Here is a 57,671-nt window from a genome sequence, read left to right on the forward strand (position 1 = left end):
TTTTTCACCACAGGAAGAGCAACGTCGGCTTCGAGAAGGGCCACACGTATTTCTTTCGTGATTTCTGCTACATCTTGTTCTGTAATTTTCTTTTTGCCACGCAAATTTTTAAAGACATTTTGCAAACGTTCAGTTAAATTTTCAAAAGCCATAGTTATATTCCAGTTCTATTATTTTATTCAGATAGTTTTATTATACCATATTCTGTCGAGGCTTAAATCCACCAGAAGTTGGAAAACTTCTAATTTTTTTCGGAAAGTTTTTGGATATCTTCAGGACGTCCAATGACAAAGAGTGAATCCCCAATCATGAGTCGCGTATCTCCTGAGGCGATTTCAACTTTTCCATTGATATGCTTAACATAGCTGATGTTTAAGTCATAGTGAGTAAAATCATCAATTTCAGAAATAACCCGGTTATTCATTTTACGTGAACATACTTTTACTTCTGCAAACTCAATATTCTCAGCAATATCCACGACATTACTGATGTTCTCAAAGATTAAACTTTCGGCAATCTTACGTCCCATTTCTACCTCAGGTAGAACCACACGATCAGCACCAATTTTTTCCAAAAGACGATAATGATTTTTATCTACAGCCTTGGTGATGACTTGAGGCACTCCAGCATCTTTTGCCAGCATAGTCACCAACACAGAAGATTGGATGTCTTCTCCGATGGCTACAACAGCAACATCAAAATCTTGAATACCTATCTCATCCAAGACACGCTCATCTTTTGCATCGGCAATGATGGCATTAGGAACCATATCCTTAAAAAGATTGACACGATCTTCATTCTGGTCAATCACAAGCAAATCTGCTTCCGTTTCAGCAATTGTTTTCGCAACTGCTGAGCCAAAACGTCCCAGACCTATAACAACAAATGATTTCATATTAACCTACCATTACCTTTTCTTCAGGGTATTTATAAAGCGACTCATGACTGTCTTTGGCATTCAGAGAATAAATAATTGTAAAGACACCAACGCGTCCGATAAACATAAGAAGCCCTACAATAATTTTGCCGGGAACATTGAGTCCAGGAGTTACTCCCATACTTAGCCCTACGGTCGATAGAGCAGAAATAACTTCGAACAAGAGCTGATCCACGCGGAATTTTGGATTGGTTAAGAGCAAGGCAAACGTTGCAATAACCATCATAAAGAAATAGAGAAAGACTGACTCATAAGCTTGTTTGACAACACTTTGTGGAATCGTTCTATTTTTAAAACTCGTGTGCTTGTCACGTTTAATGATTGAGCGGACGTTAAGGGCTAAAACACCAATCGTTGTCGTTTTTAAACCGCCAGCTGTAGAGCCAGATGTACCACCGATAATCATCAACATGATTGTCAAAAAGATACTGGCCTGACTGAACAGGGTGTATTCTTGAATAGAAAAACCCGCAGTTCTCTGGGAAATGGATAAGAATAAACTCTGCATGGTAAAAATGGCTGGATTATTACTTACACTTTCAAAATCAGAGATTAAAAAGAGTATCATGCCGCCAAAAATAAGAAAAGTCGTTGTTGTCAGTGCCAGACGTGTGTGTAAGGACAATTTTCTTTGCTTTTTGTAGTTAAGCAAGTCCATCATAACGATAAAACCTAAGCTTCCGCATACAATCATGGAGGCGATGACCATTAAGACATAAGGTGAATGTTCATAAAGCATGAGTGAATTCCCAAACAAATCAAATCCAGCATTACAGTAAGCCGAAATTGCATGAAACACACTGTACCATAAACCTTTAACCAGTCCAAACTTTGGTACAAAAGCAAAGGACAAGAGGACACTTCCACAAAATTGAATGAGAAAAGAAATGATTAATACATTCATAACAACGCGAACGCCTGAGCTCATATCGGATAAGCTGTAAGATTCTTGAATAATCAACCGCGACTTAAGCGACATCTTCTGATTGAGCAATAAAAAGATACTGACAACTAAAGTCATAAATCCTAACCCACCAATTTCAATCAATAGAAGTATGATGACTTGACCAAAAAGCGACCAGTGAGCGCTTGTATCAATGACTGTCAAACCTGTAACACAAGTTGCTGATACAGCTGTAAAGAGCGCATCGATAGGATGAGTAAATTGTCCTGTTTTGGAGGAAATCGGTAAACTCAACAGTGTCCCGCCCACAATGACAAGGGTCAAAAAGGCGATAAAAATAATCTGCAAAGCTGTTAATTTTTTTAAATTTTTCTGCATAAGATGCTTGCTTTACTCTCCTGTAGTTACTGTACTGTGAGAACTTGCCATTATCAAAAAAATATAGCAAAAGACAGGCCTTTACTATATGATAATTTTTCAACGTTCTTGAACAAACACACTCTCCGAAAAGTCTTATTCAGACTTTTCAGTGGCTTTATTTGCTTTCTTTTTGTTGCTCTTGTAGCGACGTGTTAATTCTTGTGGTGCACGAGCTTCCATCACGACAGGAAGAACAACTGGTTTACGACGTGTTTGGTTGTAGAGGAATTTACCAAGAGCATCACGAATCGCGCCCTTAAGTTCTGACCAGTCAAAAGTTGTTCCTGCAAGATATTTTTCAACGGTTTCATTAACCAAATTTCCTGCATCTTTCATCAAATCACGTGATGTTTTGACATAGACAAAGCCACGCGTATGGACACGTGTTTGACTGATGATTTTACGGTCGCTCTTACTGATCGTGATAACAGCAATGAAAATACCGTCTTCTGACAAAACTTTACGGTCACGTAAAACGACTGAGCCAATGTCACCAATACCCGAACCATCAATCATTACGTTTTCTGCTGGCACAGCACCTGCAGGGATCATCTCGTCTTTTTTATTAAACGAAACAGACTCCCCTTTTTTAGCGATGAAAATGTGTTCTGGGAGCATGCCCATTTCCATGGCTAATTCAGCATGTGCACGTAACTCACGGTATTCACCTTGAATAGGGATAAGATTTTTAGGTCGTAAGATATCAATCATAAATTGCAAATCACGCGCATTGGCATGACCTGAAACTTTTAAATCTCCGCCCAACATCTTCATCACACCACCTGCACGATAAACGTCATTTTCAATGCGTGCCACTAATGTTTCATAAGCTACTGAAGGAGTTGTTACAGCAAACGCTACATCTCCTTCTTTAATTTTCACCCATTTGTGGCGTTTGTGCGCCATGTCACCGAGAACTTTTAAAGGTTCACCCATGCGACCTGTTTCAATGATGACAAGTTCATCATCAGCGTATTTACTGATTTCATTTGGTTTAATGATTGCTTTTTTATCTTCAATTTGCAACTTTTTCAAACGCGTTGCTGTTTCAACGATTTGGTCCATATCTTGCCCAGTAAAGACGATATGGCGTCCAAGCTTGATTGATGCATCGACTACTTGTTGGATGCGCCCGAGATTCCCTGCGTTACAAGCAATGATGACACGGCCTTGTGCTTCATCAATTGTATCGAATATTTTTTCGTAGATTTCATGTTCACTTGCAGATTGAGCTGTTGACAAAGCATTTGGTGAGCTTGAAAGTAAAGCAAGGACTTTACTGCTTCCAATTTCAGCGAGGCGTCGCATGTTTGTACGGTAACCAGGAGCAACGGCTGGATCAAAGCGGAAATCTCCTGTATAAACAATGTTCCCAGAGTCCGTTCCAATGACAATCCCCATTGATTCTGGGATTGTATGTGTTGTGGAGAAGAAGGAAATTACAGCTTGACCAAAATCAATTTCTGTTTCTTCGTTGACCACGTGGAAGTCCTTAAATTTCTTGCTACCGTCATAGTTACGCACATTGATCTTTGCAAGTTCAATCGTCAGTTCACTCCCAAATACAGGGACACGTAATTCTGAAACGATATAAGGTAATGCGCCAATCGAATCCGCATGGCCATGTGTCAAGAAAATTCCCGCCACACGATCAGCATTTTCAACCAAATAGTCAATATCCGGAATAACAAAGTCAATCCCTAACATATCACTGTCTGCATATTTCAGTCCTGCATCGAGAACGAAGATTTGTTCGTTCACCTCTGCTAAGTACATATTTTTACCAAATTCGCGTACACCGCCTAAGGGTGTAATTTTTATATCTGCCATTTATTTATTAATTTAAACCTTTCTTATTTCGTAATAAAAGGGATTGGCATTCCAATCCCTACCGAGAATACTTATTATAAGTATAACTCAAAGCAAGCAAAAAATCAATCAAATATGCGTCAATCCCTCATATCATGCGGTTTATCGTCACTTAATATTTTTAAGCTTTCCCGTATATCCTCTGCGTATTTTGCGAAAAATTTTTGATTTTTAATCCGCAAACAACCTCGTCCTATCGCTGATTTTGGAAATCGCTCCTGTAAAGCCACATTACTTCCATAAAAATAGAGCGCAACATAATTTTTTTGAGCAGAAATATTAAGCATTCCAGCTTCTTCATAACCAGGACTTGGGTGAGGATTTGATCCCACAGCGAGGGCTGAAAATGTTCTTCCATTATCAAAATAACGCAAGTCTTCCTCTGGAAACACTGTCCCAACCAATTGCGTAACTTGTCTTAAAAGTTGTGGATCAGGTGACTGTGCAATGTAGTCCTCTATCTCCTCTGCGCTTATGTACATCCCAGCTCCTCGCTTTTCTTTCAATTACAAATAAGTCTTTAAAAAATTTGCTACTGCTTCTCGATATTTTTCTTTATCTATTTCGTAAGACCGCACATGTCGACCGCCTTTTGCAATATATATTTCCTTTGGCCCTTTCGTCGCTTCATAGTTTCGGTAGACCATTTCCATGGGAACAAAAGTATCCTGATCTCCATGAATAAAGAGGAAGGGCTTCGTATTTTTATTTAATTGCGTAATTGACGAGGCTTCCTTCCAATCGTAACCCGCAAAAAGTTTAGACCAAAAAGAAAGGAGGTGAATCAGCGGAAATGGTGGCAAATGATAATCATGCTTTGCTTTATGCGCCAACTCGTTCCAAACCGTATCATAACCACAATCTTCAATAAAACATTTAACATGTTCAGGCAAGTCTTCACCTGAAAGCATCATTGTGGCAGAGGCTCCCATCGAAATACCGAACATTGCGATTTCACTTTCTGGGTTTTTCTCAATAATCTGTTTAATCCAACCTAGATTATCTTTACGGTCTAACCAGCCAAAACCAATGAATTTTCCTGGACTTTTTGCACCTGCACGATAGTCCGGCATGAGAACGTTGTAGCCCAGCTCATGAAAGAGCCAACCAAAAGCACCATATCTGTCTCGAACAGATTTATAGCCATTGGCCAATAAGATCGTCTTATTTGTCGGCTTGGTAGCTGGTAAATACCACGCCTTAAGCGTTAAATTATCGTGTGTCTGTAAACACCACTCTTCTTTTTCAGCTTGCATGAACGCGTACCATTCGGCATACAGAGGATCATTTCTTTGGGGTTGTTGAATCCAAATGCTGCGATTTTTATTTTCAATAAACATGAATAGACCTAAGCTAAACATAAGAACTAAAAAAATGAGAACCAGTACTATTATTAAAAAAGTTAACATGAGCATATTATAACATGACTTGCGTGACAACTTTACTTGTTTTCTTCTTCATAAAAAAAAGAGATTTAAAATCTCCTTTTTCTTCTTATTTATTACCTGGAACATCCGACAATGTCCACGTCAGTTCTCCTTTATATTTTGCAGCATATTGTTGAGTCACAGGTACATCAAGATAGAGTCCTTTTTTCGTTGTGCTCCCCCAATTTTGACTGAGATTAAAGGTTCCACCATTTGTGCCACTTGGCTGACTTTCTACTTGAGCATTACTTGCTGAAAGCGCGGTATTGTTGGTGCCATCAGCACTAAAGAATAAAGTCCCAGCAAGTGAATGACCGCCAGTAATTGGTGTGCCTGTAGCATCAACTTCAACTAACGGCTGAGTTTCTTTAACAAACATTGTCCATCCTGTATTTTTGCTGCTTTGTCTTGTATCTGTAACCACGAGATCTTGAGTATAGGCAGGAAAATCAACCACATTACTATTTTTAACTTTTAGCTGTCCAAAATCCATTGTTGATGGTGCACTGGTGAAATTTAGACTCCCCGTAAATATTGATATAGCAACAGTTTTTGAAATGCTTTTATCTGAGCTCGAAAAATTATAAGTCACATCGACAATGTCATTAGATTGAGCATTCTTCAAGGCCGTAAAGTATGCAGCAGAATCTTCTAAAGCAGCTGAACTCACTGTTCCGTCAGAATGATAAGCTTTCGCTTGCGTATAATAATCAAGTGTTGGTTGATCACTGTTTGCTCCAATCGTATTCGCGATATCCTGCCCTAAAGTTACGGGATATGCATTGATCGCTCTCTGACGATCAGAGGAAATGACTGCATCATCAGAAACCACGACAAGATGTGCTTGCGCTGTTTCATTTGTCGTTGACCATGTAACCGGAATATCAATATAATCTTTACCCTTTAGCCCAGCATTGGCAGTCGCTAAAGTATTTCCATCAAGCTTCAGGCCTGATAAATCTTGCCCTTTTACTTCCATGAAAGATTGAAGTTGGCTTTCAGTAAGCGTCTTTGCCATACTTTCTGAGAGAATAATATTTCCTGCTGTAAGCTTTTGAGTGATCGTTATCGTTGCCTTAGGTGCAATAACGGGAACTGCTGCTGACACCTTATTAACTGCAAGCATACTTGGAAGAGCAACAGACAAAACTGCACCCATTATAAAAAATCGTTTCATTTTTCTCCTCTCCTCCTATGCTGGTCCATCTGCGATGGTATATTTAAAGACACCAGATGGTGTTCCTGTTTGCGTCAATAGTGTGTTTTTTGCTTTAATTTTTATTCCTGAAGTTTGTGGAGCAGTCAATGTATAATTTTGCCCTGCATTCGCCATTGAAATAAAAGAAGGCAAACTTGTATCTGAAGTTACTGAGGCAATAGACACAGCCAAGCCAGTACCCAAAGTTTTGTTATCTGCTGGATTGGCAGGATTGCTCCAATAATAGTCGATATTATCTGCAAAATTATTTTGCATCATGGTTACCGAAAGATTAAAGTTTGGTGCTTGTCCCCGATCATCCCCTACAACCAAGGTTTGTGTCTCATTTCCATTAATTAAATTTGACCATGAGCTATCGGCTGGTGTGCCGTTGCTATCGTTGGGATTTAAAGAGATATTAAAACTTCTTGCCATAGATGATTTAGCTGCATCCATCCAGAAGCCTATCGGCTGATACCAGGATATATATTTGGCAGTTTTCATACCTGTTAAATCTGCACTCGAATAATTATTAGGTACTAAAGCAGAACTAGCGTTAGCACCTAAGCCAGTGATTGTTCCTGTGTTTTGCCTGTACCAGATATCTCCCGTGCTCAGATTATTTTGGTTAGGTGTAACCAAATCTGGGAGATTTGCATCAAATACGGCTGCTGTTGTTGAAGTATGAGTCCTTAATCCATTTCCTGCTATCGTTATAGGAAAATTGTTACTTGAATTCACAGTGGGATCGAAAACTGACCCTCCTAGAGTATTTAGGGTCACTACTTTAGGATCATCTAATGTTATACCACTTCCCGCTCCCGGATTTCCATACACTAGGCTACCAGAAGTTTTTAAATTATTTAAAAGTAAAGTTGCATTTTGTCCAACATTCCATTTGACAACGCCTGTTCCTGTAAAGCCATTAACATTAATCCGTCCGCCACCAGTTGTTACGGCCAATCTCCCATTATTGCCGATATTTACTGTCCATGAATTATTGGCAACAGCAAAGAACCATCCACCACTGTACCTTGCAGCTGTAGCAGCTGTACCTTTTATATCAAAAGCAGCGTTGTTACCAATGTCCCACACCATCGGGCCACTATTCCCATCATCATAATACATACAATAAGTGTCATTTAAATTCCAAACAAGTTGGGCACTGTCATCTACTTTCATGGTATGCGAGTTATTATAATATGTATAATAAGGTTGATCATAGCCCCAGTTTTGGTTTAGCGTTGTTGTTCCCGTGACAACTTCAACCCATTTTCCACCTTGAATCCATTCCCCTTGATTATCAGCCCCAGTTAGTCCTACTGAAGTCATATTATTTTCTTGTTGAATATTAAAAGTGTTTGTTCCATAGAACAGTATTTTACCATTGTCATTTCGGATAGGTTGAGCACCAGCACGTGGCGCTCCATTTGTCACTGTCACGTCTTCATAAACAAATGTTGGAGCGGATCCTCCTGTACCGGCTGATTGAAATATCCCGCCGGTAATATTGTTTGTTATACTGGCATTTTTAACTGCTAAGGTTGTAGAGTTACTTACACCAGCATTAGGTACACGAAACGGCCCACGAATAGTTCCGCCACCAGCCCCCGATCCTGACCCCGCTGTCGTGTAGTTCGTATCCGTATCTAAATAGAGCATATGTCCATTACCATTAATAGACAAACTTTTTCCTTCAACAATTGAAACTCCACTATTTGTATTGGTTGTACTTGAGTAACCACTCCCTCCAATACTTGTATTACCTGCTACATCCCCAACAACATCAAAATAAATCGTATGATTAGACGCCGCAGTTGGAGTGACCGATTGATAGGTATCCAACATGTCTTTCCAACTGTTCGTACTGTAATATGTCGCGCCTGCAGTTCCTGTAACTGCACCAGAAGTATCTACATTGCCCGTCAATACTGCTGCATCAGCCTTTTCTCCTACTACTGTTAAGGTCAAAATCGTACCCGCTATCAAGAGTGGAGTGATATATTTTTTATTTATTTTCATAAAATTATTTCCTTATAAACCTTGTACAAGTGTATTCGTAAGCGTAGCTTGGTAAGCGCCGGGTGTTATGGTTTGAGTTGTATCCAACTGAATTTCAGCAGTTGCAGCTCCACTGCTTTGGTTTCCTTGAGCATTTGTTTGCCCTGTCAAAACTCGCCCTGCTTGTCCCAAAATGTTGACCGCATTACTCCCTTTTATCGTACCCGAAGCATTGTCAGCAACAGTAATTTTGAAGTATTTTAAGGGTAACGTTGTTACTTTACCATTAATAGTTCCTGTGAAATCACTAATTTTCTGTTGTAAATTATATCCGTTAGCATTTCCAGTGATATTCACTATACTATAAGGAACTGTACCTCCTGTCGTTACAGAGCCTTTTGTAGAAGCTTCCGTATTTGCAAAGTTAAAGTCTGGAGCTTGTGTAAGGTAGAGGTTATCAGTTGTAGGTGCAGTAACACTGATATAAGTATTTGCGCTGCCATTATCCTTATCTATCTCTGTATCTGCCTGGGTACTCTGTTGTTGCCAAACCGTACCAGTCATCAAGGAAATTAGGATGAGGCGTCTCATTTTCCCTTTCATTTTTTTACCTTTCTTTTCTTTGTTCCGTAAATTATTATTCCTGCTCCACCTATCGCTAAAGCAGCTAAACCAAGCAATATTAATTGAAAGCTTTTATTTTTTTGAGGTTTAAGCGCTGATGTCACTTGGACCTTTCCTTTATCATCAACTTTAAGGAGATAGGTCTCCTTTAAAGTTTTATCTTCTTTGGTCGCCGTGATACTCAGCTCATACTCCTTCCCTTTTTGTAATTCTTTTTTTACATTTAGGAGCAAGTCAATTTTGGCATAGGGAACAATTGTTCCTGAGCTATAATCTAAACTTGAGTACAGTGTGCCTTTTTGATCTTTTATTGTTGCTTGTAGTTTTGTTTTTTCTTGCAGAGTGTCTTTATAATTTTGAAGCCGAATAGACTGTTCATCCGTTTTCAAATCACCTGCAGACAAAGAAACTGAAAAAGAGTCGTCTTGCCTACCGGACTGAAGAATCAGCGCAAAAGCTGAGCTGTAAATATTCACTAAGCTTTGCCCTTTCTCTTCTTCTGTGGCCCGACGCGTAACATTGATTCCCCCTATCGAAATATTGTTCTTCCAAGAAGCAGGAATCTTAATCTTGATCGGTATTTTCTTGGATTCACCTGCTTGTAAAACGATGGTTTTACTGCCCGGGTTCTTACTGTCACCAATGAAGACATTATTATAAAAATCGAAAAGTTTCGTACTGGAAAGATACTTATGGGCTTCCTCTTTTTTTAAACTGTAGTCTATCACAAAATTCGGATTGGTAACGGCTTGATTTGAAGTAATGTCAAAAGTATTCTTCTGCTTGCCATTGTTTATCTGAATCTCTAAATTGATTTCTTCGCCAGGTTTAACATCAAGCCACCAGTAGCCTGTTTTATTATTTGTCTGGTGTTTTTCAAGTATCGGGCGTGCAGAAAAATCTGCACCACCAATATCTTGAGCAAGGACATTTTTTCCACTCGTTATCACGCACAGAAATGTTACAAAAAATAAAAGTGAATGTGTGATGATCTTTTTTTGCATTTATTTCACCTCTCTTCTTACATCTCCGCTAGTATATCAAGAATCAAAAACGGCCGATAATTTTTAGTTTTTATTTTCTTTTTCATTTAATTTTTGCTCAAGCTCAGCAATGCGAGCTGCTTTTTCGTCTTCTTCTTTCTTACGACGTTTCCAAAGGATAAAGAAGAGAATAAAGATCAAAAGTAAGAGAATCAGGGCAAGGATTAACCATTTTATCCAAGAATTGTCTTCTTTTATGGTCACATCTTTTTTATTAAGCTCACGCGCTCTGTCCGCTGCGATTTCAAAATCTTTTGTAAAGGTCCATTCATATCTATATCTTGTTTCATTTCCTTTATCGTCTTTAACAAGATATTTTCCATTTTCGTCTTTTTGACCATGGACCAGCATTTTAATTTGATATTTGCCTGCTTGTAATTTCTCACCTTCCAGAGAGATAGGATAGTCAAAGTTAGAATTTGGCGCCATTTGCATCATTTCTTTACTTGATTTATACTCAATCTTCGGATTATCCAATCCCTTAACTGTTGCGGATAACTGCATTTGATTGAGGTAGCCCATTGTCGGGTTTTGCAAGTTAGCATTGATGACATTGCGATAGTTGACTTGATCCGGAGAAACTTTTGTCAGCTTCAAATCTGGCTTTACTTTATCTTGCGATTGACTCATTAAAAGTGCAACCACATAAGCATATTCATTTTGAATACTGATTCCCTTAGTGTCTGTTGTTTTTTCCTCACTCGACTTTTCCTTATATGTCAATCCGCCAGCCATATAGCCTTTAAAAGCTGAATTGGGCATTTTCGCATTGATTTTTACGGTCTTTGTCGTTTTGGGAGCGAGGACAATTTCTTTATCAAGCTTGACATAGTCCTTCATATTATACTTTAATGAAGCATCAGGCTTGATTTTATTGGGCGAATATTCTACGACCCCGTTTAGGTTGGTCGTTGCACTTGCTAACCCTTGCTCAACAGTAACTGTTTTGTCCGTTGAGTTGCTCAGTTCTACAGTAAGTGTCTGTTCTTGCCCTGGTGTCATAAGAAGATCAAAATAAGATGCCTTGCTTGCTTGATTTTCCGGAAGAATTGCTTTTACACTAAAGTTAAACTGGTTGGCAAAAGCCGGTTTTCCAAAGGCAACTACCCCTGTCAGTGCAACTGTAAGAGCGACCCATTTTTTTAAGTTTTTCATTTTTGTATAACCTCGACTATGATATTTTGAAGATGAATAATAATTGTATAAATAATGCCTTATTTCCCTCTCTTGCGAGAGGGAAATATCGTTCTTTGAAAAATTTATAATACTGTGAGTTTCGCTTTTACTTGATAAGTATCTTCCCTTTGTGCTTTCACATAAAAGCTAAAAAACTTAGTTTGCTGGAGTATCTGTCAATGTCCATGTCAGAGTTGATTGATAAGTATCAGCTAATTTTGTTGTTTTACCTGGAACCGCCAATGAAACAGAAGATGCTTTAGTTGTATCATCTCCCCAAACCAGCAAGTTTGTACCTGCCCCTTTACCGGCAGTCGCGCCAAGGATTGTTCCTGATGAAGTACCAGGTGTTAAGGTTACAGAAGCTACAGATTGGTCTGCTGCTGCATCTGAAGCTGAAACTATATGACCATTTTCAAGTTTCAAAGTAGCACCACTCAACACAGAACCTGTACCTGTTTTACCGTTTGTAAATTCTGAGGCTTGAAGTGAAAGGGACCAACCAGCAAGTGTTCCGCGATTATCTGTAACTTGGACCCAGTTTGGACGTGTTGTTTTGTCCGTAAGTGTTGTTGCTGCTGCAAAATATGTTTTATCCGCAGAAGTGATTTCTTGCGTACCAAAATTAAAATTCGACGCATAATCAATGGACAGTGGTCCATCAGTTCCTGGATTTTTTGGACCTTCAGGATCAACTGTGGTTCCTGGGTCACCTGGATCAACGGGATCAGTTGGCCCACTTGCTGGAGTATAAGTAATTGTACTGTCAGAGTTATACACTCCGCCATCAGCCGCAAAGACTGTTGATGCTCCAGTAGATGAAGCAATTAAAGCAAGTGCTGTGAGAGAAATAATTTTTTTCGTTTTCATTTTTCTTTTCCTTATTCTTTATTTTTGTATGATTTTCAGCCATTCTGAGGAAGTTCAGAAAGAATCCAATTCAGTTGTGTAGTGTAAGAAGCCGCATCTTTAACCGTTTTTCCCGGAACAAAAAGCTGAACATCCTTACTAAAGTTCTCTTTTACACGTTGTTCCGCTTGGTTCAGTGTATCTTGCGTTACAAGTTCACTGCCCCATCGTATGATCCATGTACCGGCGCCAGCCCCCTTTTCTGCTGTTGCCACTACTGTTTCTTTTTCAGGAACAAGGTCAAGTACTTCTTGTGCAGTTGGTGGCGTATCCTCGTTCAAAGACACTGTTTGGGGATTAACTAAAGAAAGCATTGCGCCTTCTAAAACAGGATGTTTTGCAGCTGCATTTTCTTGATGAAATTGGGCTACTTCTCGAACTTTTAAAGTCCATCCCGCAGTCGTTCCACGATTATCGGTAACTTGGATATAATTTGGTGTTTCCAATGTCGAATCAGCATACTTTTGTGACTTTGCATAGTAGATTTTATCTTGAGTGGAAATATTATTTATTCCAAAATCAAACGATGACGCATAATCTATGGATAAAGGTCCCGCTGTTCCTGGTGGAGGGGTAACTCCTCCAGGCCATACAGGAAAAACAGGCTTACCTGGTTCTTCTGGGCCTGGACTGACAGGAGGAGTTATCTCGTTTCCAGCAACAAAACCAACTTGACCAAACGATGAATAATTTACAGATTCAGCTGTAATACTTTCTGAAGAAACAGCGCAGACTGTCGCAGCCAGAATCAAGCTTGTACTATATACGAGTTCTTTTTTCATTCTACCTGCCTTTCATCAACCCGTTTTTAGTTTCCTGGTGTATCAGAAAGTTTCCAGATAAGATTTGTTGTATAGCCTGAAGCTTTTTTAGCTGTGCTGCCCGGAACAGTAAGGGTGATTGGTGATTGAGTAGCAACGGCATCTTTTGCTGTTGCAGACGCATCATAATCAGATGTGGCTCCTAATGCATAGGTCCAAGTTCCCATACCTTCATTAGCCTTAGCGGACATGATCACTTGATCTGAAGTACTTAAAGCGAATGTAGAAGCATTAACATTTGAAGGCTTCGCACCAGTAACTGTTCCGTTTGATACACCTTTACTGAACTTAAGTTGTGCACCGCTCAAGTATGTTCCAAGAGGAGCGCCCGCTTCTGGTGTTGCAGTCATGTCTGTACCTTTTTCTCTGAATTGTCCATCTGTTGCTACAGAAAGTGTCCACCCTGCAAAAGTTCCCCGTACATCAGTTACTTGAGCGTAGTTGGGAACAATACCACTGACTGTCCCACTTCCATCAAGAACCTTCTGTCCATGTGCATAGTAAATTTCATCTGTTGAGCTAATTTTTTGTTGTCCAAACGAAAGACTTGATGCAAAGTCCAAGCTCAAACCCTTTGTTACTTCTACTGGTGGCAATACCGGAATACTTGGATCTGGGTTTTCTGGATCTACTGTTGCTCCTGGATTTTCTGGGTCCACTGGTTTTGTGCCCGTGTCGCCTGTGACAAATTCTACATCTCCTGGCGTAGAATAGTTTGCATCTGCCGCAAATACTGATGGTGCTGCGATTGGAGCAATAACCATCAAAGTAGCCACTGTGGCAGTTGATTTCAATATAATTTTGTTCATAAGTTGTACGCCTACTTAAATCTTTCTAGAACTTTTTTCTAAGTTTTGTGAGTAATTATTTTTGATTATACTTCTTGTACTAAGTATGATGAGCAGTCCTCCTAGAGCAGAGAACACGAGATAGGGCAAAGAGTTTGAATCCCCAGCATTGGGAATCGTATTTCCAATTTGTCTATTTTCAGATGAAGTTAAACCATTATTTTTATCTTGGTTATCTTTCTGTTGATTCTTAAAATCATATTCCCCGACAAAGCCGATACTGTCACGATTGCTGTATGTTACATCTTCTGCTTGAGCTTGAACGCCCAGAGAACCTGTAACTGTCAGGAAAACAATAACACATAAAATTTTCTTTAACATTTCACCTCCAACTCTTTTAGCTTTATTTAATTTGAGGTTTTGAAGTTAGACGTCACTCACTTCAAACCACACTCTTATTTAATCACATGGCTTGTTCTTAAGTCAATCTTATTTTACTGTCTTTTTTCTTTTAAATTTTTTCAACAAAAAAAAATAAAAAATAATGCTGTAACCCCTTATAACCAAAGGGACTACAACTTCTATATTTTAAAAAAAATACGGCTTACAAATTCAAAATAAAAGAGTATATTTACAAAAGATTTTCATTTTGCTATGATTAAAAAAATGTGAAAGGAACAAAAATGAAGAAAAAACGTTTAAAAATATTAATTACTCTGCTCTTAATTCTAATGCTGGGCCTACTTTCTATTCCTTTCTCAAAATATTTTAGTATAGCCACCCATTCTCAACTTATGAAAACAGAAACCATAAGAACGGATATTCCAAAAGATGTTGCTGCTCCTGAGCCCATTCAGCCGCCTCGCTTAAAAGATGTACTTAATGCTTCTGTGAATCAAGATAAAAGTGCTGTCGGACAAATTGTTGCACCAAGTGTTGCCGTCAGTCAACCCATCTTTGTAGGATTGACACAAAAAAATATGGCTCAGGGCACTGTAAGCCTCTTTCCAAATCGCAATCCTGAAGCCCAGAGCTTGACGGTTATTGGCCATCATGTACAGTACGACTCCAGTCTACTTTTCGGGGGTATCCAAGAGCTAGAAAACGGTGCAGATGTATATGTTCGCTACTTTGATCACTATTATGCTTATAAAGTTGAGTCAAACCGTATCATTAGAGAAACTGATCTTTCAGAACTGCAAGATAAAGGCCCCAATTATCTCTACTTAGTCACATGTAATAGTGCCACAGAAACTCCTTATCGTGTACTTGTAACTGCTAAAAAAGTAACTGAGTCACCCGTAAAAAAGATCCAATCTACCTTCCATGAGAAGCAAACCGCTATCCAAAAAACTCAAACAAAAACTTACTGGTTGAAATTTCTGCTGCCATTACTCGTCGTTCTGATTCTTGCTTTAGTCTTTCTCATTTATATCTGGAGGCTATAACAAATAAATAAAAAAATCACCTGATGTGATTTTTTTTATTTATTATTACTTGCTCCCAAAGAGCAAGCGGCCTGACATAATGGACAGAACTTTGCCTGTCGTTGTTGCTGTAGATGTATCTCCGTCCAAGATCCGAATCTTTTGTGAATGTTCAAGTGCAACTGTTGTGTCTGGCGCAAAAAAGATTTTCTTCTTTTTTTCTTGCTTTTTTTGTCTGTCTTCTTCTCTATCACCTTGCAATTCAGACTTTTTAGAAGGCGTTTGCTCTTTTTCCTCTTCTGAAGCCGGTGGTGCTGTAATGGGTTCTGGTTTTTGGGGTATAACCTTATCGTCAGGTGAGAGCGGATTCATAATTTCAGCTGCCTCAGAAACACTCTGAGCCTTTGGCCCAACTAAACTAAAAGATAACAATACAAACCCGCAAACAAACAAATAAGTAATCTTAGATGCTCGTTTATTTGCTTTTTTCATGAGGGGTACTCCTTTTTAATTTCATTGATTATCTGGTAGTTCACTTAATATCCATGTTAAGTTGGTACGATAAGTTGTAGCCTCTTTTGGCGTATCGCCTGGAACATAAAGACTAACGGATGAAGTAAAATATTTTGAGATGTCTTTAGCACTTGTAGAAAACTTTCTTGAAAAGAGATCTTCCTTATTTCCCCAGCGAATTATCCAAGTGCCCGCACCTTCCCCAACCTTGGCTTGAGCCACTAGCGTTTCAATTCCCGGTACCAAGTTCCTTACCTCGTAAGCTTGGGGCTGTTGGGCATTGTTATTCGTCACTAAAATAGGTTTGTCAAAAGAGAGAGAAGCGCCTTTTAATTCCTGATATTGAGAGTAGTCTTCTGCTTTAAATTGTTCTTTTTCGTAAACTTTAAGTGTCCAGCCTTTTAAAGTGCCCCGATTATCCGTTATTTGGATAAAGTTAGGTGTAACAAGTGTCGATTTATAATAACGTTGAGCTTGTGCAAAATAAACTTGATTTTGGTTAGAAATTTCATTGGTCCCAAAATCCAGACTGCTGACAAAATCAATTGAAAACTCACCCATCGCATACTGGATGGACGCATCATTCCCATAGTTGACTTTCATTTCCTCTGCCTTTCCTAAGTCTGTCAACTGGATAAAAGACAAAAGGCACAGCATCGCAATAAAGGTTTTCATTATTTCTCCCTCCTTTCCTTGAAGTTTATCTTTTTGTTAGCCTTGACGTATTTCGTTGTGCAGTTGTTTAAAATAGAAACTCATGAGTAATAAGGGAAGTACTGCAATTAAAACATATTGCATCTTTGGAGCATCACCGGCATTGGGTATCTTTTCACTTTTTATTATACCTGACTCTGCTTTTTCTTGGTCCGTCAAATCGCCAGCGCCATGTTCAGAAGGTTTTTGATATTGTCTATAAAAGCCAGTCTGTCCATAGCCTTCAAGGGAGGAGACTGCAACATCTGAACCAGGATTTACACTCAGCCAAAGGAGGCTCACTAAAAATAATCCTACAATACTTCCTATCCTTTGCTTCATCCTTGCTCCCTTCTCATTTGCTTAGATATGGTAATTTTAACATTTAAGCGTAAAGAAGTCATTTTTTATTTTGTTTTGAAAAAAAAATAAAAAAAAAAAACAACTAAGCATTAAAGTTGTCTTTTTTTACTTTAACTACTGTATTTCCAAAAAATTCCCAATCATAAGATGTGGGTGGTGATGCCCAAATAATTTGTTCTGCTTCAACTTCTCGGGAAGGAAGATTAGAAAGATAGATATCAATATCCTCTTTATTTTTTCCTTCACTCGCTTCAATATTCAAAAATCCTAGTGACTTGATATTCTTAAGTATATATCTGTTATAAGAGATACCATATGAAAAGTCTACACAGATTTTTACAGGACGTCTTGTACGATAAGCAGTGGTATAGCACAAAATTAAAAACATATATTCACGAACAAGGGCGTGGTGTTTTTCCAGAAATAATGGAGCATAACGCTTATCAAGTAACATTTTATCTGCAAAGTTATTACAAAAGAGCTCAATATCTTCATAATTTTCGCCCATGAAGTTAAAATCATTCAAACTAGATACATCAAAGTTTGCTCTTAAAGAAATCAATAAACGAAGATGGATATTGTTTAACTCTATTTGTACCTCTTCTTGGTTAATTTCACTTTGGTGCTCTTGAAATTTAGTAGTGAAACTTTCCGTAAAAGCCTGTGTTAACTCGCTTACGTTCGTTGGAATTTGAAAATCACAATGTGCCGTAATGCTCTCACTTGAAAGAAAATAAAGAAGCTCATAGGTCTCTTCCAAAACTTCTTCATTCGAACCATCGAGATAATGTCGTAAAATATGGGCTATGGGCTCAATAAACCGACTGTCTATTTTCATGAAATCTTGCGCTGAAGCTTTATTTCCCAAATAATTTCTCGTATAGATAACAAAGAGGCGATACAACAATTTTGTTCGATCTGTTAAACTTAAGCCTCGAATAAAAAGTCCCTCTATCTCCTCCAAAGCGTTTATCATTTGTTCAAGGTCCGTGGCTACATCTGCTGAAAAACTCTTATAAAGATCGCCATATAACGTGTGATAGAAATTATAGAGAAACTCTCTAATCTTCCATTCATCACCGGAAAAGCGCATGTTTTTATCAATTGTTACACCGTATTCCCTCGTTAAATCCGTAAATTTTTTCACCAGTTTATACGTGGCTGACTTTGATAAAAAGACAACATCTTCGAGTTCAGCAATTTTGTTCACTTCTTCAGTAAAGACTGCTCGAATCAAGGCTTGCATCTGTGATCTCTTAACGTAATGATTTAAAAGAAGCATGATGTTTCCTTGGGTTCTTCTTTCATAACGTACGAAACTTTTCTGCGTCTGGAGATCGATGAGGTAATAATTTTCTAATTTCCAAGATTTAATTTCTGATTGTATCTCAGATAAGAGCTTCTTGACTTGATAATTATTAAGGTGTAATTCTTCAATTAAGTCATCAAAAAGTACCGTAGAGAGATGATGATTTTCTAAATAATATAAAATTTGAAGCTTTTTAAAATCATCTTCGTCTAAATATTTTAACACAATACTGTTTCCTCCATTTACCTCGTCAATTTTTTCTATTATATAACATTAGGCAACATTGCACAAATGTAACTTAATTGCACAAAAAATCACTAAAGGGTATTTTAGTGATTTTTTGTGTCTTATATCCTTCGATTTCAACGTTACACTTTGATATCATTCTGCCTTTAAAGCAGCAACAGTCATATAGTTATAAGGGCTGTTAAAGTGGGGCAAGAAGAACAAATCGAGAAGCGCAAGTTCATCAATTGTTTTTTGATCTTGGATAGCCAAGCTGAACATATTGATATTCCCCGCGATAATCTCCCCGTAGCTCGCCATTTGCGCGCCTACGATACGTCGACTTGTTTTTTCATAAACAATACGAATTTTCACCGTATCATTATTTTCATGGAGGAACCAAGCTTTTTGCTTATCTTCAAAATCAGTGTAAGCAACTTCTAAACCAAATTTTTGTGCGGCTTTAACAGAAAAACCTGTAGAAGTCATATTATAGCCGAAGATCGAGATACCATTTGACCCTTGAACACCAGCTGATTCGAGGACTGTTCCGCCAATGTTATGCCCAGCAACAATCCCTGAGCGTACCGCATTAGAAGCAAGAGCAATATATGTAAAATCTTGCAAAGCATTAGAATAAATCGTAGCCACATCGCCGACTGCGTAGACATCAGGATTACTTGTCTGTTGATGCTTATCTACCTTCACTGCTCCATTTCGAAGCGTATCCAGTTCATCTCCCACAAGGGCGCTGTTTGCCGTAAAGCCGATACAGTTAATTACCATATCCACATCATAGGTCCCTTTATTAGTCACAATTTGAGAAACTCGGCCATTTGTGCCTTTAAAAGCCTCGGCAGTTTCACCAAAATGAAGTTCTACGCCATGGTTTGCAAGGTTTTCATCCATTCCTTTCGCAAAGTCTTCATCATAATAGGAAGCTAAAGACGTAGTTTCCGCATCAAAGAGCAACACTTCTTTTCCGCGACGTTTCGCCGCTTCAGCGATTTCTGTACCAATGTAGCCCGCCCCAATAACGGCAATACGTTTCACTTCTTCTTTAGCAAATTCCTCATCCACTGCTTGCCCTTCTTGGAAGAGTTTGAGAAAATGAATACCTTCTAATTCATTACCTGTAATTTTAGGAATGATTGGTCTTGAACCCATCGCAAGAATGAGTTTGTCATAATCTTCCACGTGCTCTTCTCCGGCTTTTGTTGTGGCATACACTTTTTTATGCTCGAAATCAATTGATGAAACTTCAGTTTCAGTCAACACCTTCGCTCCTTTTGCTTCAAAATCATCTGGTCGTGCATAGAAAAGTTCATTCGGTTGATCAATTTGACGGCCCACCCATAAGGCTGTCCCACAGCCCAAGTAACTCATGTTACTGTTACGATCGATCATGGTAATTTCATGACCAGGATAGTTGTCTAATAATGTGTTTGCCGCAGCAATACCTGCGTGATTTGTGCCTATAATAACGATTTTCATGTTGGAAAATCTCCTTTTTTTATTGTAAAAGCTTGTAAATATTTTTACAATATAAGTTTAGCACACTTTATTCGCATTTCTTTTGTAAGCGCTTGTGAAGTTTGTGAATTCACAAACTTCACAAGGTAAATAGCTGAGAAAACCTTATATTACCTGCATTTCAGATACTTTCAAGACATTATTATTTTTCTATCAAAAAAATGGGTAGTTTTGAAATACCCACTTTTTACTTACTTTATATGTTTCACTTCTTGACGGGTGTGCATCCCATTTAACTCATCCAGCATACTCACAGATACACTGACAAGACCGGGATAATCACTGTTTTCAACTTCAGCTTTATACAATTCTATCTCTTCTGAAGTTTTTCCTTCTTTTTTCATCGCATTTTCTGTATAAGATATTATCGCTTCTGCATTACCCTCTACATCAAAAAGGCTGTACATCATTACGCTCAATAGTCTCTCCTAAAATATAATAGATAAATTTACATACCTCTATTATAGCATTAATTCCAAAGGAAACAACAGCTCACTCCACTCTTTATTTCACAAAAAAAGACCTCTCAAAAGAGAAGTCTTTCGGGCAACTTTCGTTGTGTCAGAACGGTTCACACGCGCTAACAAGTTCTCATGCTTCCTGCACGAACAACCCAATGTTCCAGAACTCCCGTGCTTCAATAATCTACCAAAGTAGAGCATCGACTCATCGCATAAGCTTATTATAACATAATCTGTGAGTCTCCGCGCAACAAAAGCTTTTCACGGCACCATCTGGGATTAGCAGCAATCTTTAGGACAGTTTTCTTTCATTTCTTTATATGTTTTTACAACATTTTCTACTGTAAAGCCATACTCTGGTAAAACAATATTTGCAGGTGCTGAAGCGCCCCATTTATCTACGGTTACAGTGGCTCCAGCTAAACCAATATATTTCGCCCAGCCGAAGCTTGTTCCTGCTTCGACAGCCAAACGGCAGCAGACATTTTTCGGAAGAATTTCTTCTCTATATTCTGCAGATTGTTCGTCAAAGATATTCATTGAAGGCATAGAAACAACACGTACGCCTTTTCCTAATTCTTTTTTAGCTTCAAGCGCAAGTGCTACTTCTGAACCTGTTGCGATGATAATTCCTTCAAGTTCACCTTCTTCTTTGGAAAGAATGTAGGCACCACGATTGAGGCCTTCCTCAGCCAATTGTGCTGTTCCTTCAAGAACTGGCAAGTTTTGACGTGTCAAAACAAGCGCTGTTGGACGTTTTTTGCTTGAAGCTGCACGACGCCATGCGGCAACAACTTCATTACCATCTGCAGGGCGGATCGTATCTAAGTTTGGCATAGAACGTACTGAAGCCAATTGTTCGACAGGTTCATGTGTTGGACCATCTTCACCAACCGCGATTGAATCGTGTGTCCAAACATATGTAACAGGCAATTCTTGCAGTGCAGCCATACGGACAGCAGGAAGCATATAATTACTGAAAACGAAGAATGTACCACCATAAACACGTGTACCGCCATGGAGAGCAATACCGTTCATAATTGCGCCCATCGCAAATTCACGGACACCAAACCAAATGTTACGACCAGCATAGTTATCTGGCATAAAGTCTGTATCATTTTTAGCCATTGTATTGTTTGATGCTGATAAGTCAGCTGAACCACCCCAAAGGTTTGGCATTTGTGCTGACAGTTCTTGTATAGCTTCTTGTGAAGTTACACGTGAAGCTTTGCTTGAACCAAGTTCATGCTTGCTTAATTCAAGTTCAGGTGTTTCATTTTCAAACGCTTTTACATATTGTTCAGCAAGCTCTGGATATTTTTCAGCGTAAGCTGTGAACATATCGTTCCATACTTGTTCCATAGCTTCGCCACGTGTATTCAATGTTTGACGGAAACGCTCAGTAACTTCTTCGGGAACAGTGAATTCTGGATAGTCCCATCCATAAGCTTTCTTCGCAAATTCAATACCTTCTGCACCAAGAGGAGCCCCGTGTACTGCTGAAGTGCCTTGTTTTTCAGCACCATATCCAATAACAGTCTTAACCTCAATAATTGTTGGTTTTTCAGTTTCAGCTTTTGCTTGTTCTACAGCTGCTGCAATTTCAGTCAAATCGTTGCCGTCTTTAACCAAGATATGTTGCCAACCGTAGCTTTCAAAACGCATTTTAATATCATCGATAAATGATTTATCCAAATCACCATCAAGAGAGATATTATTTGAATCATAGAAAAGTACAAGTTTTCCAAGTTTTAACTTACCAGCGAGTGACGCTGCTTCTTGAGAAACACCTTCCATAAGGTCACCATCACCATTTAAGGCATAAGTATAGTGATCCACAATATCAAAATCTGGTTTATTGTAAGTAGCAGCTAAATGTGCTTCGGCCATTGCCATACCAACAGCATTGGCGATACCTTGTCCTAAAGGACCTGTAGTCGCTTCTACACCATCTGTCCAGTCTACTTCAGGATGTCCTGGAGTTTTTGAGCCCCATTGGCGGAAGTTTTTCAAATCATCTATTGATACTTTGTATCCTGCCAAGTGTAAAAGACTGTAAAGCATTGCCGAACCGTGTCCTGCAGAAAGGACAAAGCGATCGCGGTTAGACCATTTACGTCCTGTTTGTGGGTTCACATTCAAAAACTTACTCCAAAGAACATAAGCCATTGGTGCCGCACCCATTGGCAATCCTGGATGTCCAGAGTTTGCTTTTTGGATAGCATCCATTGACAAAGTACGGATTGAATTTACAGCTAACTGATCGGTGTTGTCAAACATATTTTTCTCCATTTAATCTTTTGATAATACATTTTATTATAACATAATTGAAAACGTTTTTTATTTTCATCTTACTAAAAAATCAGATTTCCTGAGCGAAAACTGATTTTTGTAAACATTGACATTGACTTAAGCTTTAGCTTTATCTCTGGCATTTAAGACTGCACTGAGAATCAAAACAATAGCGAGGAAGCCTAAGATAAGAGCGGCAATCGCACCAGATCCCATTTCACCCACTCGGCCAACAATGATACCTGGAATCAGGTAATCTGTATCCGCAAATGTGGCTGAGGCATCTGCTCCGAAGGCCCCCAAAGATGGAATAATGAAAAGGGGCAACCAAGATAAGAGGAGACCATTGGCGATTGCTCCGATTACTGCTCCACGTCGTCCGCCATTGGCATTACCGAATATTGCTGCTGCTGCTCCACAGAAGAAATGCCCGACAACACCCGGAATGATAACCGTTGTTCCCATAACAAGCATCGCAACCATGGATAAACATCCTGTGATAAAGGAAACGAAGAAACCTATCAATACCGCATTTGGTGCGTAAGGAAAGACGATTGGCACATCTAAAGCCGGTTTAGAGTTGGGAACCAGTTTTTGGGCAATCCCTTGGAAGGCCGGTACGATTTCAGCTAAAATCATACGCACCCCTTGTAGAACAACGACGAAACCAGCTGCGAAAGTTCCTGCTTGAACAAGTGAGAAAATCACAAAGTTTGTACCGTTAGAAAGCTCCGATTCGACATAAGTTGGGCCTGCGGCTATGGCTAAAAGAATGTAGACTGCAGCCATCAGTAAGGAAATGGATACGGTGGAATCTCGCAAAAAGCCCAATGATTTAGGAATATTTAGTTTTTCGGTGGACTTCTCAGGATCGGGATCCCCAAAAGTTTTACCGAGCCATCCTGCAAGAGCATAACCGATGTTACCTGTATGTCCCATCGCTACATTATCAGTTCCAGTGATTTTACGCATAAATGGCTGACAAATGGCGGGTGTAACTGTTAAAAGTGTTCCTTCAAAGATACCTCCAAGAAGAATGGTCATCCATGTTTCACCCATTCCGGCAGAAACCAGAATCACGGCTGCCATACAAGAAACGTAGAGCATGGCTTGACCTGTTAAAAAGATGTATTTAAATCGTGTAAAGCGAGCGAGCAAGATATTCACAATCATGCCGACAAGCATAATCAAGGCAGTCGGTGTCCCATACTCCACGAGTGCCAAGGCAACAACACCTTCATTCGTTGGGACAATACCTTTCACATGAAAGGCATGTTGAAACATATCGGCAAAAGGCGCAAGCGCCCCCACCAAGATACCAGCTCCTCCAACCAAGACCAAGAATCCAGCAAAGGTCTTCACTGAGCCCTGAATAACCGCAGTTGCTGGTTTCTTTTGTAAAATCAGTCCAAGCATGGCAATTAATCCCACAAGAAGGGCAGGCGTAGTCGCAACAGAGACAATAAAGTTTAAAACTCCATTCATTTTTTAATTCTCCTAAGTTTATTTTTGATTCTTTTTAATTACTGTTTTTGCTTAGTTGTGGGCAATCCCTCTTTCATCTAAAACTTTAACCAGTGCTTCACGCGCTGCATCGCGATCAATAATGGAAGTCAAAGGTACAATCTTTTCTTCCGGAATATTAGGCAAAGCTGTTGTTAATGTGGACTCTACAAAGAAATAGTCCGCAGAATCTGGTGTGGCTGATCCAACATCCATATGGTCAAGCTCAAAATCATTCACGTTCAAGCCCATTTCTTGTAAAAGGGCTTGAAGATTCATTTGTACCATAAAGCTTGTTCCTAATCCTGATTGACATACACATGCGATTTTCATATTATTCTCCTTCTTTTTCTGCAAAAATTTGTTCTAGTTCTGCTACTGTTTCTACAGTCAGCATTTTATTGAGTTCATCTTTATTTGATAATATTTGTGTTAGTGTGGATAATGCGCGAAGATGCGTTTCATTATCAATTGCTGCGAGGACAATGAAGATTTTTATCTCATGTTTGGGATCATCTTGAAGATATACCGGTTGTTCACATCTAAGAAATGACATCCCAAGCTTTTTCACCCCATCTTCAGGACGTGCATGCGGAAGAGCGATACCCATTCCTAAATCAATATAAGGGCCGAACTCCTCTACACGGTTAATGATAGCGGAAATATACGCGGGCTCGATTTCACCTTGATTCAGTAAAGGCTGAGCTGCAAGCTCAATTGCACTTTTCCAGTCAAGTTTTTCATCTGTAAAACAAATTTTTTCTTTAGTTAATAAATCTGAAAGCATTATACCTAATGCCTCACTTTCTGTCTTTTTATTGTTAAGCTTGCGGTCAATAATCCGCGTCAATTGCTTCTTGGTCGCATTACTTTTAATGTCGACATAAGGTTCAATAGCACGTAAGATGGCTTTAGCATCTGGTTTATAAAAACCAGGCAAATCAAAATCTTGTGCAATACGATTGTAAAGTCTTGTCTCTTCTTCACTTTCTGGAATAGCTGACATAACATAGAGTTTTTTATCAGTCATTACAGGTACTGTCGAAAAAATAATATCATAAGAAAAAGCAGGAATCTTGTCCAAATCAGAGACAGCTGTACTCAGAATAAAAGTCATGCTTGGAAACATATTTTCCAATCGTTTACGCATGATTAAACTTGAACTTATACCATTTACACATAAGACAATCGCGCGAAAACTTTGTGTATACTTTTTCTTATAAATTTCTCCACCAAAGAGAATGACAAAGTAGGCGCGTTCTGCTTCGGAAATTTCACCACAAGCTTCGCATAATGGCGCTAAAGCAAGGCCCATTAACTCAAACAGAGAGGAATAATCTGTTTTTATTTTGTCCAAAAGAACATTCTCTATTTCGAAGTGATATTTCAAACGAAAATAGGCAGGGACCAGATGGGCACGTAAGGCAGCAAAGGTTTTTGTAAAATCTTCAAACTGAACTGCTGCAAGTTTCATTACATTTTCCATAATCTCAAAGCCAATACGATAAAGAAAATCAAAACCAGACCTTTCAAAGCTACCATCACTCATGCCAATTAACAATGCTTCAACTTCCAGTACATCTTCCTGAAATATATCTGTTTCTCCAAGATGTGATTGAAGTAAGGCAAGGTATATCAGCATCGGAATATACCGACTATGGATAACCTGAACACGTAATTCAGCAATTAATCGACTGATTTGCTGTCCTACTTGGTAAATAAAGAGTGGATTTTTATGATTGAGATGCTTCGACAAAACATAATAATCACCCTCTTCATGAAGTTCTTGTAAAAAACGCCAGCTCGTCTTACGTAATTCTTTCGATGCACCTTCAAGGTAAAAGCCTAACCTCCGTGAGTATTCTAGACGTATGTTTTCGCTATCCAGCTGCTGACGCAACTTTTTGATATCAGACAAGACGGTATTGCGACTCACATTTAAAAGCGACTGGAAATCACTAATGGCTAATGCTGAACGTTTAGAAAAGCAAAGTAAATAAATCAGGTATTGACGTTTTTCTTCACTCAATGTTCGTCCATATTCTGCGATATTAAAGCGAATTTCTTCGAAATTTTCTGGTTTTTCAGGAATTGCTAACACATTATTGGTAAATTCTAGTGGTCTTTGAGATTTATCTTGCAATGTTCGATTTAATTCGACGAGTTGTCTCTGAAATTCCTGACTTTTGAGTCCAGTAACCTCAAGAATTTTATCAAGTTTCCAAAAACGTCTTTCTGAAAACAGTAGGATATCTAAGTTATAACTAAGCATCTTTTTTCCTCACAATTAAATTATAGCCTAATTTTTGCTTCGAAATTAAGCTGTTCGGTCCAAAACAAGAAAACGTTTTCTTTCGTGATTGGACTCTTCTTAAAAAAATTTTTTTAATTTAAAAACCGCTTCGGTTTAAAGCGATTTTTAAATTAAACGATCAATTTTGATAAACTTTTTTAAAATAAAAAGTCTTGAATCTCCCAAGACTTAGACAATTTCAATCCCATGTAAAGCAGCAAAAAACGCTGCTTGACTTAAGTTGACTTTAATGTTTTTAGCCAGTTCGGGACTCACATCGAGGCGCTCAAAAGTGTTACTTGAAAAATCAATCCCTGATAAGGAAGTTTCCCAGAAATTCGTAAGCTCCAAGTCGTTCCCTTCAAAACGCACATGCTTGAATTGACTGGCAATAAAAAGACTTTCTTTCATCATATTGTCTGCAAAAAGTACATTTTTCAAACGAGCACTTGAAAAATTAACGTAATTAAGCAAACAATCCTGAAACTGGACATCCTGCAAAAAGGCATTGGTGAATTCGGTACCGAGCAATTTACAATCTTTAAAAATGCAACGGTAAAAACCAAATTTAGAAAAGACAAGGTTAGAAAAATCACACTTTTCAAAAATACAATCTGTAAACTCTAAATCAGCAGTTACCTCTAACTCAAAATTGATATTTTGTAGGCGACAGCCACTGAAAAGTTGGCGATCCTCTAAATAGATTTCTTGATTTTTCAACTCTACTTGGTAGGCTTCGTTGTCTTCAAGGGTAGTAAAATCGACAACTTCTAACGCCGCAGGAAGCTTGGGTGAAAAAATTTTCTTCATAAAAGCCCTTTTTCTTTAAGATTCTCTGTTGAAGCTTTGAGTTCCGGTTGTCCCCATTGCTCAACCATTCGACTTGACCAAGTGGAATTTAGACGCCGTGATCCAGCATAATCCTCTTGAACTTTATCATAGTGGCGCAGCACTTCTTCATCTTGTGGAATATACTTCTCAGGAAATACAACAGCTTCATAAGGTAATCTCGGTTTTACTGGATTTACACGTGCAGGCTTGCCAAGAGCCACAGCAAAAATCGGGTAAGTATAATCAGGCAAATTTAATATCTCAGAAATTTCTCGTGCTTGATCACGAATCAAGCCCACCATTACACCACCATAGCCAAGATATTGAGCAGCAAGCAATGTATTTTGACCGGCTACTGCCGCATCGACTGAAGTAATAAGGAGCGATTCTACACCTTCTGGTTGAAACTCACCACCGTTCATTTCGACTGCTGTTTTGGCTCGGTTAAGATCTCCCACAAAAACCAAAAAAGCAGCACAATTTTTAATGGCTTTTTGGGGCTGTTGGGCAAAAATTGCATCTTTTTGTTCTTGGGATTGCACAAGAACCACCGAATAAGATTGAAAATTTTTCCAGTTTGGTGCTGCCCGTCCCGCATCAATAATCGTTTTTAATACATGTTCTGGTATTTTTTCATCCGTAAAATTACGTACAGAACTGTGTTGCATCATCAGATCAATTGTCTCATTCATGTCGACGATTTACTCCTTCTAAACGAACTTCTGACGCTAAATACTTCACACGTTCCATCACGCGTTTTGCTGGCCAGATTTCATCCGCTTTTTTAGTTTCCGCCAAATGTAGCTCAAGCTCTGTCATATTCAAGTTTGAGGTGAAAAATGTCGGAAGATTTTCTTGCATACGATGCTGTAAAATAACTTGCAGAATGCTGTCACGCACCCAAGCATTATTGAGTTCGGCACCAATATCGTCTAAGACCAATACTTCAACTTTTTTAATTTCATTGACCCAATGTTTGGCATTGTCAAAATCAAGGTCAGAAATAAAAGTAGGATAGTGTAATAAAGTAGTGGAAACGCCTTTTTTTGAAAGCTCATTTGCCATAGCGGCCATAATAAAGGATTTTCCTACGCCAAAATCGCCATAAATATAAAGCCCTTTTTCTTGAGGAAAGTTGTCGATAAAGTTTTCTACTTTCCGGAACAAGTCAAATTGATTTTGATTGTCTGTGAAGACATCCGCATAAAAATCAATGTGCTTCATTTCTTTAGGTAAACCAATGATCTGAACACGGCGCAATTGATTGCTCACTTCTTGACGGCGGGCTAATTCTGCTGTCGTTTGATAAGAAACATCTGCGTAACCATGATTCATAATCAAGACAGGCTCATAGCCATCAGCTGCTCTTTTTTCATGTTCTTCGAATTTTTTTCGCTCTTTAACAAATTCATAAAACTTTGAATAGCTCCGCTGTACTTCATCTTCAGACATTTGATTTTCAGAAATAAAAGCTTGAACTTGTTCATTTTTCATCACTTCAGCGACGAGCTTGTCAAAATTTCCACGTACATCTGGGCGCTTACTCAAAAGTTCTCCAATTGATTCCATGCTCAATTCTCCTTCTTGTCCTTACGGCGGGAAGCTTTATATTGCTCGAATTTGGCAATATCTTCTGCACTGGTCGTATTTACGTAGCTGGCATTGGACCATTGAGGTGCTTTTTTGACCAGCTTGCCTGGGTTTTTATAATTTTTATTGTTTTTTTGCTTTTGTTCCGCTTGTTGCTGACGTTCCAGTATTCTTTTTACTGCTGTTTCAGCATTATATACTTTATGGCGCAACCAATCATTTGCCAGAGTATTAACAAATCGAGCATTGAGACTCGCATTCCCTTGTTGAATCAAGACATAGTGTATCAAAATATTTTGTACTTGATCTGTAATATTTTGCTTGTCTAAATTATTCAAAATCTTAAGTTCTTCTTGCGAAGCAAAACCCCCAGCTTGTTGTTTAAGCTTGTTTAAAAAATCACGCGGGGACACTTCTTTACTGATGACAATCAAATCCTGAAAGCCTTTAGGAAATTCAGATAAGGCAGGCAAAGGTTCAGATTTGCCTGCAAGCATTCTTGTTAAGTTGGCTGTATTCAAAGTCTTGTCAGCATTGGCAGTTTGTTCGGCTGCTTTAAATAATTCATACCAGTTGAGATCAAACTTTTCAGCCAAACCATACAGGGTCAAGATATCCTGATTTTCATTTGCAAAAGTCAGATGCTGGTTTTCCATAATACTCTTAAAAGAGTTCAAATCAAATTTTTCTGTTTGAACGACTGTATGTGTCGGCTCAAACTTAACAGAATAAACTTCATGGAACTTTTTCGTAATTTCTAAAGCATCAGGTTCATGTTTTTTTGCCAAAGCTTTAACTTTATTTTCACCAATGCGTGAAACCAATAATTGCTTATAAAATTCGTCTGCTAAAAATTCTTCAAAAGTTAAAGGACTTTTTATCTCCATAAGATAACCCGGTTGTTGGTCGAATACCCGCACGAGCCCAATCCCTGAAAGTTTATCTAATGCTTCAATAAAAGGATGGAGTCCAAAATCAAGATACTCTAAAAAATGAGAAATCTTGCCCGTCGAAAAAACGCGCAAGAGTTGATAAAGTCCAAAAGCATCTCGCCCAATAATAGGCAAATAAAGTAGCGAAAAAGTATCGGCATCAAAGCTGATTTTTCCTCGATTTAGAATAGAAAATGAATCGCCTGGTCTCATAGTTCATCCTTTTATTTCTCTTTTTTTTAGAACCGTTAGTCTTTTTTCGTTATCTTTTTAAGTAAATCTTCGATTTCACTCACATCTTTGAAGGAACGGTACACACTTGCAAAACGAACATAGGTAATATCATCCAAATCCATTAATTCTTCCATAACAAATTCGCCAATAACTTCGGTACGTACTTCATTTTTCTCTAAGCGGCGTACTCTTTGTTCGACACGATCAACCAATTTTTCAATGGATTCACTCGTCACCGGTCGCTTACGAGCACTGCGCACTATTCCTGTGATAATTTTATCACGATTGAAAACTTCACGGGTTTCGTCACGTTTTATGACCAAAAGTGGCATTTCTTCAATCCGTTCAAAAGTCGTGAAACGATTTCCACAATTTTCACATTCACGGCGACGGCGAATCATATTATCAGCTTGACGTGAATCTACTACGCGTGACGATTCAGATTGACATTTTGGGCATCTCATAGCTTAACCTCTCTTTGGGAATTTTGCTTCTAAACGGTAAATCACTTGCCCCTTGCTTGAGAATTTTGCTTCATACTCTGTCATTACATTGACTTTGGCAAATTCTTCAGCTGCGTGCAAGTCTAACCAGACTTTTTCTAAAATCATACCATATTGACTCATGCTTGCCAATGAATATTCAAATAGACCGCGGTTATCTGTTTTAAAATGGACTTGACCTTCTGGTGGCAAGATTTGTTCATAAGTTTCTAAGAATGACTTATAAGTTAAACGGCGTTTTTCATGACGGGTTTTTGGCCACGGATCACTAAAGTTCAGATAAACACGTGAAACTTCAGCATCCTCGAAATATTCTGTTAAAGCTGCGCCATCAACCAGCATCATTTGCACATTAGGTAGATTTGCTTCCAAAGCTTTGTCTAAAGCGTGAGATAAAACGGATAGTTGCATGTCAATCGCAATATAATTAATCTCTGGGTTTTGAGCAGCCATACCTGTGATAAAGCCGCCTTTTCCACAACCCACTTCAATATGAATGGGATGATCATTTCCAAAACGCTCTGCCCAACGTCCTTTAAAGTCTGCTGGATTTTCAACAACTACATGTGCGTTACTTTCTAAGTGTTCCGCAGCGCCTTTACGATTTCTTACGCGCATTTTTTCTCCTATTTATTGAAAAAATAAGAAGGCAAGCCTCCTATTTTTATTTTCTAAGTTTTAAAATAAACGGCAAAAATTCTGAAAACGTGCAATTTCTTGTTCTGTTTCCTTAATCTGCTCTCTTGCCATATATTCTGAAATCTGACGTAGAAAAGAAAGTTTTCCATACCAGATTAATTCATGTTCTATATTTTTAGCTGTTTTATAGCCTGCTTGATGGAGCCACTCTTCCCAGTTTTCTGGTTTTATATAGTGTGTTAGAACATGTGCTATATCCACTAAAGGACTGCTTAAAAGGACCGTATCCCAATCGACGAGATAGACTTTGTCACTTTCGTCATCAACCAACCAGTTTTTATGGTTCACATCACCATGAACAACTGTAATCTCCTCCTCTTTTAACTCCGGAAGATTTTCTGAGAGTTCCACAACGACATTTGAGAGAAAGCCATTGGTTTCAAAGATTGAACTTTTACTCAGTACTTGTTCCAAAAGATCAGCTGGAAGCATGACTTCGTTATCTAACTTTTTACAGGCTTCAATAAGCTTTTCGCTTTGATGCAAATGCCGCAAAATTTCGCCAATACGGGAATCATTCATTTCATAAGGTTTCAACGTATGGCCATTAATCCAAGGTTGAGCAGCTAACATGTCACCTTCTGCTGTACGCTTCGTCCATAAGACTTGTGGCGTAATACCTTCAAGATACACACTTGTCAAAAAGGGGCTACAATTTTTTTTGATGAAAACACGCTTATTGTCGCTTTCGCCAACAAAAGCATTCCCTGAACCACCTTTGACAGGCATCATTGATAGGCTTGAAGATGTCATATTTACTCCTTTCTTTGGATTTTTTATATTTTTTTTGCTTTGAGAAGTTTTTCCAGTGAAGATTCGTGCCACGAACGGTAACGCCACCCAGAAGCTTTTGTCTAGAGTTTTACGCATCAAATCGTGCTATAGAAAACTTCACAAATAGATTACATCAATAAACAAATTATTTATTTGGATAGTGAATCAAAATTGTTTGAGTCAAAATGTCAGCATATTGATAAGACTCTGTTGTTTTTGGGCCACGTGCTGGAATATTTTCAATCACAAAGTGTGTGGCATAAGTCTCAATCAAGTTGACTTTATGACGATTTTCACGTTTACGTCCAAATTGTGATGTAATTTCAATGGTTTGACCAACATGTTCTTCAACTTGTTTTCTGATATCTACAATTTTTCCTACTTCTTGGCTTTGATTTTGGTTATCCATTTTACTCTCCAATTTTTCTCTAGAAATGCAAAGACAGGCGTTTTCCGCCTAGCTTACCATTATAAATTTTAAATCTTATCCATTATAACACGAATACCCCTAGAAATGCTAGTCTTCATATCTGTTATCAATACTAGCAAATTTGTTGTATTCTTTCAGGAAGAGTAACTCGACAGTTCCCCGACTTCCTGAACGGTTTTTTTCAATAATAACTTCTACTTTATTGTCTACTTCTGGGACATCGTTAAAGCCCTCATCATCATCGTCAGCCCCGGCACGGTCATAATAATCATCCCGATAAAGGAAGGCGACAATATCCGCATCTTGCTCGATTGACCCGGATTCACGAATGTCTGACAAGACAGGTCGTTTATCCTGACGTTGTTCTACTCCACGTGAAAGCTGACTCAAAGCAATGACAGGAACCTTTAACTCTTTAGCCAGAATCTTCAACTGACGTGAAATTTCGGAGACTTCTTGTTGGCGGTTTTCTCGGCCTGTGCCCGAAATCAACTGCAAATAGTCAATCACGATAAGACCAAGATTGCCTGTTTCCTGTGCGAGTTTACGAGAACGTGCCCGTATCTCTGTAATCTTAATCCCTGGAGTATCATCAATGTAGATACTTGCTTTCGAAAGTGTCCCCATAGCAATAAAATATTGGTTCCACTCTTCGTCATTAAGCTGACCAGTACGTAAGTTATGGGATTCAATTGTTCCTTCCGCTGCAAGCATCCGGTTAACAAGACTTTCCGCACCCATTTCCAATGAAAAGATAGCGACAGTTTTATCTTGTTTGGTCCCAATATTCTGCGCAATATTTAAAGCAAAGGCTGTCTTACCCACGGCTGGACGTGCAGCAAGAATAATAAGTTCCTCCTCATGGAGACCTGTTGTCATAGCATCCAAGGCCGGATAGCCAGTCGCGATACCGGTAATCGTTGATTTTTGTTTAGCTCGTTCTTCCAGATCGTCGAGATTCATTGACAAGACGTCTGAAATCCGACGAAAGCTTGATGTATTACGTCCTTGCTGCACATCAATCAATGACTTTTCAGCTTCCGCAAGAACATCCTCGGCGGGATCTTCCTGACTGTAAGCTTTTTCTACACTCTGTGTTAATTTATTAATCAGCTGACGGAGCAAAGATTTTTCGGCAACGATTTTCGCATAATAAGAAGCATTAGCTGCCGTTGGTGTTGCAGTGGCAAGCTCAGCAATATAAGCGATGCCCCCGATAGTCTCTAAGTCATTTTGGTTTTCTAAAAGCGAGCGGACAGTCAACACATCAATCGCTTCACGATTGTCCGACAAGTACTCCATAGCACGGAAAATAATTTTGTGTGCGTTTTTGTAAAAGTCATCCGTAGAAAGAAATTCTTTTACTTCAATCAAGCGGTCACTATCAAGGAAAATAGCCCCCAAAACGGCTTGTTCGGCGGCTAAATCTTGTGGTGGTGCTTTGATAATATCAATATCAGGCATGTTATCTCTCGCTTACTTTGACCTTGACTGTAGCAGTTACATCACGGTGCAATTTGATTGGAACATCTTTAATTCCAAGCGCTTGAATCTTATTGATCAATTGAATTTTACGTTTGTCCACTTTGACATCCAATTGACTTTGAAGTGCTTTCGCGATATCTGCTTTATCCACGGCACCGAAGGTGTGACCTGTTGTTCCCACTTTCATCTTGATTTCAACCATGACATCATCTTGCTCAAGACGTTCTTTCAATGCTTTAGCTGCTGCGAGTTCTTCAGCTTCTTCTTTTTCTTTAGCTTTTGTTTTACCTTGAAGTTCTGCCACAGCAGCACTTGTTGCAACTTTTGCTAAATTTTTCTTAAGGAGAAAGTTATTTGCATAACCTGTGGGTACTTCTTTGATTTCGCCTTTTTTTCCTTGTCCTTTTACATCTGCTAAAAATACTACTTTCATTGTTCGTTCTCTCTTTCCTTAATTAATGCGATAAGGTCATGTTTGACTTCATCGATATTTCGTTCGTAAATTTGTGTGGCAGCGGCATTAAAGTGTCCGCCCCCTCCCATGGCTTCCATAATCGTTTGGACGTTATAATCTTTGAATGAACGCGCCGAGATAGAAATATAACCATTTTGGTGATTTGTAATCGAGAATGCGGCTTGAACATCTGCCATATCAAGCAAAGTGTCTGCGGCTTTGGCAGTCGCAACATTATCATATTTTTGGTCAGGTTTCCCTAAGGCAACCACAACTCCTGGCGCAACATATTCAGAGTTAAGAATAATTTCATTAATTTTTTTATATTTTTCAAACTCAGTGGCCAATATTCCTTTAATCAGGTTATTGTCAGCACCTTGCGAGCGAAGATAAGCAGCCACTTCAAACGTACGGGAAGTTGTTGCTTTGGTGAAATGCTTCGTATCCAACTCAATCCCAGCTAACGCAATACTAGCATCAGTTACCGTCATTTTCGAGTTATATTCATGGAATTGTAAAAGTTCGACTGCTAACTCACTGGCTGAACTTGCGCTTGATTCAATATAAGAAAGTAAGGCATGCTCAGGGAAATCATCATCTCGACGATGATGATCAATAACAACCAGTTTACTAAAGGACTTATAGAAATCAAGACTGAGTGTTTGTGTCGTCTTCGAGTGGTCAACCATGATCAGTAAGGAATTTTCCGTTTTCATATCAAAAGCTGTTTCAAGTTTAATAATATGTGCGAAACCTTCTTCAGTTTCATTTACTAGATCAATGGCTCGGCTCACCTCTGGCATCAATTGTTCAGGATCATAGACCACATAGGCTTCTTTTCCCGACATATTGACAAAATTTTTCATCGTAATTGCCGCACCTAGGGCATCCATATCTGGGAAACGATGACCTACGATAAAGACATCTTCACTTTCACTGATGATCGTTTGCAATGCTGTTGAAATAGCACGCGCACGCGTTCTTGATTTTTGAGTACGACTTTCAGAATTACCACCGAAATAAATTGTTTTGGCTTGCGGCGTATTCTCCCTAAGAACTGCTTGGTCCCCACCGCGCACTAAAGCTAACTCAAGATTGTTCAGGGAGGTTTTCCCAATACTTGGGAAATCATTCCAGCCATAGGATACACCCACAGATAATGTGAGAGGAATCTTGCTTTCAGCTGAATTCTTACGGAAATCTTTCAGTAAAGAAAACTTATCCTCAATCATTCGGTTCAAAATGCCGTAATCACAAAAGAAATAGTAACGGCTGCTTGAGACACGGCGCAAATATACACCGTATTTGCTTGCAAAACTTTCCAAATTGCTGGCAATCAAACTATTAACCTTGGTCCGTTCACTGTCCGCAATCAAATCTGTGACATCATCATAGTTATCAACCGAAATGCTTCCAATAACAGCACGGCTTTCCTGCAAGCTCTCACGACTGTTAGCCTCAGAAGTGGCATCAGCTAAATAAATAAGATTTTTTTCGTCATCTAAGGTTATAAAATATTTTTTCTTCTCAATCGTGAAAAATTGATTTCTTTCTTCATGATATTTTTGAATAATTGCCTTAACTTCTTCTTTATCAAGGACACGATCATCCCCATGATAAATCAAATCGATAAAGGGGTTGAACCATTCCGGCTCATAGGTCTCTTTATTGTAGCGGATGACACCGATAGGCATATTGTCTAAGGTTGCATTGAGTGAGTTTTCTGCTTCATCATTTATTTTTCTGATAAATTCAACTCTTCTTAAACGATAATTTCGAGCTTGAAGTAAGATGCCAACTGTGATAAGGATGTTCATCAAAAAAAGATAGAACACAGCCATCATTCGTGAGCCCGAAAAGATAAGCAAAAAACTTTCCAGGGCTTGCACGATAACCATGACTAACACAATTGTTATTGGTGAAAACCTCTGTACACTTTTCATTTCCTTCTCCTTTTATGCGTCTATTTACACATTGGCTATTTTTTTGAATGCGCAAAGCTATCAGTTTGCTGAAAAGCTTTCTAGTTTTTCTTTAACAGCCGTGAGATTGGGAAACCATGCATCTGCTGCGGACTGATTCATTCCAAAACGCGTATCTTCAATCGCCCAGACTGTAGCTCCAGCTGCCTTACCTGCCGCAATTCCTTTTTCGGAATCCTCAATGATTAAGGTTTCTTCCGGCTTTACATTGAGCGCCTTCATGCTTAGCTGATAAATTTCTGGGTGTGGTTTGGTTGCCTTCAAATCATTGCCGGAAAGGATTGACTTGAAGTAAGGACGTAAGCCATGTATATTAAGCATTTCGTCAATATCTTGCATGGCCGAGCTGGAAGCTAAACCGATTTTAAAGTTATCATTTTCTAAGGCTTCTAAAACGGCCTTAACATCTGGGAAAAGCAAATCTTTATAAGGAAGTGGATTATTGTCTTTTAATTTTAAATATGCTGCGTGCAGCTTTGCTGCTTCGTCTTGGTCAAAATCTACACCTAAGATTTGCGGCCAGATTTCTCGCATATTCCCTCCGATAAAATCAGAGTATTTCATGTGTTGGATTGAAATATTATGATTGCTAAAGAATTCTTCACGTCTTTGAGCATAGAATTGTTCCGTGTCAACGAGGACACCATCCATGTCAAAAATTACCGCTTTAAACTTGTTCATTTTCACCTAAAACTCCCTAATTGTCTGCTTATATCTGCTATATTATAACATATTTTTGGACGGAGTTTGTGACCCGGAGGTAACAAGCATAAAAACCGCCTTACAGCGATTTCTTTTTTATTTTTTCTTCTTGTCTTCTTCACGGACACGTGCTTTTCTCAAGGCAATTCTCTTTTGTCTTTCAAGCTCACGCTCTATTTTTCCTTCTGGGGCATATTTTTCTTCCCAATCCTCAGGTTTCAAAATTTTATGTGTTTCTGGATCAAAATGCGGTTGTCCATCCGGGAAAATTTTCCCCATATTTGCTGCATGTACAAAGTTGAAAATATCATAAGGGTCAACCCCAGCAAGTACCAAACTTCCATAGGTAAAGTAAAGCAAGTCAATCAAGGCATCGACTTCTCCAATCAACGGCGCTTCGTCTTTTGCCTTGCGTTTAACCTTTAGGACGGCCTTATCCACATCTGCATGCAGATTTGCTGCAAGTTCGTCAAACTTATCACGATCCCCATTTGCGGAAGCATAGAGGAACTCCACAATTTCTTCGACCTTAAAGCCTGCGCGATAGCCCGCCTCCATCGGGGGAAAAGCACGTGGAATTTCTTGACTTCGACCGTCCATCATTTTATGGAATTCTTTTACTTTATTAAAGTTTTGATCACGTGAAATAAAATTATTACTGCTTGAAAAATCAATAAGTCCATAATGTGCAAGTGCCTTAGCAATCCCGTCATGATTGTTACTCGTCGTGACATGTGTCGCTTTTTCTTTAACAAGATCAGAGGCATTGCCCATCGCGATACCATATTCGACATGTGTCAACATTTCTAAATCATTTTCCGAATCACCAAAGGCCATAACTTGATGTTCATTGAAGCCATAACGCTCGCCAATCATCTTGATACCACGAAGCTTGCCAGAATCACATGGAATCATATCCACAGAGTAGGGATTGCTGCGTGTAATCATCAAATTAGGGAATTCTTTTTCAAGCATTTTCGTTTCTGCTTGAGTCGCGACCATCATGACTTGATAAATAGGCTCACGCAAGATATTTAGAAAGTTGGACTGTGGAACCACACGACGTACGACATGCTTAAAACTGTTTCGCGCAATATCCGATGTCCCTGAAGGTAAAATACCGGAAATAATCCCTGCCATCCGTGTTTCACCAAACTTCAAAAGTTTCGAGCCATTGACACCATGAGCTGCTCCTAAAGAGATGTCTCGGTGGTTGTCTTTGGCAAAACGGACGATTTTACGTAAGGTCCTTTTATCGATCTCTTCCGCATGCAAGACAGCTTTAGGCGTAAAGATGTATTGTCCATTATAAGTTACTGCAAAATCTAAATGAAGCTCCTCCATCAAAGGCAAAGCAAAAGCAGGGCCTCGTCCTGTGGCGATCCCGACTAATATATCTTTACGTTTTAATTCATCGATAGCAACGCGCGTGCTCGGAGCAACTGATCTTGTCCCTGTAAAAAGAGTGCCGTCTAAATCGAAAAATACCGCTTTTATATCCATTTCCATGCCTTATACTCGTAAATTCTTCATGTGTCTTTTGCTTATCGACTAAATTTAAACCGTCGTTAAGCTTCCTTATCCTATTAATTATACAGGTTTTTTTTCAAAATTCCACGAATAATGGCTGTTCCAAAAAATTAAAATCCCTCTCTCTTTAATTATTTTATAATGGGTTGAGGACTTCGCTTTGTCGCTGTTTATTCACTCCTATAATATGCTATAATAAATTTACTTTATTGACGTTTGAAAGGAAATTGACTAATGAAAAAGATTTTAGTGTTGCATACCGGGGGGACCATTTCTATGGCGGAAGACGCCAGTGGTCGCGTAGCGCCAAATGCGGTCAACCCTATGAATTCGGTAGATATGCACCTTGATTCGATTCACATGGTCGCTGAAGATATTTTTAACCTTCCTAGCCCGCACATCACCCCAAAAGAAATGCTCTTGATTAAAAAACGCATCAACAGAGCCTTCGACCAAGAAGAATTTGACGGTGTTGTCATTACTCACGGCACGGATACACTGGAAGAAACAGCCTTCTTTTTGGATTCAACAATTCCGCGTGGCATGCCCATTGTCCTGACAGGCGCCATGCGCTCTAGCAATGAATTAGGGACAGATGGTATCTATAATTTCCTCAGCGCACTTCGTGTTGCTGCCGATGATGCCTCTCGTGATCGCGGTGTCCTTGTAGTGATGAATGACGAAATTCATTCAGCACGATATGTAACAAAAACACATACGACCAACGTTTCGACTTTCCAAACACCAACACATGGACCAGTTGGCTTAGCCACAAAGCACAAACTCTTCTATTTCCATACCGATGGTGAAAATCAACATCTTGATATTTCTTCTGTTAAAGGAAAAGTTCCGATTGTTAAAGCTTATGCTGGAATGACAGGTGAAGTCTTTGACTTATTTGACTTAAGTAGTTTAGATGGCCTTGTTATTGAAGCGCTGGGGGCAGGCAATCTTCCCCCTACAGCCGCACAAAAATTAATGAATATCATCAAGCTTGGCATTCCTGTAGTACTCGTTTCCCGCTGTTTCAATGGTATAGCGGAACCAGTTTATGCCTATGAGGGTGGTGGCTCTAAGCTGGCAGAGGCTGGGGTGATGTTTGCACCTGAAGTAAATTCTCAAAAAGCACGTATCAAACTGTTGATTGGCCTGAATGGTGGCTTGGAAGGTGACAGACTTAAGACGTTTGTCGAAAATTAAAAAAAACAGACGAGACAAATCCTCGTCTGTTTTTTATTACTCCAAGTTCCAAAATATTTGGGTTAATGAGCAATCATTTCTTGTGCTATTTCTTGTGGTGATAAGTCACTTGGATAAAATGTTGGCCAATTCTCGAGCTCCTCAAGTACTTTTTCCTGACTCTCTGAACCATAAAAAATATGGAAATGTGCTGCCTTCATTGGTGCAATCGCATGGTCACTAAACTGAACATATTTTAACTCACCTGCATTATTATCCTCTGTTTCAAAAAGATACCGCACTCCCCGATTACCTTTTTCGTAAGTTAAAATTTTATACCCCTTGTACTTATAGTGATATTTATGTTTTACATTATTTTTAGTAAAGGTCATTGTATTGTTATCAATCAAAATATTACTCACGTCACTCTTATATCCCTGTTCATAGTATTTCTTATATGCAGAAGGCGACTTGTCTCCCTTAATTTTTGATTTATAATCAAACACTTGATCTAAAGTTCCATTTTGTAGCAAAGGATACACCGACTGCCAATTTCCAGCGTAGTCAGTCAACGACCGATCTTTAACATCAGTATCCGAAAAATATCCATTTTCTACATTTTTTTCACTTTCAGAGGAGAGCTCTGCTTTTATTTCCTTGCCTTTAACAGAAGTGGTTTTCTTAAGGGATTCCAAATTCTCCTCCATTATAGAGATATAGTTTTCTCCCTCTTCAATTTGTTTTGCTGTAAGACTTTCTAATGGATTTAGGACGGCCATTTTTACATTGGCTTCGTTTGCTAAAGTTTTTGCGAATTTATTGTTTGAATTGTTCTCAAAATAAATATATTCTATACCATTATTCTCTACATATTTTTTTAATTCTGCTAAACGTGCAGCAGAGGGCTCTTGATCCGGATTAAGTCCTGATATTGGAATTTGATTTAAACCATAGTCTAGAGCTAAATAACGAAAAGCTGCGTGCTGTGTTACAAAGCTTTTCTGACTTGCATTTTGTAACTCCGAACTAAATTTTTCATCCAATTTTTTTAACTTACTCAGATATGTTGAAGAATTAGTTCCGAATACCTGAGCTTTTTGGGGATATAATTTTTTCAGTTGCTTCTCAATTGCTTCAACTTCCTTTATTGCCATTTTAGGAGATAACCATGTATGCGGGTCATAATCATGATGATGCCCCTCTTCCCCATGATTGTGCTCGTGCTCTTCTTCTGTTCCAGGGAGTAAAAGGAGACCCTGAGTGCCTTCAATAATTTTTGGATTATCTTTCTTCCATGAAGCTTTAGATTTATTGACCCATGTTTCCATATTTTCATTATGGTACACAAAGACATCTGAGTTGCGAATTGTTGTCATATCTTTTGCTGAGGGCTCATAATCATGTGGCTCAGACCCTGCCGGAACCAGCAGTTTAACATCGCCTTCATCTCCCACAATATTCTTTGTAAATTCATAGACTGGATAAAAGCTTGTAACAATGGACAATTTATCACTGTTTGAATTTGTTGTGTTTTTATTTTGAGCAGTGTGACAAGCGGTGAGCAAGCTTAATGATGCGATGCCTAATAAAACTACTCCTATTTTTTTCTTATGATTAAACTCTCTTTTTTTCTTTTCCTTATAAAATATTACCACCTATATTCTCCTCGTATAATATATTTTATGGGTATTTTTCACCCCAATTTTCTAACAATTGTTATCGTTTTACTTGACTATTGTGACGTTTCCCAGAATAATTATTCTTAGGAATGGACTCAAAAGGAATATGCTAACTCTCCTTGTTGCTTCGTCTTCTTCATAAGTCTGCGACCCGAGCTGTATCAAATCTTCCAACTCACTAGCTGTTTCCACCGTGATTACTCTGCTCTTAGTAGCGAGCAGGCGGTAAGTAATCGCTGTGATGGGTATTCTAATAAGCGAGGATGAAGGGATACAGAGTTCTGGGGAATCTCTCAGTAGTCAAGTATAGTTTCCTAATCAAATGAAAGGAGGTCCTTCCAAATGAAATGTTTTGTCGGTTTAGACGTCAGCTCTACCAAACTCGATGTGTGCATCATGTCAAATGACACGGAACTTGGAGTCTTGTACGCTGCTTCACTTACCAATGATATGATTGGTGCTTCTGAAATCAAAGAACAAGTACTCTCACTTAACGAAAAGTATGAATTTAATAGAGTCGTCATTGGCATGGAAGCCACATCCCTCTACAGTTTTCATCCTGCAATGTTCTTCCACGAAGACTCGGAGTTAAAGCAGCTCGGAGTCGAGGTCATGGTGGAACAACCAGCCAAAATAAAGAAATATCGTGAGGCATTCGAAGAAAACAAGAATGATACCCTTGATGCTTTCTACATCGCGGATTACTTCCGCATTGAACGCTTTACAAGATCTTATCTTAAAGAAGAAAAGTATCTGGCACTACAACATCTCACAAGAACTCGACTTCAGCTCGTGGAACAATTAGTACGTACAAAACAACACTTCATTGAAAACATCTACTACAAGTGCAATACGCTCTCTGCGGAATTAAAGAATGAAGAATTGAGTACCTCTGTTTGGTCTGCCACAATTATGACACTCATGACCGAAGATTACACGCTAGATGAACTCGCAAATACTCCTCTTGAAGATTTCACGGAACTCATCCAGAAACTCGGGCGAGGTCGCTTCAAAGCTCCTGAGAAACTTGCAAAAGCAATAAAAGCTGCCATAAAAGGAAGTTACCGCTTATCACTCGTCCAACAAGATTCTGTCAATATTGTACTCAGTCTCCTTGCTCGCGAAATACGGAGTTTAGAGAAGATGATTAAAGAAATTGATCGAGCCATTGAAGACATGGTAGAAATTATCCCTGAATACCAATGTTTGACCAGTGTACCTGGTATTGGAAAGGTATTCGCTGCAGGAATTATCGCTGAAATAGGACAGATTGAACGCTTTAAAGACCATCCTCAAGTCGCTAAATATGCTGGCTTGAATTGGAAAGAAACACAATCTGGCAATACCTCATCTCAAAATACTTCTCTTGCAAAACGAGGCAATCGTTATCTTCGCTATTACTTAGTTGAAGCCGCCAACTCTGTACGAAGACATAACGTGGAATACGCAGAGTTTTACAAGAAAAAGAAAGATGAAGTCCCCAAACATAAACACAAAAGAGCCGTCGTTTTAACCGCAAGAAAACTTGTGCGTCTGGTGGATGTGCTACTACGCAACCACCAACTCTATACGCCACCAAGGAGGTTTATGGAAGATAATTAGTTTTATCTGCACAATTCCTTGTCTAGCCTAGTAAAATTTGCCAAATTTTACTAGATTCTTTCGTGCTGTCTTTTTTCAAGATTTTTACTCAGAATCTAGCAACTTATCATTTGACTTAATACCACTAGACTTATTTTTTAGTTTACTGGTTAAGTATATCTCATTCTTTTTATTATGTCAACCAGTTAACTATTTTTTGAAATTTGTGCTCAAAATAAAACAGCTGAAGGAGCCTTTTCCTTCAGCTGTTTTTTTATAAAAGTTTTTAACAAAGTACTTCTACTACTTTCTATCCCAAATTATCTTGCAACTCCTGCCAGATTTGTTCGTTTTCTTCCAAAGAATATGAGTTGGCGCCGGAAGCTAAAGCGTGTCCGCCTCCATCGTGCTTTTTAGCAATTTCATTGATGGGTACGGTTTTTGAACGCATCCGTACGCGATAGTGTCCGTCTGCTTGTTCAACGAAAATCGCCCATGATTTTACATCGCGAATACTTCCTGGTGTCCCTACGATACTTGAAGTTTCGGAATCTCGTAAATTAAATCTTTCCAAGACTTCTTTACTTAAAAGCACACGTCCTGCACCATTTTCGGAAATTTCAAGATTTTCGTAAACATAGCCTTGCAAACGTGCGACCTTCATATCAAACGAGGTCATTTCTCGCCCTAAAGCTGGACGGTCAAAGTCAAATTCCGCAAGCTTACTTGCCAGATAAAGGGTTTGTGCTGAGGTTGCTGGATAAAGGAAACGTCCCGTATCACCAACAATTCCGCCATAAAGGAGTCGCGCGGCTTCTTCATTCAAAGCTAAATCATGATTCAATGCGAAATCTGTGATAATCTCCGAAGCCGAACTCCGGTCTGGCTCAACCAGACGTAAGTCTCCGTAAGCATCATCATTTGGATGATGGTCTATTTTAATCACATAATCTGCCTGCATCCATCTGTCATCATCAATCCGTGGTGTATTTGCTGTATCACAGACGATACTAAGATAGTTTGTCCCCGGCTCCAGCTCCACTTGATCCATCTCTGCCAAATAAGTAAGCGTTGGTTCATCATACCCTACAGCATAGATTTTCTTTTCCGGAAAATTCGCTCTCAGGATCGCACGCAAACCACACTGAGAACCTAGCGCATCTGGATCGGGATTTTTATGACGATGAATGAGGATGGTATCGTATTCTTTGATTTTTGTAAGTATTTCTTTCATAACTTCTTTCCTTATGTAATTTGTAGATTTACAACTGCTTTGGCGATGATATTGATGACATAATAAATTTCTATATCTACAACCGCGCCTAAACGTGTCTCGTTGATGACTTTGGGATAAATTTCCAAGAGATTATCAATCGCGACCGTGCCCATCACGTTGAGATTCATTGACTCTAGGATAACATTTCTGCGCCGTCTTTTGTCAAGCGTTCTTTGAACCACGATGGCCACGATTTCACTCAAGGCAGCACTGGAAATATTTCCGACATTGTTGACCATGAGCGGCTCAACCATGACGGTATAAGCAGAACCTTTTTCACTGATCTTACTGGACATATCTTCACTAAAGGTATGTGTCACTTGGCTTTCTTCTTGACTTCTTTGAAGACTTTCTAGCACTTCAGACTTGGTCACCACCCCAGCATAGGTATAGTCCTTATTCACGATCGGCATGATGTCGTAACCTTCATGAATCATTTTTTGAGAAATGCTTGCAACCGTCATTTTTTGCTTGGCAACAGCGGGATAGTTCATCAGTTTGTTTATCTGCGTGTCCAGACTTTTATGGGCAATATCGCGCATACTGACAACGCCAACCACCACGCGATGTGGATTGACTACTACAAAACGACTTAAATTTGTCCGCTTCATCAGTTCCATGAAGTCTTTTACCGTATCTTCTTCACGTAATGCAGGGCGGTGGTCGTGGGAAATTTCAGCTACTGTGATGATATCTTTCTTTATCAATTCATTTGCTAAGGCGTGGCTAATACGATTTGCAACTGTAAAGGTGTCGTATGTCGCACGCATGAGCGGAATCCCCATCTCATTTGCATAATCAATAACATCCTGATCAACATCGAAACCACCTGTAACGAGCACAGCACTTTGACCATGCAGGGCCATACTCTGAATATCCTTACGGTCACCTACAATCATCAAACTGTTTTTCATTAAAAACTTTTTCACACTTTCCGGCTGCATGGCACCGATGGAAAATCGACTAAATTCAACCTCAAGTCCAGCATGTCCCCCCAAGATCTCTGCACTGGCAATTTCAGCAATTTTTCCAAAAGTCAACTTATGGTTACGTTTCTGTCCTTTCACTGATACTCGAACAGTACCTGATCGGTCATTAACCGCAACCAACCCTCGATTTTCTGCTTCTTTAATGGCACGATAAGCTGTGCCATCTGCCACCTTCAAGCGATTAGCGATACTACGGACACTGACTTGCTTGCCAATGTCAAGTTTTTCTATATAAGTAAGAATTTCTTCGTGTTTAGACATGAGATACTCCTAAGACTTGATTTCCTTTTTTGATGACATACTCCTCGAAAACAGAGATGCGCCCCTTATTATATTGTGTACTGCCTTTAAAACGGCCAATGCGCTTATAGCCCACTTTTTGAGCCACCTGTATCGAGCTGAAATTTTCCCGATCACAATGAAGCACAAGTTGTTTCAGCCCAATCTTTCTAAGACCAACTTCAGTTAAGGAAGCAAGCGCCTCTGTCATCAGGCCTTGATTCCAATATTTTTTGTGAAGCACGTAGGATAACTCTGCTGTGCCTTTTTGCTCAATTAGCTTTGAAAACTGAATCAAACCAATCATTTTTTGCTCTGCTTTTAGTTCGATTGCCCATTTACCTAAAGGCTCTTTCATGAAATGATTTGCAATGACAAATCTGGTATGTGTGAGATTCGGATGGGGATTAAAGACAAATCGAAGATTGCTTGAATCAGAGCTGTACTCAAACATGTCTGCTGCGTCAGACATGACAAAAGGACGAAGCCAAAGTCTGCTGGTTTCAATCTTTTGATGTTCTGCAAGTTTTACATTGATGTTCATTTCACTGTTCCAGATTCTGATTTTTAATAAGCCTATTATATCACGTTACTTCTACTATCTGTGATATAATTTCATTACTATGAATTATAGACGGATAAATCTCAAATTAGAGCACCCGCTTGCCTTTTGGTCTGCTTTCCCTGACCCTAGTGAGCGTTTTTTTTGGTACGATAGCCAAAAGCAAACGTTGATCATTGCCAGTCAACGCTTGCAAGCTGTGCAAGAACAAGATATCGCAAACTATCCTTACGTTTTCTATAGCCAAAGTTTTTTTGATGAAGTAAAGGATGAGCTATGGCAAGATTTTGGAAACGAGATTGTCGCTTTTAAGCATTACTTTGTGCAAACACCTACAGAGTCTTATGCCTTGTCCTGTGAATCTCTTCCAGAAATTAGGGACGAAAAAGGAAGTAAACTGTCCCACAGCTATACAGAAGAAGCTTCGGATTATCAAGAGTGGCAAAGTCTTTACCAAAAGTTACAGGAGAATATTGCGCGTGGCAAAACAATCAAGATCGTCGCTTCTCGTCAAATTAAATTTACGAGTGAGCAGACTTTTAAGATTGAGCCAGTCCTTGAGCGACTGATAGAAAATAACCCTGCAGCATTTATTTTTGCTTACCATAAGTCTGGCAAAACCTTTCTTGGTGCTTCACCTGAAATTTTGGTTCAGAAAGAAGGTAATCATATCCTGAGCTATGCTTTAGCTGGAACCTTTCCACGCTCCCTCGCTCAGGGCGATACCCGCTTACTTAAAGACCCTAAAAATCTTCATGAACACCAGATTGTTGTCCAAAAGATTAAGAACAAGATGTTGGAGAAATCACCCCAAGTTCAGATAGGAGAAACGGGGATAATGGCTCTGAAGAATGTGTATCATCTTCGTACACTCTTATCGACGATTGACACCTCCAATTCTCTAATCGACTGGGCCAAGCACCTTCATCCTACACCCGCACTGGGCGGACAGCCTAGTAAAGCGGCACTGGATTTCCTCCGTGTCAATGAAAAACACGAACGCGGACTTTATGCGGCACCTTTAGGGTTGATCGATGCTCAAGGAGATGGAACCCTCATTGTTGCTATTCGTTCCGCACTATTTGATGGTAAAACCTGCTACGCTTATGCCGGTTGTGGCATTGTTTCCGCTTCAGACTGTCAAGCCGAATTTGATGAAACAAAGATAAAATTAAAAACAATACTCGAGGCACTTTAAAAATGAACAATGAATATTTAGCACCACTTGTTGATGAATTTTTCAATCTAGGCGTACGTGAAGCTGTATTTAGCCCGGGGTCACGTTCAACTGCTCTTGCCATGCTTTTTGAAGAGTACGGCAAATATGACACTTACGTCAACATTGATGAACGCTCAGCTGCCTTTTTTGCCCTTGGTATAGCGAAAGCTCAACAACGTCCAGTGGTTCTTATCTGTACTTCTGGTTCTGCTGCTGCTCACTATCTCCCCGCCATTACTGAAGCGAAACACAGTCGTGTCCCTCTCATTATTTTGACCGCGGATCGGCCCAATGACTTGCAATTTGTGGGCGCTGCACAAACCGTGAACCAGGCGGATTACTTTGGTAAATTTGTTAACCATTATGAAGAGTTAGCTCACCCCAATGCTCATAATTTCTGGACTTATCCACGTAAGGTCGCACAACGTGCCTATATGGCATCTACTCATACTCCTGCTGCTGCCGTGCAAATAAATGTGCCTATCAGTGAGCCTTTGATTCCAGAACTGAACTCGGAACATTACCAAAAAGGCCGCGCGCCTTTCTCTCTCAGTCAAGGGAAAATGCAGCCGCAGTTTGTTCCTGAGTTAAGTGGCAATGTGCTCATTCTCGCAGGACCCGATAGTAACTCGGATTATCAAAAAGCACTTTTAGACCTTTCAGAAAAGATTCAGGCACCTATTTTAGCGGATCCTTTGTCTAATTTGCGTAATTTTAGTCATCCCAATATTATTGATGCTTATGACGCTTTTCTCACACAGCCAGAGATCCTCAGCACACTTAAAGTTGACTGTTTCCTTCAGTTTGGTCAAATCCCTGTATCGAAACGCGTTTTACAATTAATTGCTCACAATTCTCAGGCAGAATATATCCAAGTCGATCCGGCGCTTGAATACCGCAACCCGAGTCAAACTACGACACAGGTTATCCAAGCTGATGTGGCACTTTTTTGCGCAGCAGCTCAACCTTCAACTGCTGGTAAAACAGCACTCAAGCAGTGGCAAAACTATCAGCATATCATGCGCCAAAAACTCGATACAGTTAAAGATGAGACTGCACCTTTTGAAGGGCGTTATGTTCAAAGTCTGCAAAACATGCTCCCTGAGCATGCACAACTTCTTATTTCTAACTCAATGGCCATACGCGATGTGGATTACTTTTGGCGCAGTCGCAAAGCCAATGTTCGTCTTTTAGGGAATCGTGGCACGAATGGTATTGACGGACAAGAATCAACTGCCTTAGGTATCGCTACAGGCGGACAGCCAACGGTCCTCTTGACCGGTGATCTCTCCATGCTTCACGATATCAATGGCTTAATCGTAGGTAAAACGCATCAGCTCAACTTAACCATCGTCCTTTTCAACAATGATGGTGGCGGAATTTTCCACCATCTGGCACAAAAGGGGCAACCGCATTTTGACTATCTGTTCTCAACGCCACACGGTTTGGATTTTGGTGGTTTAGCCCAGTTGGTGGGCTTGGATTATCATCTCGTGGAAGATTATCAAGACTTTGAAAAACAATTCAGTCAAAGCTTTACTCGAAAAGGTATTCATCTGTTGGAAATTAAAACGGACAAGGACGTGAGCTTAGACTTGCACAAAAAATATACGACTTATGCTATTTGAAGATAAATACATCCAGATTGATTTACTTCACTTTCATGTCAGGATACACGGTCAGGGCGAGCCAGTTTTAGCCTTACATGGTTTTAGCCAGTCTGCTGCGACTTGGGAAAATTTAGATATACCTGGCTACCAAATCTTTGCTTTAGATCTTGTGGGACATGGAAAGTCTAGCAAACCGGAACAACTTGAGCCTTACACTTTGGAAAGCATTTGTGAACAGCTTAGGCAAATCATACAAAGCCTCTTTCAAGAAAAAAGTTATAGCTTACTGGGTTATTCCATGGGCGGTCGGATTGCACTGCAATTTGCACTCAACTTTCCCGAGCAGCCCATCGAACAACTCATTATCGAATCCGCTGCCCCTGGCATAGCTGACATTAAACAACGTGAAAAACGTCTACAAGCTGATCTTCGCTTGGCTGAACACATCGAGAAAAATGGTGCTGTCTGGTTCGCCAATTATTGGGGGGCGCTCCCAATCTTCCAAAGTCAGCAAAACCTTCCTCAGGAAGAGCAACATAAAATCTGGTCCAGCCGCGCACAAAATGCGCCTCATGCTCTGGCCCAAACTTTACGTGCTACAGGGCAAGGAAAGCTTCCAGACATCTCAGAGAAACTCCAAGATTTAAAGCTGCCACTCCTTTATATCACGGGTGCTCTGGATCAAAAATATAAACAAATTGCTGAACAAATCGGTACTTATTCAAAATCGCAAAGCCTGATTGTGGAAGACGCAGGGCATAATGTGCATCTTGAACTGCCGCAGCATTTTAATTTAATCTTAAAGACACATTTGCATGACTCAGCCATGCTATAATGAATAAATAAACAAAAAAAGGAGACAAACTATGTCAAAATATAACTGGCTTGCTTTAGACCGCAAGTACGAAGATGTCATTTACGAAACTTATAACGGTATTGCAAAAATTACGATCAATCGTCCTGAAGTACGTAATGCATTTCGCCCTAAAACAGTGGTGGAACTTATTGATGCCTTTACTGTAGCGCGTGACGACACTTCGATTGGTGTCATTGTTTTGACAGGTGCTAATCATGGTCAAGGCGAAGACAAGGAAGCTTTCTGTTCTGGCGGCGACCAAAAAGTACGTGGAGACGGTGGTTATGTTGGTGAAGATCAAATTCCTCGTCTTAACGTTTTAGACTTGCAACACTTGATCCGTATCACACCAAAACCTGTTATTGCGATGGTCAATGGTTTTGCTATCGGTGGCGGACACGTTCTCCACATCGTTTGTGATTTAACGATTGCTTCTGAAAATGCTAAGTTTGGTCAAACAGGACCACGTGTAGGTTCTTTTGATGCCGGTTATGGTGCAGGCCTCTTGGCTGCTATGGTTGGCCAAAAGAAAGCACGTGAAATCTGGTTCCTCTGCCGTCAATATACTGCGCAAGAAGCAATGGATATGGGCATGGTAAACACTGTGGTACCTTTTGATCAACTTGAAGAGGAAACAGTTAAATGGGCCGAAGAAATGCTTGCCTTGTCACCAATGGCACTTCGTATGCTTAAAGGCTCAATGAATGCGGCAACTGATGGACTTGCTGGCTTGCAACAATTTGCTGGTGATGCAACGCTCATGTACTACCTCAGTGACGAAGCCAAGGAAGGGCGCGATGCTTTCAAAGAAAAACGCAAACCTGACTTTGACCAATTTCCTAAATTCCCATAAGCCATGAAATGGTTAAAAGAACAGGCTGAAAAATCGCCAAATAAACTTTTCTTAAATCAGCTGACTTTTAAAGAAGTCTACGATAAAACTGTTCAGACAGCCCAACATTTAAACAAAGAAACAGCTAGGCACAACCGCCTAGCTCTTCTTTCAGAAAATTCGCCAGAAATGGCCATTGTGCTCTTTGCGCTATTGGCTTTGGATAAGGAAGTCCTCCTGCTCAATACGCATCTTACAGCCAATGAAATCCAAGAGCAACTGACTGAACTCGATGTGGCACTGCTGATTGCTTCGGATCAGCAAACCTACCCGGCAGACTTGTCTTTTTCTGACATCCATTCTTTAGAAACCCGTACAGCTGTGCTCAATTGGCAGCCAGCGCCAGAGAAAATTGCTGTGATTATGAACACCAGTGCAACAACTGGAAAGTTCAAATCTGTGCCTATCACTTGGAAAATGCTTACGGCACATGTTGCTGCTTCTGCAGCAACCATGGGCGTCCTTCCCGAGGACAACTGGCTTGTGGTCCTCCCCATGTTTCATGTCAGTGGTCTCTCCATTATCATGCGCAGTCTCTATAATGCCACTCAGGCCACCATACGTGCTTCTTTCGATGAGGAAGAGTTGATCAAACTAATGAATAACAGCTCGGTAAATATGGTTTCTATGGTACCGACCATGCTTAAACGTGTTCATGATAAAATTGCTGCCGAAAGTTTACGTGTCCTCTTATTAGGGGGCGAATTTATTCCGCAACCTTTGATACAGGCATGTTTTGCACAAGGCTTACCTGTCTACAAGACTTACGGGATGACTGAAACTTTTTCCCAATCTGTCACCTTCAACATTTTGGAACATCCGGACAAGCTGACTTCTGTCGGTCAAGCACTTCCTGGCGTAGAGATTGAAATTTTAAATCCTGATACCACTCAGGCGGGCGAAATACATCTAAAATCGCCAATGCTCATGAAAGGCTATCTTAATCAAGAGGATATTCAACTTTTCAACACAGGTGATATTGGCTATCTTGATGAAGACAATTTCCTTTACATTCTCAATCGCCGTAAAGACATCATCATCTCAGGCGGAGAAAATATTTATCCCAAAGAGATTGAGGATTTACTCTATAGCTTAGAGGGTGTTGTCGAATGTGCGCTTGTCCCACAAGAAGATGAAACTTGGGGCCAAGTGCCACTTCTTTTCTACGCAGGTAGGCCTGATGCCCAAGAAATTACAAACTTTTTGAGCCAGCGTCTGGCCAAGTATAAACTTCCGCGCCAGATTATCAAAATGAACGCCCTCCCCAAAAATGCCTCAGGCAAAATCCTTAGGAAAAATTTAAAAAATGAAGCTTAAATCTATCAGTTTGAATCACGTCCAACTCCCGATGAAGTTTAACTTCAAGACAGCCAAAGGTGAGCTGAAACTGCGGGACACCATCATTATCATTGCTGAAGACGAAAACGGCCAGCGTGGATATGGCGAATGCGTAAGCTTTACTACACCTTTCTACACGCAAGAAACTTTTGAAAGCTCATGGAAATCCTTAGCGCAGACTTACATTCCAAAAGTAATGACGACACACTTTACACATCCCTTTGACATTCACCAATTTTTTGAGCAGCCCTTGCCGATGGCAATGGCAGGTTTGGAAAATGCCTTGGTGGATCTTTATTACAAATCCAAGGATGAAAATACAATCGCTGCCCTTTTTCCTGAGCCCTTAGCAGACACTTTATCCCGTGGTGCCGTCTTGGGAGATGTTCCTTTTGAACAGCTTCCTAGAAAAATCGATGAATTAGTCGCTCAAGGTGTGGAAAGAATAAAGCTTAAAATTAAACCCGCAGATGGTTTTGAGCGCGTCCAATACGCCGTCAAGCATTATCCTCACCTCCAATGGGCTGTTGATGCCAACCGTTCTTATACGCTTGAAAATATTGAAGCATTGACAAAGCTCGATCAATTTGGTCTTGTCTGCATTGAGGAACCTTTTGCTACCGATACTCTCGAAGACTATAAAAACATTCTTCCGCAGCTTTCAACACCTCTCTGTTTTGACGAAAATATCCAAAGTTGGAGTGATTTACAGGCCCTTTCTCAACTTAAGGGAAAGACCATGCACAATATCAAAATTGGCCGCTTAGGTGGACTTTATCAAACAAAAGAAGCCATCGCCTTTTGCCGGAAAAATAACATCTCTTTCTGGATTGGCAGCATGGTCGAAAGTGGTATTTCCAAGATATTGCATACACAACTGGCCACTTTAAGCGACAATGCCATGCCCGGGGATTTATCAGATTCGTCCTATTATTTTCCTGAAGATTTGATCTTGCCAGAGATTAAATTTATTGAAGGCAAGATGAAGAGACCACGTGGCAAGGGCTTGGGTGTGGCTATCAATCAGACAGCACTTGAGCATTACACTGTGAAAAAGGAGATTTTTACATGACTTTGATTGAACAACTGGGTATTCAAAAGCTAACTTTAACCCCAACAGGTTTTACTGCTCAAATGCCCTTAGAGGCCTTTCACGCGCAACCTCAAGGTTTCTTAAATGGTGGCGCAACGCTGGCCTTTGCTGAGGTTGCTGCTGGTATGGCAAGTAATCTCTTGCTTGACGATAAACATTTTGCTGTCGGCCAAGCGGTCAATGGCAATCATTTGAACCCAACTAAAGCAGCTGGAATGCTCTTTGCGCAGGGACTTCTTCTGCACAAAGGTGGGCGCACCCATGTTTGGGAGATGAAGTTTACAGATGCGCAAGAGATTTTAGTGGCACAAGTCACCGTAACGAACGCTATTGTGGAAAAAAGATATGGATAAAGACAACTTAGTATTTACAGAATTGGTGGATATAAATGAAGCCGAACTTGCGGATATCAATCAATTGATTATTGACACGTGGGCTTATCAAGAGTGGAATAAACAAGAACATGTCTTGCCTATGGCTGACTTTTTTCTTGAAACAATCCTCTTGACCTCTACAAAGATTTTTGTCGCTAAAGATAAAGGAAAAATTATCGGTATTGTCGCTGCCGCCCTCACTCCTGATCTGCTTCCTAAAAGTCGGATAAGGTACCGCCAACTTGAAGCTCTGAGTTTAATAATCAACCAAGGGAAACCCGAAACCGTTTTTGACTTTTACTTGGAAACCCTAAAGCTCAATGAGGAACTCATACAGCAAAACAAGCAAACATTTGATGCTGCCTTAAACCTTTTAATCTTAAATGAGCACTATAAAGGCTTAGGTCTTGGCAGCAAACTCTATCAACTTTTCCTTGATTACTTGAAGGAAAATAAGGCAAAAACCTTCTTCCTCCTGACAGACAGCTATTCAAATTATCCTTTTTACGAGAAAAAAGGCTTAAAAAGAATCGCATCACGGCGCTTCTCCTGGAGTAATGATGGGGAAGTTTCCGAGGAGGATGTTGAGGAATATTATGTTTATGCGGGGCGAGTGAGTTGATCCGTTTGATAATCTTATTAGTAAAAGTTATAATAATATATTCTTCTTAAGTTTTAGGTATTCTAGTACGTTGTATTAGTCAAGATAAGAAATTATATTTTGAGTCAAATTGTTTCACTGTATCAATGTGCATCATATTGACTTGAAAATAGAACTTCTAATTTAATATTTGGATAAACTAAAGAGTACCGTATTTTATTTCAAGCGTTGATATTAAATAATATAATTTCTCTATTATAATATTATAAAACAGAAAGAAACTCATTCTAAGATACATTAAAACTCATATAATATTATATGAGTTTTAATGTACTTTTTTCAAAAAAATTAATAAAAATCATTTCATAAGTTGTCAAAATTTTGATTCGTTTATGGTCTATAGAATATTTTGAAATACAATGATAGAGATAATTAAACTTTATTTTCAATGTTCTAACTCAAAAATTTTTAGTAGCTCAACAGATGAAGGGCTATTATCATAGTTTGTATCCATAATATCAGACATAAAATCCCACCATTTTTTATTCACTACTGTTTTTGAAGTTTTCAACCATCTCTCTTCATCCTCAATTTCTAAATAAGCATATAATGCACATGTAGAAGGATCAAGAAAAATTGAATAAGAAATTACGCCGTGAATTTTTAACATCTCAACCATCTCCGGCCAAATTTCATCATGCCTCTTTTGATATTCTTTTTCACATCCTTTTAAAAGTTGCATTTTCACCGCTTTTTTTATCATTCTATTCCTCTTAAATATCTAAATACCCTTCATGTGGGGTTACACCAAAAGCATCTGCAAGACGTTGAAGATTTGGAGCTATACTATAAAAGTAGACACAAATATGTGTGTTATAATCTGTCTAAGAAGACACAAAAATGAAAGGACTTTTATGTCAGGCTTTAAACGTTACGACGAGGAATTCAAACAATCTCTCGTCAACCTCTATCAAACAGGTAAAACTCAATCCGAACTCTGTAGAGACTATGGCGTCTCCGTCTCTGCTCTTGCAAAATGGATTAAGCAGTACTCTCAAGTTCGTCTTGAAGATAATACGGTGTTGACTGCCAAACAGATTCAAGAATTACAAAAAAGGAATGCACAACTTGAGGAAGAAAATCTGATCTTAAAAAAAGCGAGTGCCATATTCATGCAAAACTCCAAGTGAGATTAAAAGCAGTCTATAGACTCCGATTTGAACACACGACAGTTATGCTCTGTCGTGTTTTACATGTCAATCGTTCCACCTACTATAACTTCATTAACAAGAAGCCTTCGAAGCGTGAAATAGAAAATCAACGCTTGAGAAAATTACTCCTTGAGATTTATATGAAAGCTAAGAAAAGAATTGGAACGAGAGCTTTTAAAATCATTCTTCTGCGTGATTATGGCGTTAATATTTCTGAAGGCCGTATCTTACGACTTCTCAAGTCTATGACACTCCCTAAAATGTCGACCATTAAACCTCGGGTTAAATCAAAACACTCTCCTGCATTTTCTTCTGATAATCTCCTTAAACAAGAATTTAATCCGAAGTCCCCGAATCAAGTTTGGACAACTGATTTCACTTATATTTCTATAGGACCTAAGCGTCACGTTTATCTCTGCGCCATTCTTGACCTCTACTCTAGAAAATGCATCGCTTGGAAAGTAAGTGATAAGATTGATGCTAAACTTGCTTGTGACACCCTAGAGATGGCTATAAATAAGAGAAAACCTAAGGAACCAATTATTTTTCATTCAGATCAAGGGAGTCAATTTAAATCAGCTTCCTTTAGAAAAATATTAGATGAGCATCAGTTACTTGCTTCTTACTCTAAACCTGGGTATCCTTATGATAATGCCGTAACTGAGGTCTTTTTCAAGTACCTTAAACAAAGAGAAATTAATCGAAGAACTTATCACACCATTCAAGAGGTTCAACTCTCTTGCTTTGAATACATCGAACAATTCTACAACAACTATAATCCTCATTCTGCCAACAATGGTTTAACTCCAAATCAGAAGGAAGAAAAATATTTTAAGAAAATATAGCTCATTTTATGTCCAATTATTTGACATTAGTCCAATTTTCATCTTCTAGAGTCTGTCTAACTCCTCCCTGTGCTTGAACATAGGTGTAGACTTGTGCAGCCTTTTCTGCCGTTTCAATCAAGCCAAATGTCTCATCCATATCACGACCTGCGCCATAGATACCATGCTGTGGCCAGACGACTAGACGGGTTTCTTTCATTTTACTTGCTGTCGCTTCCCCAATTTCATTTGATCCTGGGATAAGCCACGGGATAATAGATAGACCTTCAGGAAAAACAACTAGACATTCTGTACACATCTGCCATAAAGTTCTTGTAAAAGTACGTTCATTCAGTTCATGTGTAAATGTCATTGCCAAAAGATGCGTCGCATGATTGTGCATGATAATCCGGTTTTCAGGGTCAACTTCTAGCCGTGCAATATGACTCATGAAATGGCTAGGTAACTCGCTTGTAGGAAGAGCATCATTCTCGAGTCCCCAGAGTAATTCTACTGTATTACCTGAGTCAGATATACGGATAATTCCCATATTTTCTGCAGGAAAGTCTTGAATATTTTTAAAATATTTTCCAGATCCTGTCACGGCAAAATAACGACCCGCTAATTTGCTAGCATCAAACTTTATCGGAATTTCACGTATCACTTGTGCTACGTCTAGAAAAGGGGTAATCCAATCCTCATCTAGCAAGTAAGAAATATTCCCACCATTACGTTCATCCCAACCTAATCGATAAAGATTCGCACTTGTTTTCATTACTTCTTGCACAAAAGGTGCTGTTAAAATATCTAACTTTTTCACTTTTCTCTCCTATTATTTACGTTTCATCAAGACTTCTTCTTCGTAATTGCGAACCTCTTCTAACCAGTCTAAACCAACAGGTACACCATTTTGCTCACAGAAGTAATTCCAGACATCGGCATAAGGAAAATCTTTCAACTCTTCTGTGTAGGCCGTACGTTTAGTAAAATCAAATTCAAGCTCCATCTCTTTCAAATCTTGAATGGGTTCAAGCATGGCTTTGAGCATGGCTTTTTGTGTATTACGCGTGCCGATAACCCAAGCCGCAATACGATTAATCGTTGCATCAAAAAAGTCTAAGCCGATATTTGTGCGAGATAAAAGATCATTGCGAACAAGCTCTTTTGCGATATCTTGGAGTTCATCATCCATAAGAACAACGTGGTCTGAGTCCCAACGCACGGGCCGTGAGA

The 57,671-nt window shown here is 39.3% G+C and carries 56 protein-coding genes and 1 pseudogene (2 of these 57 cut by a window edge); 12 read left to right on the forward strand and 45 right to left on the reverse strand.

Annotated elements, in window-relative coordinates; all coding sequences use genetic code 11:
• The 15 genes from ffh to PYW30_RS06610 all read right to left on the reverse strand — a co-directional run.
• Positions 1 to 152 carry the 5' end (the start) of a signal recognition particle protein gene (gene ffh / locus PYW30_RS06540; RefSeq protein WP_017370696.1) on the reverse strand. It extends 1,405 nt beyond the left edge of the window, so the window shows 152 of its 1,557 coding nt (coding positions 1-152); its start codon is at positions 150 to 152; the stop codon falls past the left edge of the window.
• An 89-nt stretch (positions 153 to 241) separates the two neighbouring features.
• On the reverse strand, positions 242 to 895 hold the full coding sequence (locus tag PYW30_RS06545) for a potassium channel family protein (RefSeq protein ID WP_042219260.1): 654 nt from the start codon (positions 893 to 895) through the stop codon (positions 242 to 244).
• A 1-nt stretch (position 896) separates the two neighbouring features.
• Positions 897 to 2,219: a TrkH family potassium uptake protein gene (locus PYW30_RS06550; RefSeq protein ID WP_023889574.1), complete on the reverse strand. Its 1,323-nt coding sequence runs from the start codon at positions 2,217 to 2,219 to the stop codon at positions 897 to 899.
• Positions 2,220 to 2,354: 135 nt separating this feature from the next.
• Positions 2,355 to 4,091: a ribonuclease J gene (locus PYW30_RS06555; RefSeq protein ID WP_017370693.1), complete on the reverse strand. Its 1,737-nt coding sequence runs from the start codon at positions 4,089 to 4,091 to the stop codon at positions 2,355 to 2,357.
• Between the two features lie 119 nt (positions 4,092 to 4,210).
• Positions 4,211 to 4,612, reverse strand: coding sequence for a hypothetical protein (locus PYW30_RS06560; RefSeq protein WP_042219258.1), 402 nt, complete (start codon positions 4,610 to 4,612; stop codon positions 4,211 to 4,213).
• Between the two features lie 24 nt (positions 4,613 to 4,636).
• Positions 4,637 to 5,470 carry an alpha/beta hydrolase gene (locus PYW30_RS06565; protein WP_232254474.1) on the reverse strand — a complete coding sequence of 278 codons (834 nt, stop codon included), beginning with the start codon at positions 5,468 to 5,470 and terminating at the stop codon, positions 4,637 to 4,639.
• Positions 5,471 to 5,624: 154 nt separating this feature from the next.
• The gene (locus PYW30_RS06570) at positions 5,625 to 6,716 is read right to left on the reverse strand and encodes a WxL domain-containing protein (RefSeq protein ID WP_042219256.1); all 1,092 of its coding nucleotides are present in this window, start codon (positions 6,714 to 6,716) and stop codon (positions 5,625 to 5,627) included.
• A gap of 33 nt (positions 6,717 to 6,749) precedes the next feature.
• On the reverse strand, positions 6,750 to 8,777 hold the full coding sequence (locus PYW30_RS06575) for a hypothetical protein (protein WP_042219254.1): 2,028 nt from the start codon (positions 8,775 to 8,777) through the stop codon (positions 6,750 to 6,752).
• Between the two features lie 12 nt (positions 8,778 to 8,789).
• Positions 8,790 to 9,359 carry a hypothetical protein gene (locus PYW30_RS06580; protein WP_042219252.1) on the reverse strand — a complete coding sequence of 190 codons (570 nt, stop codon included), beginning with the start codon at positions 9,357 to 9,359 and terminating at the stop codon, positions 8,790 to 8,792.
• A complete protein-coding gene (locus PYW30_RS06585; protein WP_042219250.1) occupies positions 9,356 to 10,384 on the reverse strand; it encodes a WxL protein peptidoglycan domain-containing protein in 1,029 nt (342 codons plus the stop codon). The genes PYW30_RS06580 and PYW30_RS06585 overlap by 4 nt, the downstream gene beginning before the upstream one ends.
• 63 nt (positions 10,385 to 10,447) lie before the next feature.
• The gene (locus PYW30_RS06590; RefSeq protein WP_042219248.1) at positions 10,448 to 11,578 is read right to left on the reverse strand and encodes a WxLIP family cell surface protein; all 1,131 of its coding nucleotides are present in this window, start codon (positions 11,576 to 11,578) and stop codon (positions 10,448 to 10,450) included.
• 177 nt (positions 11,579 to 11,755) lie between these two features.
• Complete coding sequence (locus PYW30_RS06595; protein WP_023889582.1) at positions 11,756 to 12,469, reverse strand: WxL domain-containing protein; 714 nt, start codon at positions 12,467 to 12,469, stop codon at positions 11,756 to 11,758.
• Positions 12,470 to 12,504: 35 nt separating this feature from the next.
• Positions 12,505 to 13,290, reverse strand: coding sequence for a WxL domain-containing protein (locus PYW30_RS06600; RefSeq protein ID WP_019299474.1), 786 nt, complete (start codon positions 13,288 to 13,290; stop codon positions 12,505 to 12,507).
• A gap of 26 nt (positions 13,291 to 13,316) precedes the next feature.
• Positions 13,317 to 14,138, reverse strand: a complete 822-nt coding sequence (locus tag PYW30_RS06605; protein WP_023889584.1) for a WxL domain-containing protein — start codon at positions 14,136 to 14,138, stop codon at positions 13,317 to 13,319.
• A gap of 15 nt (positions 14,139 to 14,153) precedes the next feature.
• Complete coding sequence (locus PYW30_RS06610; RefSeq protein ID WP_042219244.1) at positions 14,154 to 14,498, reverse strand: hypothetical protein; 345 nt, start codon at positions 14,496 to 14,498, stop codon at positions 14,154 to 14,156.
• Positions 14,499 to 14,800: 302 nt separating this feature from the next.
• Here PYW30_RS06610 and PYW30_RS06615 point away from each other — a divergent pair, with 302 nt between their 5' ends.
• On the forward strand, positions 14,801 to 15,565 hold the full coding sequence (locus PYW30_RS06615; protein ID WP_042219241.1) for a class A sortase: 765 nt from the start codon (positions 14,801 to 14,803) through the stop codon (positions 15,563 to 15,565).
• A gap of 45 nt (positions 15,566 to 15,610) precedes the next feature.
• On the opposite strand, the gene PYW30_RS06620 is transcribed toward PYW30_RS06615, so the two are convergent.
• The 23 genes from PYW30_RS06620 to PYW30_RS06730 all read right to left on the reverse strand — a co-directional run bounded on the left by PYW30_RS06620 (position 15,611) and on the right by PYW30_RS06730 (position 38,848).
• Positions 15,611 to 16,036 (reverse strand): hypothetical protein, encoded by a 426-nt coding sequence (locus PYW30_RS06620; RefSeq protein ID WP_017370679.1) that lies wholly within the window; start codon positions 16,034 to 16,036, stop codon positions 15,611 to 15,613.
• Between the two features lie 21 nt (positions 16,037 to 16,057).
• Positions 16,058 to 16,732 (reverse strand): WxL domain-containing protein, encoded by a 675-nt coding sequence (locus PYW30_RS06625; RefSeq protein WP_023889587.1) that lies wholly within the window; start codon positions 16,730 to 16,732, stop codon positions 16,058 to 16,060.
• Positions 16,733 to 16,768: 36 nt separating this feature from the next.
• Positions 16,769 to 17,092 (reverse strand): hypothetical protein, encoded by a 324-nt coding sequence (locus PYW30_RS06630; RefSeq protein ID WP_042219240.1) that lies wholly within the window; start codon positions 17,090 to 17,092, stop codon positions 16,769 to 16,771.
• A 103-nt stretch (positions 17,093 to 17,195) separates the two neighbouring features.
• Complete coding sequence (locus PYW30_RS06635; RefSeq protein WP_042219238.1) at positions 17,196 to 18,647, reverse strand: helix-turn-helix domain-containing protein; 1,452 nt, start codon at positions 18,645 to 18,647, stop codon at positions 17,196 to 17,198.
• Positions 18,648 to 18,803: 156 nt separating this feature from the next.
• Positions 18,804 to 20,141 (reverse strand): H2O-forming NADH oxidase, encoded by a 1,338-nt coding sequence (nox, locus tag PYW30_RS06640; protein ID WP_042219237.1) that lies wholly within the window; start codon positions 20,139 to 20,141, stop codon positions 18,804 to 18,806.
• 230 nt (positions 20,142 to 20,371) lie between these two features.
• On the reverse strand, positions 20,372 to 20,587 hold the full coding sequence (locus tag PYW30_RS06645; RefSeq protein WP_017370674.1) for a hypothetical protein: 216 nt from the start codon (positions 20,585 to 20,587) through the stop codon (positions 20,372 to 20,374).
• Positions 20,588 to 20,920: 333 nt separating this feature from the next.
• On the reverse strand, positions 20,921 to 22,921 hold the full coding sequence (tkt, locus tag PYW30_RS06650; RefSeq protein WP_042219234.1) for a transketolase: 2,001 nt from the start codon (positions 22,919 to 22,921) through the stop codon (positions 20,921 to 20,923).
• Between the two features lie 129 nt (positions 22,922 to 23,050).
• On the reverse strand, positions 23,051 to 24,418 hold the full coding sequence (locus PYW30_RS06655) for a PTS ascorbate transporter subunit IIC (protein WP_014024515.1): 1,368 nt from the start codon (positions 24,416 to 24,418) through the stop codon (positions 23,051 to 23,053).
• Positions 24,419 to 24,469: 51 nt separating this feature from the next.
• The gene (locus PYW30_RS06660; protein WP_003134140.1) at positions 24,470 to 24,769 is read right to left on the reverse strand and encodes a PTS sugar transporter subunit IIB; all 300 of its coding nucleotides are present in this window, start codon (positions 24,767 to 24,769) and stop codon (positions 24,470 to 24,472) included.
• 1 nt (position 24,770) lies between these two features.
• The gene (locus PYW30_RS06665; RefSeq protein ID WP_042219231.1) at positions 24,771 to 26,708 is read right to left on the reverse strand and encodes a BglG family transcription antiterminator; all 1,938 of its coding nucleotides are present in this window, start codon (positions 26,706 to 26,708) and stop codon (positions 24,771 to 24,773) included.
• 210 nt (positions 26,709 to 26,918) lie between these two features.
• A complete protein-coding gene (locus PYW30_RS06670) occupies positions 26,919 to 27,539 on the reverse strand; it encodes a pentapeptide repeat-containing protein (protein WP_042219229.1) in 621 nt (206 codons plus the stop codon).
• Positions 27,536 to 28,252, reverse strand: coding sequence for a nitroreductase family protein (locus PYW30_RS06675; RefSeq protein WP_042219227.1), 717 nt, complete (start codon positions 28,250 to 28,252; stop codon positions 27,536 to 27,538). Before PYW30_RS06675 ends, PYW30_RS06670 begins: the two co-directional genes overlap by 4 nt.
• The gene (gene dnaI, locus PYW30_RS06680; RefSeq protein ID WP_042219225.1) at positions 28,245 to 29,129 is read right to left on the reverse strand and encodes a primosomal protein DnaI; all 885 of its coding nucleotides are present in this window, start codon (positions 29,127 to 29,129) and stop codon (positions 28,245 to 28,247) included. Before dnaI ends, PYW30_RS06675 begins: the two co-directional genes overlap by 8 nt.
• A 2-nt stretch (positions 29,130 to 29,131) precedes the next feature.
• Positions 29,132 to 30,295 carry a DnaD domain protein gene (locus tag PYW30_RS06685; RefSeq protein ID WP_017370668.1) on the reverse strand — a complete coding sequence of 388 codons (1,164 nt, stop codon included), beginning with the start codon at positions 30,293 to 30,295 and terminating at the stop codon, positions 29,132 to 29,134.
• A gap of 35 nt (positions 30,296 to 30,330) precedes the next feature.
• Complete coding sequence (nrdR, locus tag PYW30_RS06690) at positions 30,331 to 30,780, reverse strand: transcriptional regulator NrdR (protein WP_003134132.1); 450 nt, start codon at positions 30,778 to 30,780, stop codon at positions 30,331 to 30,333.
• 3 nt (positions 30,781 to 30,783) lie between these two features.
• Positions 30,784 to 31,437: a tRNA (guanosine(46)-N7)-methyltransferase TrmB gene (gene trmB, locus PYW30_RS06695; protein WP_042219223.1), complete on the reverse strand. Its 654-nt coding sequence runs from the start codon at positions 31,435 to 31,437 to the stop codon at positions 30,784 to 30,786.
• A gap of 60 nt (positions 31,438 to 31,497) precedes the next feature.
• Positions 31,498 to 32,271 (reverse strand): phosphotransferase family protein, encoded by a 774-nt coding sequence (locus tag PYW30_RS06700; RefSeq protein ID WP_042219221.1) that lies wholly within the window; start codon positions 32,269 to 32,271, stop codon positions 31,498 to 31,500.
• A 166-nt stretch (positions 32,272 to 32,437) separates the two neighbouring features.
• Positions 32,438 to 32,701 (reverse strand): Veg family protein, encoded by a 264-nt coding sequence (locus PYW30_RS06705; RefSeq protein ID WP_003134126.1) that lies wholly within the window; start codon positions 32,699 to 32,701, stop codon positions 32,438 to 32,440.
• Positions 32,702 to 32,809: 108 nt separating this feature from the next.
• Positions 32,810 to 34,186, reverse strand: coding sequence for a replicative DNA helicase (dnaB, locus tag PYW30_RS06710; RefSeq protein WP_042219218.1), 1,377 nt, complete (start codon positions 34,184 to 34,186; stop codon positions 32,810 to 32,812).
• A 1-nt stretch (position 34,187) separates the two neighbouring features.
• Positions 34,188 to 34,640, reverse strand: a complete 453-nt coding sequence (gene rplI, locus PYW30_RS06715) for a 50S ribosomal protein L9 (RefSeq protein WP_014024508.1) — start codon at positions 34,638 to 34,640, stop codon at positions 34,188 to 34,190.
• Positions 34,637 to 36,604 carry a DHH family phosphoesterase gene (locus PYW30_RS06720; RefSeq protein WP_014570959.1) on the reverse strand — a complete coding sequence of 656 codons (1,968 nt, stop codon included), beginning with the start codon at positions 36,602 to 36,604 and terminating at the stop codon, positions 34,637 to 34,639. The genes rplI and PYW30_RS06720 overlap by 4 nt, the downstream gene beginning before the upstream one ends.
• A 60-nt stretch (positions 36,605 to 36,664) precedes the next feature.
• Positions 36,665 to 37,324, reverse strand: a complete 660-nt coding sequence (locus PYW30_RS06725) for an HAD family hydrolase (RefSeq protein ID WP_042219214.1) — start codon at positions 37,322 to 37,324, stop codon at positions 36,665 to 36,667.
• A 117-nt stretch (positions 37,325 to 37,441) separates the two neighbouring features.
• The gene (locus PYW30_RS06730; RefSeq protein ID WP_029345175.1) at positions 37,442 to 38,848 is read right to left on the reverse strand and encodes a Cof-type HAD-IIB family hydrolase; all 1,407 of its coding nucleotides are present in this window, start codon (positions 38,846 to 38,848) and stop codon (positions 37,442 to 37,444) included.
• 261 nt (positions 38,849 to 39,109) lie between these two features.
• Between PYW30_RS06730 and PYW30_RS06735 the strand changes: the two genes are divergently transcribed.
• Positions 39,110 to 40,075 (forward strand): asparaginase, encoded by a 966-nt coding sequence (locus PYW30_RS06735; protein WP_019299485.1) that lies wholly within the window; start codon positions 39,110 to 39,112, stop codon positions 40,073 to 40,075.
• Positions 40,076 to 40,137: 62 nt separating this feature from the next.
• Here the strand turns inward: PYW30_RS06735 and PYW30_RS06740 are convergent, their stop codons facing one another.
• On the reverse strand, positions 40,138 to 41,709 hold the full coding sequence (locus PYW30_RS06740) for a zinc ABC transporter substrate-binding protein AdcA (RefSeq protein WP_042219212.1): 1,572 nt from the start codon (positions 41,707 to 41,709) through the stop codon (positions 40,138 to 40,140).
• A 366-nt stretch (positions 41,710 to 42,075) separates the two neighbouring features.
• On the opposite strand from PYW30_RS06740, the gene PYW30_RS06745 reads away from it, so the two are divergent.
• A complete protein-coding gene (locus tag PYW30_RS06745; protein WP_042219922.1) occupies positions 42,076 to 43,335 on the forward strand; it encodes an IS110 family RNA-guided transposase in 1,260 nt (419 codons plus the stop codon).
• A gap of 289 nt (positions 43,336 to 43,624) precedes the next feature.
• Here PYW30_RS06745 and PYW30_RS06750 read toward each other — a convergent pair whose 3' ends face one another.
• The 3 genes from PYW30_RS06750 to PYW30_RS06760 are packed head-to-tail and all read right to left on the reverse strand — an operon-like array spanning position 43,625 to position 46,402.
• Complete coding sequence (locus PYW30_RS06750; protein ID WP_042219713.1) at positions 43,625 to 44,548, reverse strand: DHH family phosphoesterase; 924 nt, start codon at positions 44,546 to 44,548, stop codon at positions 43,625 to 43,627.
• Between the two features lie 11 nt (positions 44,549 to 44,559).
• Complete coding sequence (locus PYW30_RS06755; RefSeq protein WP_042219716.1) at positions 44,560 to 45,840, reverse strand: DRTGG domain-containing protein; 1,281 nt, start codon at positions 45,838 to 45,840, stop codon at positions 44,560 to 44,562.
• Complete coding sequence (locus PYW30_RS06760; protein WP_042219718.1) at positions 45,833 to 46,402, reverse strand: GNAT family N-acetyltransferase; 570 nt, start codon at positions 46,400 to 46,402, stop codon at positions 45,833 to 45,835. Before PYW30_RS06760 ends, PYW30_RS06755 begins: the two co-directional genes overlap by 8 nt.
• A 79-nt stretch (positions 46,403 to 46,481) precedes the next feature.
• Here PYW30_RS06760 and PYW30_RS06765 point away from each other — a divergent pair, with 79 nt between their 5' ends.
• The 8 genes from PYW30_RS06765 to PYW30_RS06800 are packed head-to-tail and all read left to right on the forward strand — an operon-like array spanning position 46,482 to position 54,424.
• The gene (locus PYW30_RS06765) at positions 46,482 to 47,618 is read left to right on the forward strand and encodes an isochorismate synthase (protein ID WP_042219720.1); all 1,137 of its coding nucleotides are present in this window, start codon (positions 46,482 to 46,484) and stop codon (positions 47,616 to 47,618) included.
• A 2-nt stretch (positions 47,619 to 47,620) separates the two neighbouring features.
• The gene (gene menD, locus PYW30_RS06770; protein WP_042219723.1) at positions 47,621 to 49,267 is read left to right on the forward strand and encodes a 2-succinyl-5-enolpyruvyl-6-hydroxy-3-cyclohexene-1-carboxylic-acid synthase; all 1,647 of its coding nucleotides are present in this window, start codon (positions 47,621 to 47,623) and stop codon (positions 49,265 to 49,267) included.
• On the forward strand, positions 49,257 to 50,084 hold the full coding sequence (gene menH / locus PYW30_RS06775; RefSeq protein WP_042219725.1) for a 2-succinyl-6-hydroxy-2,4-cyclohexadiene-1-carboxylate synthase: 828 nt from the start codon (positions 49,257 to 49,259) through the stop codon (positions 50,082 to 50,084). The genes menD and menH overlap by 11 nt, the downstream gene beginning before the upstream one ends.
• A gap of 31 nt (positions 50,085 to 50,115) precedes the next feature.
• Positions 50,116 to 50,958 (forward strand): 1,4-dihydroxy-2-naphthoyl-CoA synthase, encoded by an 843-nt coding sequence (gene menB / locus PYW30_RS06780; protein WP_019291846.1) that lies wholly within the window; start codon positions 50,116 to 50,118, stop codon positions 50,956 to 50,958.
• Positions 50,959 to 50,961: 3 nt separating this feature from the next.
• Positions 50,962 to 52,314 carry an o-succinylbenzoate--CoA ligase gene (gene menE / locus PYW30_RS06785; RefSeq protein WP_042219728.1) on the forward strand — a complete coding sequence of 451 codons (1,353 nt, stop codon included), beginning with the start codon at positions 50,962 to 50,964 and terminating at the stop codon, positions 52,312 to 52,314.
• A complete protein-coding gene (menC, locus tag PYW30_RS06790) occupies positions 52,304 to 53,407 on the forward strand; it encodes an o-succinylbenzoate synthase (protein ID WP_042219729.1) in 1,104 nt (367 codons plus the stop codon). Before menE ends, menC begins: the two co-directional genes overlap by 11 nt.
• Positions 53,404 to 53,781, forward strand: coding sequence for a PaaI family thioesterase (locus PYW30_RS06795; protein ID WP_023889176.1), 378 nt, complete (start codon positions 53,404 to 53,406; stop codon positions 53,779 to 53,781). Before menC ends, PYW30_RS06795 begins: the two co-directional genes overlap by 4 nt.
• Positions 53,774 to 54,424, forward strand: a complete 651-nt coding sequence (locus PYW30_RS06800) for a GNAT family N-acetyltransferase (protein WP_023889177.1) — start codon at positions 53,774 to 53,776, stop codon at positions 54,422 to 54,424. The genes PYW30_RS06795 and PYW30_RS06800 overlap by 8 nt, the downstream gene beginning before the upstream one ends.
• A 424-nt stretch (positions 54,425 to 54,848) precedes the next feature.
• Here the strand turns inward: PYW30_RS06800 and rhaM are convergent, their stop codons facing one another.
• On the reverse strand, positions 54,849 to 55,166 hold the full coding sequence (rhaM, locus tag PYW30_RS06805) for an L-rhamnose mutarotase (protein ID WP_023889178.1): 318 nt from the start codon (positions 55,164 to 55,166) through the stop codon (positions 54,849 to 54,851).
• 151 nt (positions 55,167 to 55,317) lie between these two features.
• Here rhaM and PYW30_RS06810 point away from each other — a divergent pair.
• A pseudogene (locus tag PYW30_RS06810) lies at positions 55,318 to 56,508 on the forward strand (IS3 family transposase).
• Here PYW30_RS06810 and rhaD read toward each other — a convergent pair.
• Positions 56,476 to 57,258: a rhamnulose-1-phosphate aldolase gene (gene rhaD, locus PYW30_RS06815; protein ID WP_096822730.1), complete on the reverse strand. Its 783-nt coding sequence runs from the start codon at positions 57,256 to 57,258 to the stop codon at positions 56,476 to 56,478. The pseudogene PYW30_RS06810 and the gene rhaD sit on opposite strands and share 33 nt — an antisense overlap.
• Positions 57,259 to 57,270: 12 nt before the next feature.
• Positions 57,271 to 57,671: the 3' end of an L-rhamnose isomerase gene (gene rhaA / locus PYW30_RS06820; RefSeq protein ID WP_042219764.1), read on the reverse strand. Its footprint extends 856 nt past the window's final position; 401 of the gene's 1,257 nt are visible here — the last part of the coding sequence; its start codon lies beyond the right edge, outside the window; it ends in the stop codon at positions 57,271 to 57,273.

Origin of the sequence: Lactococcus garvieae subsp. garvieae, from assembly GCF_029024465.1 — a bacterium.
Taxonomy (GTDB): domain Bacteria; phylum Bacillota; class Bacilli; order Lactobacillales; family Streptococcaceae; genus Lactococcus; species Lactococcus garvieae.

Bases quoted from the DNA above. Each gene is read 5' to 3' on its own strand.
- PYW30_RS06735 (WP_019299485.1), top strand. From the start codon at position 39,110: ATGAAAAAGATTTTAGTGTTGCATACCGGGGGGACCATTTCTATGGCG.
- PYW30_RS06620 (WP_017370679.1), bottom strand. From the start codon at position 16,036: ATGAAAAAAGCAAATAAACGAGCATCTAAGATTACTTATTTGTTTGTT.
- PYW30_RS06550 (WP_023889574.1), bottom strand. From the start codon at position 2,219: ATGCAGAAAAATTTAAAAAAATTAACAGCTTTGCAGATTATTTTTATC.
- trmB (WP_042219223.1), bottom strand. From the start codon at position 31,437: ATGCGCGTAAGAAATCGTAAAGGCGCTGCGGAACACTTAGAAAGTAAC.
- menD (WP_042219723.1), top strand. From the start codon at position 47,621: ATGAACAATGAATATTTAGCACCACTTGTTGATGAATTTTTCAATCTA.
- PYW30_RS06605 (WP_023889584.1), bottom strand. From the start codon at position 14,138: ATGAACAAAATTATATTGAAATCAACTGCCACAGTGGCTACTTTGATG.
- PYW30_RS06725 (WP_042219214.1), bottom strand. From the start codon at position 37,324: ATGAACAAGTTTAAAGCGGTAATTTTTGACATGGATGGTGTCCTCGTT.
- PYW30_RS06795 (WP_023889176.1), top strand. From the start codon at position 53,404: ATGACTTTGATTGAACAACTGGGTATTCAAAAGCTAACTTTAACCCCA.
- PYW30_RS06630 (WP_042219240.1), bottom strand. From the start codon at position 17,092: ATGAAGCAAAGGATAGGAAGTATTGTAGGATTATTTTTAGTGAGCCTC.
- PYW30_RS06590 (WP_042219248.1), bottom strand. From the start codon at position 11,578: ATGAAAAACTTAAAAAAATGGGTCGCTCTTACAGTTGCACTGACAGGG.
- PYW30_RS06720 (WP_014570959.1), bottom strand. From the start codon at position 36,604: ATGAAAAGTGTACAGAGGTTTTCACCAATAACAATTGTGTTAGTCATG.
- PYW30_RS06700 (WP_042219221.1), bottom strand. From the start codon at position 32,271: ATGACATCTTCAAGCCTATCAATGATGCCTGTCAAAGGTGGTTCAGGG.
- PYW30_RS06580 (WP_042219252.1), bottom strand. From the start codon at position 9,359: ATGAAAGGGAAAATGAGACGCCTCATCCTAATTTCCTTGATGACTGGT.
- PYW30_RS06705 (WP_003134126.1), bottom strand. From the start codon at position 32,701: ATGGATAACCAAAATCAAAGCCAAGAAGTAGGAAAAATTGTAGATATC.
- rhaM (WP_023889178.1), bottom strand. From the start codon at position 55,166: ATGATAAAAAAAGCGGTGAAAATGCAACTTTTAAAAGGATGTGAAAAA.
- PYW30_RS06575 (WP_042219254.1), bottom strand. From the start codon at position 8,777: ATGAAAATAAATAAAAAATATATCACTCCACTCTTGATAGCGGGTACG.
- PYW30_RS06555 (WP_017370693.1), bottom strand. From the start codon at position 4,091: ATGGCAGATATAAAAATTACACCCTTAGGCGGTGTACGCGAATTTGGT.
- rplI (WP_014024508.1), bottom strand. From the start codon at position 34,640: ATGAAAGTAGTATTTTTAGCAGATGTAAAAGGACAAGGAAAAAAAGGC.
- menB (WP_019291846.1), top strand. From the start codon at position 50,116: ATGTCAAAATATAACTGGCTTGCTTTAGACCGCAAGTACGAAGATGTC.
- tkt (WP_042219234.1), bottom strand. From the start codon at position 22,921: ATGTTTGACAACACCGATCAGTTAGCTGTAAATTCAATCCGTACTTTG.
- PYW30_RS06600 (WP_019299474.1), bottom strand. From the start codon at position 13,290: ATGAAAAAAGAACTCGTATATAGTACAAGCTTGATTCTGGCTGCGACA.
- PYW30_RS06755 (WP_042219716.1), bottom strand. From the start codon at position 45,840: ATGTCTAAACACGAAGAAATTCTTACTTATATAGAAAAACTTGACATT.
- PYW30_RS06685 (WP_017370668.1), bottom strand. From the start codon at position 30,295: ATGAGACCAGGCGATTCATTTTCTATTCTAAATCGAGGAAAAATCAGC.
- PYW30_RS06655 (WP_014024515.1), bottom strand. From the start codon at position 24,418: ATGAATGGAGTTTTAAACTTTATTGTCTCTGTTGCGACTACGCCTGCC.
- PYW30_RS06670 (WP_042219229.1), bottom strand. From the start codon at position 27,539: ATGAAGAAAATTTTTTCACCCAAGCTTCCTGCGGCGTTAGAAGTTGTC.
- PYW30_RS06730 (WP_029345175.1), bottom strand. From the start codon at position 38,848: ATGGATATAAAAGCGGTATTTTTCGATTTAGACGGCACTCTTTTTACA.
- PYW30_RS06800 (WP_023889177.1), top strand. From the start codon at position 53,774: ATGGATAAAGACAACTTAGTATTTACAGAATTGGTGGATATAAATGAA.
- dnaI (WP_042219225.1), bottom strand. From the start codon at position 29,129: ATGGAATCAATTGGAGAACTTTTGAGTAAGCGCCCAGATGTACGTGGA.
- PYW30_RS06615 (WP_042219241.1), top strand. From the start codon at position 14,801: ATGAAGAAAAAACGTTTAAAAATATTAATTACTCTGCTCTTAATTCTA.
- PYW30_RS06745 (WP_042219922.1), top strand. From the start codon at position 42,076: ATGAAATGTTTTGTCGGTTTAGACGTCAGCTCTACCAAACTCGATGTG.
- menH (WP_042219725.1), top strand. From the start codon at position 49,257: ATGCTATTTGAAGATAAATACATCCAGATTGATTTACTTCACTTTCAT.
- dnaB (WP_042219218.1), bottom strand. From the start codon at position 34,186: ATGCCTGATATTGATATTATCAAAGCACCACCACAAGATTTAGCCGCC.
- PYW30_RS06595 (WP_023889582.1), bottom strand. From the start codon at position 12,469: ATGAAAACGAAAAAAATTATTTCTCTCACAGCACTTGCTTTAATTGCT.
- PYW30_RS06660 (WP_003134140.1), bottom strand. From the start codon at position 24,769: ATGAAAATCGCATGTGTATGTCAATCAGGATTAGGAACAAGCTTTATG.
- PYW30_RS06565 (WP_232254474.1), bottom strand. From the start codon at position 5,470: ATGTTTATTGAAAATAAAAATCGCAGCATTTGGATTCAACAACCCCAA.
- PYW30_RS06675 (WP_042219227.1), bottom strand. From the start codon at position 28,252: ATGAATGAGACAATTGATCTGATGATGCAACACAGTTCTGTACGTAAT.
- menC (WP_042219729.1), top strand. From the start codon at position 52,304: ATGAAGCTTAAATCTATCAGTTTGAATCACGTCCAACTCCCGATGAAG.
- PYW30_RS06665 (WP_042219231.1), bottom strand. From the start codon at position 26,708: ATGCTTAGTTATAACTTAGATATCCTACTGTTTTCAGAAAGACGTTTT.
- PYW30_RS06765 (WP_042219720.1), top strand. From the start codon at position 46,482: ATGAATTATAGACGGATAAATCTCAAATTAGAGCACCCGCTTGCCTTT.
- PYW30_RS06610 (WP_042219244.1), bottom strand. From the start codon at position 14,498: ATGTTAAAGAAAATTTTATGTGTTATTGTTTTCCTGACAGTTACAGGT.
- PYW30_RS06645 (WP_017370674.1), bottom strand. From the start codon at position 20,587: ATGTACAGCCTTTTTGATGTAGAGGGTAATGCAGAAGCGATAATATCT.
- PYW30_RS06585 (WP_042219250.1), bottom strand. From the start codon at position 10,384: ATGCAAAAAAAGATCATCACACATTCACTTTTATTTTTTGTAACATTT.
- PYW30_RS06750 (WP_042219713.1), bottom strand. From the start codon at position 44,548: ATGAAAGAAATACTTACAAAAATCAAAGAATACGATACCATCCTCATT.
- PYW30_RS06545 (WP_042219260.1), bottom strand. From the start codon at position 895: ATGAAATCATTTGTTGTTATAGGTCTGGGACGTTTTGGCTCAGCAGTT.
- PYW30_RS06625 (WP_023889587.1), bottom strand. From the start codon at position 16,732: ATGAAAACCTTTATTGCGATGCTGTGCCTTTTGTCTTTTATCCAGTTG.
- nox (WP_042219237.1), bottom strand. From the start codon at position 20,141: ATGAAAATCGTTATTATAGGCACAAATCACGCAGGTATTGCTGCGGCA.
- PYW30_RS06560 (WP_042219258.1), bottom strand. From the start codon at position 4,612: ATGTACATAAGCGCAGAGGAGATAGAGGACTACATTGCACAGTCACCT.
- PYW30_RS06570 (WP_042219256.1), bottom strand. From the start codon at position 6,716: ATGGGTGCAGTTTTGTCTGTTGCTCTTCCAAGTATGCTTGCAGTTAAT.
- menE (WP_042219728.1), top strand. From the start codon at position 50,962: ATGAAATGGTTAAAAGAACAGGCTGAAAAATCGCCAAATAAACTTTTC.
- nrdR (WP_003134132.1), bottom strand. From the start codon at position 30,780: ATGAGATGCCCAAAATGTCAATCTGAATCGTCACGCGTAGTAGATTCA.
- PYW30_RS06760 (WP_042219718.1), bottom strand. From the start codon at position 46,402: ATGAACATCAATGTAAAACTTGCAGAACATCAAAAGATTGAAACCAGC.